Raw genomic sequence first — 56,426 nt, 5'->3', positions numbered from 1 at the left:
CGACGAGAACGACGAGAACGACCAGCACGACCAGCATGACAAGGACTGACGTCCGGCGGTGACTGTGAAAGGGCGGGACCCCGTACTGACGGGGTCCCGCCCTTTCGTATGCCGTTGTCCCGGGGCCCTCAGAGGTCCAGCGCGCGCAGTACCAGCCCCGACGCCGGTTTCGGGCCGAACGACGTGGACTTGCGGGGCATGGTGACGCCCTGGCGGGCGAGGTCGCGTACGACCTCCTCGCGGACCGGGTGCATCAGGACGGCCGTACCGCCGTCGCGTTCGGCCTTCTCGACGGTCGCGGCGGTGTCGTGGATGTAGGCGACGTGGGCCGGTGAGTCCTCGGGGATACGCCAGACGTGGTCGAGGAGGGTCGCGTGCAGGACCGTCGCGTCGAGGGTGCGCCAGGCGGCCGGGCGGTCGGCGGGGATCGTACGGGCGAGCAGGTCCGGGTCCGGGCGGTCGGCGAGGTGGAACGAGCCGTCGCCCGCGAGGAGGAAGGCGTTGCCGGCGGCGGCCGCTTCCGCCAGGGCTTCCAGTGCCTCGGGGAGCGGGGCGTCCAGTCGGCGTACGCGGAACCGGCCGTCCAGGGCGGCGAGCGCGTCGGAGAGCGGGAGCCGGTGCAGGAGGCGGTGGATCGCGCGGACGCGGAGCGGGTAGCGGGCGGTGTCCACGAGGAGGACCAGGCCGTAGTCCCAGGGGCTGGGGGACGGGTGCTCCGCGCGGAGCCGCAGGTAGGTCGCCCAGCGGTGGTGGCCGTCGGCTATCAGGGCCTGATGGTGGGCGAGGTCCGACTGGATCTCCGCGAGGTCGGCGGGGTCGGTGACCGCCCACAGACGGTGGCTGAAGCCGTCCTCCGTGGTCGTGGCGAGGAGCGGGGCCCGTTCCGCCGTCCGCTCGACCACGGCCGTCGCCCCGCCCGCGGCACCGTCGCCCCGGTAGGTGAGCAGCAGGGGCTCCATGTTGGTGGAGGTGGCGCGCATCAGGGCCGCGCGGTCCGCGATCACGTGGGGGATGACGTCCTCGTGCGGGAGGACCACTCCGGCGTCCGCCTCCGACAGGCGCAGGGCGCCTATGAGGCCGCGCTGGAGGATGCTGCCGTCCGCCTGCTCGTAGACATAGAGGCCGGGCTCGCTGTCGGGGGCGAGGACGCCGTCGGCGAGCCAGCGGCGCAGGGTGTCCGCCGCCTGTTCGTCGCGGGCGGCGGGTGTTCTGGCCTGGGGGAGTATCAGGCGGACGATGTTGTACGGATCGGCGGATTCGAGATGGAGCAGACCGTCCGGCCGTACGACGACGTCGTACGGCGGTGATGTCACGGCGGCCAGGCTGCCGACCCGGTCGGGGTCGTAGCGAAGCCCCCGGAACGGGGTCAGTTCGAGGCCGCTGCGCGCCGGGGTCTCCTCCGCGGGACCTGCGTAGTTCATTGATGCATCGTATGGGTGTCGGTGCGGTGAGGGATGATCGGGGAAAGTGACCTGACCGAATTGTTGACCCACCGGGGGATCGCCCGGGCAGCACCGGGAGATTCCCGGGAGGCCGCGGGACGATCGGCCCGCCACCCACGGGTGACCGGCCGGCCGGTGGACCGAGCGAGGAGCGGAGTGCGATGAGCCGGACAGTCAGGACGCGGCCCGACGGCAGTGGGCGGGCCCTGAGCGAGGCGTACGACACGGCGCTGCTCGATCTCGACGGGGTGGTGTACGCGGGCGGCAGTGCGATCGCGTACGCCGTGGAGTCCCTGGGGACGGCGCGCGCGGGCGGGATGCATCTGGCGTACGTCACCAACAACGCGCTGCGGACGCCCGACACCGTGGCCGCGCACCTCACCGCGCTCGGCATACCGACCGTGGCGGGTGATGTCATCACCTCGGCGCAGGCGGTCGCCCGGCTGATCAGCGAGCAGCTGCCCGCGGGTGCGCGGGTGCTGGTCATCGGCGGCGAGGGGCTGAGGGTGGCCCTGCGTGAGCGAGGTCTGGAGCCGGTCGAGTCGGCGGACGACGATCCGGCGGCCGTGGTACAGGGGTTCGGCGGGCCCGATCTGCCCTGGGGGCGGTTCGCGGAGGCCAGCTACGCCATCGCGCGCGGGGTGCCGTGGTTCGCGTCCAACACCGATCTGACGATCCCGAGTGCGCGGGGCATCGCGCCGGGCAACGGGGCGGCCGTGCAGGTCGTGCGGATCGCGACCGGGGCCGAGCCGCAGGTGGCGGGCAAGCCGTTGCCCCCGATGCACCGGGAGACGATCCTGCGGACCGGTGCGGAGCGGCCGTTGGTGGTCGGGGACCGGCTGGACACCGACATCGAGGGCGCGTTCAACGGCGAGGTCGACTCGCTTCTCGTGCTAACCGGCGTGACCGACGGCGCACAGCTGCTGGCCGCGCCCCCGCAGCACCGGCCCACCTATGTCGACGCCGATCTGCGGGGCATGCTCACCGGGCAGCCGGAGGTCGTCGAGGCGGGCGCGGGCTTCCGCTGTGGTGGGTGGACGGCGACGGCCGGTGCGGAGCGGCTGGAACTGGACGGTGAGGGCGAGGCCCTGGACGGGCTGCGAGCGCTGTGCGCGGCGGCCTGGACGGCTGCCGGAGAGGGCTCGTGCGAGCTGGACGGGGGGAAGGCGCTGGCCCGGCTGGGGCTGTGAGTGCCCGGTGCCCCGGTACTCGGCGGTCACGAGGATTCGCCCGTCTGGTGCGGGGCACCCTCCGTACGACCTGAGGGGCATCTTCCCTATGACCTGAGGGAAGCCTCCTCCGTACGACCGGAGGGGCATCCTCTGGGACGGCCCTCGCGCCCGGTCGCGTCCGCGGACGCGACCGAGGCGGAAAGGGAGGATAGGCTAACCTAACCGGGTGTTGGTCGACAGTCCTCCTGAACCGAGCGCGGAGACCGCCCCCGCGCCATCGAACCGCCGGGCGGTACGAGCCGTCGGGCTCCTCGTGTCCCTCCTGATCCTCGTCGTTGTCGCCCTGGCGAGTATCGCGATCGGTGCGAAGGAGCTGTCCTTCGGGCAGGTCTGGCACGGGTTGTTCGAGGACACGGGGACGTACGGGGACGCCGTCGTCGGGGAACGGATCTCGCGCACCCTGCTCGGACTCCTCGCGGGCGCCGCGCTGGGGCTCGCGGGGGCCGTCCTGCAGGCGCTCACCCGCAACCCGCTGGCCGACCCGGGACTGCTCGGCATCAACGCGGGCGCGTCCGCCGCTGTCGTCACCGCCATCACCTACTTCGGCGTCACGTCGCTGAGCGGGTACGTGTGGTTCGCGTTCGTCGGCGCCGCCGCCGTCGGGGCGCTGGTCTGGTTCCTCGGCGGCAGCCGCGGCGCGACACCCGTACGGCTCGCGCTCGCGGGCACGGCCGTCAGCGCCGCCCTCTACGGTTATCTGCAGGCCGTGATGATCATGGACGGTGCGGCGCTCTCCAAGATGCGGTTCTGGACGGTCGGTTCGCTCGCGTCGGCGACCGACGAGACGATCACGCAGGTGCTGCCGTTCCTGGCCGTCGGCACGGTCGTCGCCCTGCTGCTCGCCCGGCCGCTGAACGCGGTGGCCATGGGCGACGACACCGCTCGCGCGCTCGGCGCCGACCTCAACCGCACCCGGGTGCTCTCCATGGCCGCCGCCACCATGCTGTGCGGCGCCGCGACCGCCGCCTGCGGGCCGATCGTGTTCGTCGGGCTGATGGTCCCGCACGCCGTGCGCTCCTTCACCGGGCCCGACCTGCGCTGGATCCTGCCGTACGCGACCGTCCTGTCGCCCGTGCTGCTCCTCGGCGCCGATGTCGTCGGCCGCATGGTGGTACGGCCCGCGGAGCTGCAGGTCGGCATCGTCACCGCGATCCTCGGCGGGCCGGTCTTCATCTTTCTCGTACGACGGCGGAGGACGGCGCAGCTGTGAAGACGCAGACCAAGAGGAAGCCGCAGGGCACGAAGAACCCGCAGGGCGAGAGGAACACGCAGGGCGCGAGGGAGACAGGGGGCGGCAGGCCCGCCGGGCGCGACCGCGTGGTCCGCACCCCCGGTGGGCTGTCGCTCCGGCTGGACGCGCGGGCGTGCGCGGTCGTCGCGCTGCTGCTGTTGGCGGCGCTCACCGCGAGCGTCGTCCTGATCGGGACCGGAGACTTTCCCATCCCGGCCGGCGACGTCCTGAGGACGCTCCTCGGCAACGGCGACCCCGGCCAGGAGTTCATCGTCCAGGAACTGCGGCTGCCGAGGGTCCTGGTGGGGCTCCTCGTGGGGGCCTCGCTCGGGCTCGGCGGGGCGCTGTTCCAGTCCGTCTCCCGCAATCCGCTCGGCAGCCCGGACGTGCTCGGCCTCTCGCAGGGCGCCACCGCCGGCGCGCTGGTCGTCATCGTGCTGTTCTCCGGCAGCGCGAACCAGGTCGCCCTCGGCGCGCTCGCCGGCGGACTGGTCACCGGCCTCGCGATCTACGTCCTGGCGTGGAAGCGGGGCGTGCACGGCTACCGCCTCGTGCTGGTCGGCATCGGTGTCTCCGCGATCGTCACGGCGGTCAACGGCTATCTGATCACCAAGGCAGACCTCGTCGACGCGGCCCGTGCGGTCGTGTGGATGACCGGCTCCCTCAACGGCCGTGACTGGGCCCAGGTCTGGCCGCTGCTGATCATGTGCGCCCTCCTCGTGCCGCTGGTGCTCGGCAACGCGCGGGGGCTGCGGATGACGGAGATGGGCGACGACGTGTCGTACGCGCTCGGGGTGAGCGTCGAGCGCGTACGGCTGCTGCTGATGGTGTCGGCCGTGCTGCTCACCGCCGGGGCCACCGCGGCCGCCGGACCGGTGAGCTTCGTCGCCCTCACCGCGCCCCAGCTCGCCAAGCGGCTCACCCGCTCGCCCGGCCCGAACCTGGTGGCCGCGATGTGCATGGGCGCGACCCTGCTGATCGTCGCCGACCTGGCCTCGCAGCGGGCCTTCGGCGCCGACCAGCTGCCCGTCGGCGTCGTCACCGGCGTGCTCGGCGGTGTCTATCTGCTGTGGCTGCTGGTCACCGAGCGCAAGGCCGGACGCATATGAGGCCGGACGCGTATGAGGCCGGGCGCGTATGAGGCCAGACGCGTATGAGGCCGGGCGCACATGAACGCCGGGCGCACATGAACGAGAACGACCGCGCGTCGGCGCACGCGAACGACAAGAGGAGCACCGTGAACCGCCTGTCCGCCGAGAACGTCACCCTCGCCTACGACCAGCGGGTCATCGCCGAGCAGCTGTCGGTGGAGATACCCGACCACTCGTTCACCGTGATCGTCGGTCCCAACGCCTGCGGCAAGTCCACGCTGCTGCGGGCCCTGTCCCGGATGCTGAAGCCGTCCCAGGGGCGGGTGCTGCTGGACGGGCAGGTCATCCAGTCGATGCCCGCCAAGAAGGTGGCCCGGACGCTCGGCCTGCTCCCGCAGTCGTCGATCGCGCCCGACGGCATCACCGTCGGCGACCTGGTGGGCCGGGGCCGGTACCCGCACCAGGGGCTGCTGCGGCAGTGGTCCGCCGAGGACGAGCGGATCGTGCGCGAGTCGATGGAGTCGACCGGGGTCGCCGAACTGGCCGACAGGTACGTCGACGAGCTGTCCGGCGGTCAGCGCCAGCGGGTCTGGATCGCCATGGCGCTGGCCCAGCAGACCCCGCTGCTGCTGCTCGACGAACCGACGACCTTCCTGGACATCCAGCACCAGATCGACGTGCTCGACCTGTGCGCCGAACTCCACGAGGAACAGGGCCGCACCCTGGTCGCGGTGCTCCACGACCTCAACCACGCCGCCCGCTACGCCACCCACCTCATCGCCCTGCGCGACGGCTCGGTGATCGCCGAGGGCGCACCCTCCGAGATCGTCACGGCCGAGCTGGTCGAGGAGGTGTTCGGGCTGCGCTGTCAGGTCATCGACGACCCGGAGACGGGGACACCGCTGGTGGTGCCCGCGGCACGCGGGGCACGGGCCGGCGCCGGGCGGATCGTACGGGCGACCGCTACAGCAGCTTCCTGAGCTGGAGCAGGTCCCGGAAGCCCGCCTCCAGCTTCACCCGTCCCGCACCCCAGGCCTTGGCGAAGTTCAGCTCGCCGGCGACGAGGGCCACCAGGTCGTCGCCCGTCATGGCGAGCCGGATCTGGGCCTTCTCGGCCGGCGGGCCCTGAAGGGTGTCGTGCACCTCGATGCGTCCGTCACGCATCCGGCCCACGAAGGTGACGTCGAGATCCTTGACGTGGCAGCTCACCGAGCGGTCGAGGGCCGTCGCCTCGCCCACGTGTCCCTGGGCGCCTGCCATGTTGTCCGAAAGCTTTTCGAGTGCGGCGCGGCACTCCTCAATCGTTGCCATCGCGGTCGACGGTACCCCAGAGCTTCGCGGTAGCGTCTGGGCATGAGCGACTCTTTGCCCGAGGTCGAGGCCGGGTCGGAAGCAGCGGTTCCGGCGGCGGGCGAGTCCGTCCCCCAGCCGGAGCCCCGGGTCGCCGAACCCGGGGACGACCCCGCCGGCCCGGCCCCGCTGAACGTGCCCCGCACCGCCACCGGCCACCCCGAGGTCGACGCCGCCCTGGAGCGGCTGGCCGACGCCGACCACCTCGCGACCGACGGCCATGGGGAGGTGTACGAGGATGTACACCGGGGGCTGCGCGACGCGCTCACCGCGCTCGACGCCCGCCCGGGACCTCCGGTGCCCCCACGGACATACGAGAGCAGGAGCTGAACCCACCGTGGCAGGAGTCGCACGCCGCCGTCTGGACGCCGAACTGGTCCGGCGGAAGCTCGCGCGGTCGCGTGAGCACGCGAGCCAGCTGATCGCCGCCGGGCGGGTCACCGTCGGCAGGACCGTCGCGACCAAGTCCGCCACCCAGGTGGAGACCGCCGCCGCGATCGTGGTCGTGGCCGACGACGGCGACCCGGAGTACGTGTCCCGGGGCGGGCACAAGCTCGCGGGCGCCCTGGAGGTCTTCGTCCCGCAGGGGCTCGCCGTCGAGGGGCGGCGGGCGCTGGACGCCGGTGCCTCCACCGGGGGCTTCACCGACGTACTGCTGCGCGCCGGAGCCGCGCACGTCGTCGCCGTGGACGTCGGATACGGACAACTCGCCTGGACTCTGCGCAGCGATGAACGCGTCACCGTCAAGGACCGTACGAACGTACGCGAGTTGACGCTCGAAGCGATCGATGGGGAGCCTGTGGATCTAGTCGTGGGGGATCTGTCCTTCATCCCGCTCGGCCTGGTACTGCCCGCGCTGGCGCGGTGCGTGAAGCCGGACGCCGATCTGGTGATGATGGTCAAGCCGCAGTTCGAGGTGGGTAAGGAGCGGCTGGGCAGTGGGGGAGTCGTACGGAGTCCGGAGCTGCGCGCCGAGGCGGTGCGCGGAGTGGCCCGCCGGGCGGGGGAGTTGGGGCTCGGGGTGAAGGGTGTGACGGCCAGTCCGCTGCCCGGACCGTCGGGCAATGTCGAGTACTTTCTGTGGCTGCGTGCCGGGGCTCCCGCGCTGGACCCGGCCGATGTCGACCGAGCAGTGGCGGAGGGGCCGCGTTGACTCAGGACCGATCGCGAACCGTTTTCCTGCTGACCCACACCGGGCGGCCGGCGGCGATCCGCAGTGCCGAACTCGTCGTCAAGGGGCTGCTGCACCACGGCATCACGGTGCGGGTCCTGGAGCACGAGGCCGAGGACATCCCCGTGCCGGAGGAGGTGGAGCTCGTCAAGGAGGCCACCCCGCAGTGCCTCGACGGGTGCGAGCTGCTGATCGTCCTCGGCGGTGACGGCACGCTGCTGCGCGGCGCCGAGTTCGCCCGCGCGTCCGGGGTGCCGATGCTCGGGGTCAACCTCGGCAGTGTCGGCTTCCTCGCGGAGGCCGAGCGGGACGACCTGGACAAGGTCGTCGACCGGGTGGTGACCAGGGCGTACGAGGTCGAGGAGCGTATGACCGTCGATGTCGTCGTTCACCAGAACGGGGACATCGTCCACACGGACTGGGCGCTCAACGAGGCGGCCGTGCAGAAGGCCGGCGCCGAGAAGCTGCTGGAAGTCGTCCTGGAGATCGACGGCCGGCCGGTGACCGGCTTCGGGTGTGACGGGATCGTCCTGTCGACGCCGACCGGGTCCACGGCGTACGCGTTCTCGGCGGGCGGGCCCGTGGTGTGGCCCGAGGTCGAGGCGCTGCTGATGGTGCCGATCTCCGCGCACGCGCTGTTCGCCAAGCCGTTGGTGACCTCGCCGAACTCGGTGCTGGCGGTGGAGGTCCTGCCGCACATTCCGCCGGGAGTGCTGTGGTGCGACGGGCGGCGGACCGTCGAACTGCCGCCGGGGGCGCGGGTCGAGGTGCGGCGGGGGGCGGTGCCGGTGCGGCTGGCGCGGCTGCACCACGCGTCGTTCACGGACCGGTTGGTGGCCAAGTTCGCTCTGCCCGTCTCCGGGTGGCGGGGGGCTCGGCACTAGCTCGGCGGGGCCGCACATCGGCACGGCCCCGCGTCCCTGAAAGGGCGCGCTGTAGCTCTCCGGGGTGACATTGGGGACGGGGGGCGTCGCACTTCCCTCTCCGGACCTCGTATGGTCGTGTCCGTGTTGGAGGAGATGCGGATACGGTCGCTCGGAGTCATCGACGACGCTGTCGTCGAGTTGTCGCCCGGCTTCACCGCCGTGACGGGTGAGACGGGCGCGGGCAAGACCATGGTGGTCACGAGCCTCGGCCTGCTGCTCGGCGGGCGGGCGGACCCGGCGCTCGTGCGGATCGGTGCGAAGAACGCCGTCGTGGAGGGCCGGATCACCGTGCCGGAGGGCGCGGCGGCGGTCGTCCGGGCCGAGGAGGCCGGGGCCGAACTCGACGACGGGGCGCTGTTGATCAGCCGTACCGTCTCCGCCGAGGGACGGTCGCGGGCCCACCTGGGCGGGCGTTCGGTGCCGGTGGGTGTGCTCGCGGAGCTGGCCGACGAGCTGGTCGCCGTGCACGGGCAGACCGACCAGCAGGGGCTGCTGAAGCTGTCCCGGCAGCGGGCGGCGCTCGACCGGTACGCGGGGGACGCGGTGGCCGTGCCGCTGACCAAGTACGGCGAGGCGTACCGGCGGCTGCGGGCCGTGGTCGGCGAACTCGACGAGATCGTCACCCGGGCGCGCGAGCGGGCCCAGGAGGCCGACATGCTGCGGTACGGCCTCGACGAGATCGCGGGGGTCGAGCCGCGGGCCGGTGAGGACGTGGAGCTGGCCGAGGAGGCCGAGCGGCTCGGGCACGCGGAGGCACTGGCGTCCGCCGCCACGGCCGCGCACGCCGCGCTCGCGGGCAACCCCGAGGACCCGGAGGGCGTGGAGGCCGCCACGCTCGTCGCGGGCGCGCACCGGGCGCTGGAAGCCGTGCGGTCGCACGACCCGGCGCTCGCGGCGCTCGCCGAACGCATCGGGGAGATCGGGATCCTCCTGGGCGATGTGGCGGGGGAGCTGGCGGGGTACGCCGACGACCTGGACGCCGACCCGCTGCGGCTGGCGGCCGTGGAGGAGCGGCGGGCCGCGCTCACCGGGCTGACGCGGAAGTACGGGCAGGACATCACCTCCGTGCTGGCGTGGGCCGCGGAGGGCGCCCGCCGGCTCACCGAACTCGACGGCGACGACGAGCGGATCGAGGAGCTGACCGCCGAACGGGACGCGCTGCGGGCGGAACTGGGCGGACTCGCGCAGGCCCTGACCGACGCGCGGACGGAGGCCGCCGAGCGGTTCGCCGCCGCCGTGACGGCGGAGCTGGCCTCGCTCGCCATGCCGCACGCGCGCGTGTCGTTCGAGATCCGGCAGAGCGACGATCCCGAGGGAGTCGAGGTGGACGGGCGTACGGTCGCGTACGGGCCGTCCGGGGTCGACGAGGTCGAACTGCTGCTCGCCCCGCATCCGGGGGCGCCGCCCCGGCCCATCGCCAAGGGCGCGTCCGGCGGTGAGCTGTCGCGGGTGATGCTGGCCGTCGAGGTCGTCTTCGCGGGCACCGACCCCGTGCCGACGTACCTCTTCGACGAGGTCGACGCCGGTGTCGGCGGCAAGGCCGCCGTCGAGATCGGCCGGCGTCTGGCCCGGCTCGCCCGATCGGCGCAGGTCGTGGTCGTCACCCATCTGCCGCAGGTGGCCGCCTTCGCCGACCGGCAGTTGCTGGTGGAGAAGACGAACGACGGGTCCGTGACCCGGTCCGGGGTGAAGGTCCTGGAGGGCGAGGAGCGGGTGCGGGAGCTGTCGCGCATGCTCGCCGGCCTGGAGGACTCCCAGACGGCACGGGCGCACGCGGAGGAGCTGCTGGCGGCGGCCCGCGCGGACGCGTAGGGGCCGGGCAGCCGGCCGCCGCTTCGTCGGCCCTGGGCGAACAGGGCGGTGGAGACCGCGGGCAGGAGCGGTGCGGGAGTCGTGCGGAGGGGCAACCTCGTACGGGAGTTCACCCGTGTGGGTGACCCTGGGTCCGGGGTTGCCCGGCGCTCCGGCTTCCCGCTGCGTCCCGATGTGCCGGAACACCCTTGCGGCCTGGCATCCTTGGACAGGAGCGACGTAGCGGGACGTGCCGCGTGGACCGTACGGAAGGGCCTCGAACGGTTCACCCCCATCGGTGCATCCCCCCGTACGTCTCTTCGTGACCGTCCGACCCCGAGCCAGGAGCCCCGGCCACGTGAGCCACGTGAGCAGCCACTCACCGCACGGCCAGTCGCCGCTGCGAACCGTACAAGTGCTCGGCGGTGGCAGCGCGATGAGCAGTGCGCATGTGCGGTCGCTGGCCTCGGGGCTGGTCGCCCGGGGCGTGCGGGTCACCGTGTGCGCCCCCAGTGACGCCGACGGCCTGTACGACTTCACCGGCGTCGGCGCCCACCACGTCCACGTGCCCCGCAGCAGCGACCCCGCCTCGGTCGCCAGTCTGCGCAACGCCTGCGCGGACGCCGACCTGGTGCACGCGCACGGCCTGCACGCCGGTTTCCGCGCCACCCTCGCGCTCGGCCGGCGCACCACCCCGCTCGTCGTCACCTGGCACACGCGTTCGCATGCCGAGGGGGCGCGGGCGCATCTGCTGCGGCTGCTGGAGCGCCGGGTCGCCAAGGCCGCCGCCGTGGTCCTCGGGACCTCCTCCGACCTGGTCGACCGGGCCCGCAGCCGGGGCGCGCGCGACGCCCGGCTCGCCGCGGTCGCCCTGCCCGCGCCGCGCCGCGCCGGCGCCGTCGACGACCAGGACCGGCCCGCCTGCAAGGTCCGGGCCGAACTGGGTGCCACGGCACGACCGTTGCTCATCGCCGTCGGCGCGCTCGACCGCCACCGGGGATACGAGACCCTGCTCGACGCCGCCCGCGACTGGCGCGGCCTCGACCCGGCGCCGCTGCTCGTCGTCGTGGGCGAGGGGCCGCTGCGGAGCGTGCTGCAGCGCCGGATCGCGGAGGAGGAGCTGCCCGTACGGCTGGCCGGGCGGCGCGACGACGTCTCCGAGCTGATCGCGGCCGCCGACCTCGCCCTGCTGCCCGGCGGCCCCGAGGCCCGTCCCGTCCTCGCCCAGGAGGCGCTCCACGCGCGCGTGCCGCTCGTGGCGGCCGCCGGCGCAGCGGTGACCGACCTGGTCGGCGACGGCGCCGAACTCGTCCCCCACGGCGATGCCGGGGCGCTCGCCCGGGCCGTCGTACGTCTTCTCGACGACCCGGCCCGCCGTGCGCGGCTGCGGGAGCGGGGCACACGGCAGGCCGCCACCTGGCCGACCGAGGACGAGACGGTGGCCCAGGTGCTCAGCGTCTACGACGAGCTGACCCAGCCGCGGCCCCTGGGCTGACCCCCCACCCGCCCGGCACCGCCTCAGGAGACGTGTCGGCGGGCCCGCAGGGCCAGGCTCAGGGCCAGGACGGCCTGGGGGTCGTCCAGGTCGGTGCCGAGCAGTTCGCCGATGCGGGCGAGGCGGTTGTAGAGGGTCTGGCGGTTGAGGTGCAGTTCCCGGGCCGTCTCCGCCTTCCGGCCGGCGTGCGCCAGATAGGTCTCCAGGGTCGGCAGCAGCGGGGGCCTGGCACGGTCGTCGTGGTCGCGGAGGGGGCCGATCGCGCGGTCCACGAAGGAGGCCAGGTCGGGATGGTCGCGCAGCCGCCACAGCAGCAGGTCGATGTCGAGGCGCCGGGCGTCGTACCAGGGGCGGTCGGCCAGGCCCTGCGCGGCCGTCGCCGTCTCCGCCGCGTGCCGCAGCCCCGCCGAGGCGGCCGCCCAGCCGCCGGGCACGCCCACGACCACCACGGGCGGCCGCCCGCCCGGCCGCCGCATCCCGGCCCGCTCCGCCCCGGCCCGCAGCGCCGCCGCGGCCCGGTCGGCGACCGCCGGGCGCTCCGACTCCGCGCGCAGGCCCAGTAGCAGCGGGACGCGGCCCTCCACCGGGCGTACGCCGAGCAGGACGGGCGCACCCACAGAGGCCAGCTCCTCGGCCACCGCGCGGGCGAGGACGGCCCAGCCGCCCCCGTCGGGGGCCAGACCGTCGGCGAGCTTCATGACGACGGGGAGCAGCGGGCCGGCACCCGGCCGGAAGCCGAGGACGCGGGCCTGCGCGGGCGCGTCCTCGGCCCGGACGCGGCCCTCGGCGAGGTCGGTGAGGAAGTCGCCGCGTCCGCGCGCCGCCAGCTCCTCCTCCTGCCGGGCCTGCATCAGGACGACGGCGAGGACCCCGGCCGCGCGCTCGGCGGCCATCCGGTGCACGGGGGCCAGGGGGCCGACGACGGGCAGGAGGACCAGGCGGGCCCGTACCGATCCGGTGCCCGGACCGCCGCCCGGGACGTCGACGAGGGTCGTCCCGGCCGGGGGCGCGTCCTGGTGCCGGTCGCGCACCCCCTCCCACACCTGGAGCGGATCGGTGTCCGCCGGGCCCGCCCCCGCGGCGTACAGGAGCTGTCCGTCGGCGGTCTCCAGGAACACCGGATTGCCGCTGAAATCGGCCAGGATGTCGAGGACCTGGGGGATCCCGCCCCCGCCGAGCAGGGCCTCGGTGCAGCGGCGGTGCACCTCCTCGGCCTGCTGCAGGAGCGCGTAGTGGCCGTTGACGATCTCGGTGTGGATCTCCTCGGTGACCGTCACGAACGCCACCTCGCGGTGCAGCTGGACGAGGGGGAGACCGGCCGAGCGCGCCGTCTCGACGAGGGCGGCCGGGAGCCGGGCGAAGCGCGGGCCCAGTTCGACGACCAGCGCCGAGATGCCGCGCTCGGCGAGGGTCCGCACGAACGCGCGCTGGTCGGCGGGGCGGGTGCCGAGACCGTACCCGGTGGTCAGCAGCAGCTCGCCGCCCTTGAGGAGCGAGGCGATGTTCGGGACCTCGCCCGCGTGCACCCAGCGCACGGTCCGGTGCAGCCGGTCGGCGCCGGCCAGGACCTCCGGCAGCCCGCCGCGCAGGCCGGGCAGCTCCAGGGCCCGCCGTACGGTGATACCGCCCTGCGCCTCGCGGCCGTCACCTGGTGCGCGACTGTCACGGGTGTCCATGGAGCGGACGGTACCCGGTCCTCAGGCCGGCGGGATGTTGTGGTTGAAGCGGAAGACGTTGTCGGGGTCGAACCGGGCCTTCACCGCCGTCAGCCGCCGGTGGTTGTCCACGCCGACACCGGCCACCACTCGGTCGGCGCCCTCGTCGCCGACGAAGTTGAGGTAGACCGCGCCGGTGCTCCACGGCCGTACGTCGGCGCGGACGTCCCGCACCCACCGCACGCACCGCTCGTCGTCCGCCGGGTCCGCCCAGACGCCGAAGGGATGCACGACCCAGGGGGCGTTCCGGTACGGCACGGGGTACTGCGCGGGGCCGTCGGCGATCGCGCCGCCCAGCGGGAAGAGCACGTGCTGGGTGCCGGTGGGCACGGGCATCGTCCAGGCGCGGGTGGCGAAGACGTCCACCAACGGGTCCGGCAGACCGGTCAGATGCTCCGCCGACCAGTAGTTCCGCATGCCCGGCGGATCGTCGATCATGCACTGCACGTCCGCGTACGGCATCGCGCCGACGATCTCGGCCTCGTGCGCCATCGCCAGCAGCGGCTGAGCGGTCTTGCGCATGTCGTCCTCGGTGCCCGCGTACGTCAGCAGGACACCGCAGACCAGCTCGCCCACCAGGTGCCCGGGCACGAACTCCTCCGGCGGGCCGGTGAAGTACAGGACGCCGCCGCTCGCCTCCCGCGGTCCCGTCTCGATGACCTCGCGGTACATGCGGATCACCTCGGGGCCGTGTTCCGGGCGGTAGAGGAGGAGGGCAATGGCGAACGCGGGCAGTTCGTGCAGCCGGAGGGTGAGCGCGGTGGCCACACCGAAGTTCCCGCCGCCGCCGTGCAGCGCCCAGAACAGGTCCGGGTTCTCCTCGGCGCTCGCGTGGACCGCCTGACCGTCGGCGGTCACCAGGTCGACGCCGAGCAGGTTGTCGACGGCCAGCCCGAAGGTGCGGTCCAGCCAGCCACTGCCGCCGCCGAGGACGAAACCGCCGACACCCGTGGTCGACGCCCGCCCGCCCGTGGTCGCCAGGTGATGGGGCTCGGTGGCGCGGTCGAGATGGCTCATGGTGGCGCCGCCCTCGACCCGTGCGCTCATGGAGCCGGGATCGACCGTGACGGCGTGCATCCGCCGCAGGTCGATGACGAGCCCGTTGTCGTTGAGGGCCATGCCGGCCACGCTGTGACCGCCGCCGCGCACCGCGATCGGCAGGTCCAGGTCACGGGCGAAGCGCACGGAACGGATGACGTCGCTGTCGTCCGCGCACTGCGCGATCACGGCCGGACGCCGGTCGATCATGGCGTTGAAGACCGTACGGGCCTCGTCGTACCCCGGGTCCTCCGGCGCGAACACGTCGCCGGTCAGATCCTCGCGCAGCGCGGTGAGAGCCGCGCGCGCCTTCGAGAGGGGAGCCATGGCGAGCCGCCCCCTTTCGGTCGGGGGACAGGGCTCCTTCCAGGCTAGGCGGGGGCGCCGCATCGGGCCTGTTCGGGGGGACGGGCCCGAGGCGCGAGCGACCCGTACCGGCGGGCGCAAGCGGTTGCCGCACGCGCCTGCCCGCGCACGGGGCCGCCGCCACCCGCCCCGGTCCGCCGCCGTGCGCGCCGGACCGGAGGGCGCGCTCAGCCGCCGTACGCCCCCGAAGCGGTCAGCCGCAGGGCCGTGTCGATGAGGGGGACGTGGCTGAACGCCTGCGGGAAGTTGCCGACCTGGCGCTTGAGGACCGGGTCCCACTCCTCGGCGAGGAGCCCCAGGTCGTTGCGGAGGGAGAGCAGCTTCTCGAAGAGCTTGCGGGCCTCGTCCACGCGGCCGATCATCGCCAGGTCGTCGGCCATCCAGAACGAGCAGGCGAGGAACGCTCCCTCGTCGCCCGGCAGTCCGTCCACGCCCTCCTCCTCGCCGGAGGTCGGGTAGCGCAGGATGAAGCCGTCCGGGGTCGACAGCTCGCGCTGGATCGCCTCGATGGTGCCGATGACCCGCTTGTCGTCCGGCGGCAGGAACCCCATCTGCGGGATGAGGAGCAGCGAGGCGTCCAGTTCCTTGGAGCCGTAGGACTGGGTGAAGGTGTTGCGCTCCTTGTCGTACCCCTTCTCGCACACGTCCCGGTGGATGTCGTCGCGCAGCTCGCGCCACTTCTCCAGCGGGCCGTCCGCGTCACCGGACTCGATGAGCTTGATCGTGCGGTCCACGGCGACCCAGGCCATGACCTTGGAGTGCACGAAGTGGCGGCGCGGACCGCGCACCTCCCAGATGCCCTCGTCCGGCTCGTCCCAGTGGTCCTCCAGGTAGCGGATCAGCTTCAGCTGGAGGAGGGAGGCGTAGTCGTTGCGGGCCAGGCCCGTCATGTGGGCCAGGTGCAGGGCCTCGGTGACCTCGCCGTACACATCGAGCTGCAGCTGGTGCGCGGCGCCGTTGCCGACCCGGACCGGGCCCGAGTTCTCGTAGCCGGGCAGCCACTCCAGCTCGGCCTCGCCCAACTCCCGCTCACCGGCGATGCCGTACATGATCTGCAGGTTCTCCGGGTCGCCGGCGACGGCCCGCAGCAGCCACTCGCGCCAGGCGCGCGCCTCGTCGCGGTAGCCGGTGCGCAGCAGCGAGGAGAGGGTGATGGCCGCGTCCCGCAGCCAGGTGTAGCGGTAGTCCCAGTTGCGGACGCCGCCGATGTGCTCCGGGAGCGAGGTGGTCGGCGCGGCGACGATGCCGCCGGTGGGCGCGTACGTCAGGGCCTTCAGCGTGATCAGGGAGCGGACCACCGCCTCCCGGTAGGGGCCGTGGTACGTGCACTGGTCCACCCAGTCGCGCCAGAACTCCTCGGTCGCCCGCAGCGAGGGCTCGGGCTCCGGCAGGGGCGGGGGCTGCTTGTGCGAGGGCTCCCAGGAGACCGTGAAGGCGATCCGGTCGCCCGGCGTCACGGTGAAGTCGGCGTAGGTGGTCAGCGCCTTGCCGTACGTCTCGCACTCGGTGTCGAACCACACCGAGTCCGGACCGGCCACGGCCACTGTGCGCCCCTCGTGCTTGTGCACCCAGGGCACCACCCGGCCGTACGAGAAACGCATCCGCAGGGCCGAGCGCATCGGCACCCGGCCGCTTACGCCCTCCACGATCCGGATCAGCTGCGGGGCGCCGTCGCGCGGCGGCATGAAGTCCGTCACACGGACCGTGCCGCGCGGGGTGTCCCACTCGGATTCCAGGATCAGCGAGTCGCCGCGGTACCGGCGGCGGGAGGCCGTCGGCGGCTCGGCGTCCGCGGCGTGCGCGGGTCCCAGTCTCCAGAATCCGTGTTCCTCGGTGCCGAGCAGTCCCGCGAAGACGGCGTGGGAGTCGAAGCGGGGCAGGCACAGCCAGTCGACCGTGCCGTCCCGGCAGACCAGCGCCGCTGTCTGCATGTCTCCGATGAGTGCGTAGTCTTCGATGCGCCCGGCCACGTGCAACTCCAGTCGAACGGCCACGTCGTCGCCCCCCGAGGGGCGGTCGCTGTGCGGTGTGCGGTCAAGGGACCCATGGGATCGGCAAGGGAACCATGTTTCCAGAGTGATCCAAGGGACGGTGTCATGCGATGTCGCTCAACGATCCTCAACGCAAATGAGGCGGTCGTTGCTCAACGGACTGACGAGCTCTCGTGATTGCCGGAGACGGGCGGGGGTGGTGCCGTCGCGCCGGCCGCGCTCGGCAGCGAGTGTCCGAAGAGGATACGACGCAGCGGAGGGCTCCGCGTCCCGCTCCGGGCAACGCGAGTGGGCCGAACGGGTGAGCAAGGGGTGAAGGCCGTCCCGGATCCGCCGACGGCCGTACGACGAGCGTGTCGGGCCGTGCGCGGAGCGTGGCCGGAAGCGATCGTGTTCTGTCGCTGATACCCTGGTAGCCCGTGGACCGGTGGGCGCCCCACGCCGAAGATTTCGCACGAGGGACCCCCGAACCGCAGCGAAGGCACCCCCGACGGATGAGTTCGGGCGGCGGCCGACCCGCACACCGAACCGCGACCACGGGAGCCCCCTCTTGGCCATGCCGCCCGCTGCTTTTCGAAACACGACGACCAAGCACATCTTCGTCACCGGGGGTGTCGCCTCCTCGCTGGGCAAGGGTCTGACCGCCTCCAGCCTCGGCATGCTGCTCAAGGCCCGCGGTCTGCGCGTCGTCATGCAGAAGCTCGACCCCTACCTGAACGTCGACCCGGGCACGATGAACCCGTTCCAGCACGGTGAGGTGTTCGTCACCAACGACGGCGCCGAGACCGACCTGGACATCGGCCACTATGAGCGCTTCCTCGACCGCGACCTGGACGGCTCGGCCAACGTCACCACCGGCCAGGTCTACAACACGGTCATCGCCAAGGAGCGGCGCGGCGAGTACCTCGGCGACACCGTCCAGGTCATCCCGCACATCACCAACGAGATCAAGCACCGCATCCGGCGCATGGCCTCCGACGAGGTCGACGTCGTCATCACCGAGGTCGGCGGCACGGTCGGCGACATCGAGTCGCTGCCGTTCCTGGAGACCGTCCGGCAGGTCCGGCACGAGGTCGGCCGGGACAACGTCTTCGTCGTCCACATCTCGCTCCTGCCGTACATCGGGCCGTCGGGAGAGCTGAAGACGAAGCCGACCCAGCACTCGGTTGCGGCGTTGCGCAACATCGGTATCCAGCCGGACGCGATCGTGCTGCGCTGCGACCGTGAGGTGCCCGCCGCGATCAAGCGCAAGATCTCCCTGATGTGCGACGTCGACGAGGACGCCGTGGTCGCATGCCCCGACGCCCGCTCGATCTACGACATCCCGAAGACCGTGCACCGCGAGGGCCTGGACGCCTACGTCGTCCGCAAGCTGGACCTGCCGTTCCGTGACGTGGACTGGACGACCTGGGACGACCTGCTCGACCGCGTCCACAACCCGCTCCACGAGATCAACCTGGCGCTGGTCGGGAAGTACATCGACCTGCCCGACGCCTACCTCTCGGTCACCGAGGCCCTGCGGGCGGGCGGCTTCGCCAACAAGGCCCGTGTGAAGATCAAGTGGGTCACCTCGGACGACTGCCGGACCCCGGCCGGGGCCGCGGCCCAGCTCGCCGACGTCGACGCCATCTGCATTCCCGGCGGCTTCGGCGACCGGGGCGTGTCCGGCAAGGTCGGTGCCATCCGGTACGCCCGCGAGAACAGGATCCCGCTGCTCGGGCTCTGCCTCGGCCTGCAGTGCATCGTGATCGAGGCCGCGCGCAACCTGGCCGACATCCCGGACGCCAACTCCACCGAGTTCGACTCCGCGACCGCCCACCCGGTCATCTCCACCATGGCCGAGCAGCTCGACATCGTCGCCGGTGAGGGCGACATGGGCGGCACCATGCGGCTCGGCATGTACCCGGCCAAGCTCGCCGAGGGCTCGATCGTGCGCGAGGTGTACGACGGCAAGGAGTACGTCGAGGAGCGCCACCGCCACCGCTACGAGGTGAACAACGCCTACCGCGGGGAACTGGAGAAGAAGGCCGGTCTGCAGTTCACCGGAACCTCGCCCGACGGCAAGCTCGTCGAGTACGTCGAGTACCCGCGCGAGGTCCACCCGTACCTGGTCGCGACCCAGGCGCACCCCGAGCTGCGCTCCCGCCCCACCCGCCCGCACCCGCTGTTCGCGGGGCTGGTGAAGGCGGCCGTGGAGCGCAAGACCGCCAAGTAGAAAGCCGAGTGGCGCCTGAGCTGTACGGTGACCGGGGTGCGCGTCTTTCGGGACGTGTGCCCCGGTTTCTTTTTGCACGTGTGGGAGGACGACGCGACATGACGATCAAGGACACCGCCGAGCAGTGGGAGGTCCGGGCGAGCCAGACGCCGTTCGTCGGCAAGAAGACCTCCGTCCGCACCGACGACGTGGTCATGCCGGACGGATCGGTCGTGCGCCGCGACTACCAGGTGCACCCCGGATCCGTGGCGGTCCTCGCCGTCGACGACCAGGACCGGGTGCTGGTCATCCGCCAGTACCGCCACCCCGTCCGCGAGAAGCTGTGGGAGATCCCGGCGGGGCTGCTCGACGTGCCGGGGGAGAACCCGCTGCACGCCGCCCAGCGCGAGCTGTACGAGGAGGCGCACGTCAAGGCGGAGGAGTGGCGGGTGCTCACCGACGTCTACACCACGCCCGGCGGCTGCGACGAGGCCGTGCGGATCTTCCTGGCCCGGGACCTCTCCGAGGCCGAGGGCCGGAAGTTCGAGGTGGAGGACGAGGAGGCCGACATGGAGCTGGCCCGGGTGCCGCTGGACGAGCTGGTGCGGGGGGTGCTCGCGGGGGAGTTGCACAACAACTGCCTGGTGGTGGGCGTGCTTTCGCTGGTGGCGGCGCGGAGCGGGGGCGGGATGGAGTCGCTGCGTGCGGCTGAGGCGCCGTGGCCTGCGCGGCCGTTCGAGATCTAGTGTCCTTGGGGGCGGTCCGCATCGTCGTGAGCCGCCGGCCCGTGCGTGGCTGGTCGCGTGGTTCCCCGCGCCCCTGAAGGGCCGCTGATGCTCAGCTCACTTTGCCAGTCCTACGATCGTTTGATCCGATCGAGCGACCTCACCGCCCGGCTCCGCCCGGATCGTCGCAGAGCGTGAACTAGGCTCGGGAATCGCCCGCACCGGAGTCCCGGCGGGCTTGCTCGTGCGGTGGGACGGGAGAGTGGCCCGTGGCGGATCAGGCGGTGGACCTCGGGGGTGCCCGGGTGTCCGGAACAGGGCGGCCCCCGGCTGTCGAGGCCGCCCCCACGGACAGTCAGTTCCTCGGCAGGACACGCGAGTTGAAGGAACTGCGGGCCGACATCGGCCGGGCGGGGCTCAACACCCTCGCGGGCCGCAAGGCACCCCACGCGCGTGTGCTGCTCATCGCCGGCCGGCCCGGCTTCGGCCGCACCGCGCTCGCCGAGGAACTCGTCCGGCAGGTTACCGATGGTTACCCCGACGGGGTGCTGCGGACCCGGCTCACCGAGCCCGACGGCACCCGGGTGCCCGTCGAACGCGCGGCGCGGGAACTGCTCGGGGAACTGGGGCTGCCGGCGCCGGCCGGTGCCGACGAGGACGACCTCAGCGAGGCCCTGCGGGTGGCGCTGACCGACCGCCGGGTGGTGCTGCTGCTGGACGACGCGGCGGACGCCGAGCAGGTCGACGCGCTGCTGCCGGACACCCCCGACTCCCTGGTCGTGGCGGTCTCCGGGGGCCCGCTGACGGGCATCTCCGACGTCCGCCCGTGCACCCTGGGCGGACTGGACACCAAGTCCGCCGTGGAGCTGCTGGAACGCTTCAGCGGCTCCGTGCGCATCACCGTGGACCCGCGCTCGGCCGAGGGGCTCGCCGAGGTGTGCGGGGCCCAGCCCGCCGCGCTGCGGCTCGCCGGCGGCTGGCTGGCCGCCCGGCCCACCGTGGCCGTCGCCGACCTGGCCAAACAGCTGCGCGCCGAGGAGGACGACAGCCCGCCCCTCGCCAGGATGCTCAGGCTGGCGTACGCCTCGCTGCCGACCGCCGCCGCCCGGATACTGCGCCTGCTCGCCCTTGCCCCGGCGGGCCTGGTCGACCCGCACATCGCCTCCGGGCTCGCCGGCTGCTCGGTCGGCGCGGCCCGCACCACGCTGGACGACTTCGTCGCCCTCGGCTTCCTGCACCAGGCCGACGCGGCGCTCCCGCAGTACGAGGTCCCCGGCTGCCTCCAGCCGCTGCTGTGGTCCCTCGCCGAGAGCCAGGAGCGGCCCGGTGAGCTGCGGCTCGCCCGCGCGCGGATGCTGGAGCGGACGGTACGGCTGCTGCAGTCCTGCCGGGCGGTCACCGAGACCGACAGCCCTCAGGCCCGCGAGAGGCTCCTCGCCATGCCCAAGGCGCTGCGGTTCCCCACCCCCCGGGCCGCCGAGGAGTGGCTGCGCGCCCGCAGGCCCGCGCTGCTGGCCGCGGCCCGGCTCGCGGTCGCCGACGGGGAGCTGGACACCCTCGCCCGGCGGCTGATGTCCCAGCTGGTGCGGGCCATGGTCGCGCACTTCGGCACCCAGGCCGCGGCCCCCGACCTGTACGGCGTCCACGGGCTCGTCCTCGATGTCGCCGAGCGCCGCGACCTGCCCCGCGAGCAGGCGGCGGCCCTGCTGAACCTCGGTGACCTGGACGCCCGCACCGGTCGTACGAAGGCGGCGCTGGCCCGCTACCGGGCCGCGCTCGACGCCGGACGGCGGGCGAACGACCCGTACGCGACCGGCCGCGCGATGGAATCCGTAGGCGGCGCGCACCAGGAGCTGGAGGACTACGACCGGGCCGCCGACTGGTACGGCCGCGCGCTCGCCCAGCGGCTCGCCCGGGACGAGCGCGAGGACGCCGCCCGGCTGTACGGCCGGATCGCCACCGCGCACACCTACGCGGGCCGCTACGGCGAGGCGCTGCGCAACTGGAGCTCGGCTCTCACCGGCCACCGCAGGCTCGGCGATGTGGGCGGCCAGGCACGGGCGTTGAGCGAGATGGCGCGCGTCCAGGAGTACGCGGGGCGGCCCGAGGAGGCGCTGCGCACCTGCGAGGAGGCGGCTCAGTGGGCGCGGCGCGCCGACGACACCCGGCTGCAGGCCGCGATCCAGCTGCGGACCGCGGACACCCTGGAGCGGCTCGGCGACCCGGCGGCGGCCCGGCTCCACCGGGCGGCCGCCGAGCGGCTCCTCGACGAGGGGGCCCAGGAGCCCGAAACCCAGGAGACCGAGCCGGAACAGGACGCTAACACCTGCGAAATCCGTAGTGCATCCGCGAAAGATTGATGCATTGAAAGGCTAGACAGCGGGGAAGCCTTCATTAGACTGGCTGTGCCGCCGGTTCTCCTGCGGTGTCTCCCGGTGCGCTCCGATGCGTACGGGTATGTCCTGCACTGCGTGGGCATGTGCCGCTGTAAGGGCGAGCCCCCACACCCCTCCGAGCCAAGGACCGTGATCGACGTGAAGGTCGGCATCCCCCGCGAGGTCAAGAACAACGAGTTCCGGGTGGCCATCACCCCCGCCGGTGTGCACGAGCTGGTGCGCCACGGACATCAGGTCGTCGTCGAGCAGGGCGCCGGAGTCGGCTCGTCGATCCCGGACGCCGAGTACGTCGCCGCGGGCGCCGAGATCCTGGCCACGGCCGACGAGGTGTGGGCCACCGCCGACCTGCTGCTCAAGGTCAAGGAGCCCATCGCCGAGGAGTACCACCGCCTCCGCAAGGACCAGACGCTCTTCACCTACCTGCACCTGGCGGCCTCCAAGGAGTGCACCGACGCCCTCGTCGAGTCGGGCACGACCGCGATCGCGTACGAGACCGTCGAGCTGCCGAGCCGCGCGCTGCCGCTGCTCGCGCCCATGTCCGAGGTCGCGGGCCGGCTCGCCCCTCAGGTCGGCGCCTACCACCTGATGCGCGCCAACGGCGGCCGCGGTGTGCTGCCCGGGGGCGTGCCGGGAGTGCTGGCCGGCCGGGCCGTCGTCATCGGCGGCGGCGTGTCCGGCTGGAACGCCGCGCAGATCGCCATCGGCATGGGCTTCCACGTGACCCTGCTCGACAAGGACATCAACAAGCTCAAGGAAGCCGACAAGATCTTCGGCACCAGGATCCAGACGGTCGTCTCCAACGCCTTCGAGCTGGAGAAGGCGTGCCTGGAGGCCGACCTCGTCATCGGCGCCGTCCTCATCCCGGGCGCCAAGGCCCCGAAGCTGGTCACCAACGAGCTGGTCTCGCGGATGAAGCCCGGAAGTGTCCTTGTCGACATCGCGATCGACCAGGGCGGCTGCTTCGAGGACTCCCGGCCCACCACCCACGCCGAACCGACCTTCCCCGTCCACGGATCGGTCTTCTACTGCGTCGCCAACATGCCCGGCGCGGTGCCCAACACCTCCACCTACGCGCTGACCAACGCCACGCTGCCCTACATCGTGGAGCTCGCCGACCACGGCTGGGCCGAGGCGGCGCGCCGCGACCCCGCCCTGGCCAGGGGCCTCAACACCCATGACGGCAGGGTCGTCTACCGCGAGGTCGCCGAGGCGCACGGCCTGGAGCACGTCGAGCTGGCGTCGCTGCTCGTCTGACCCCTCCGGCCCGTCCGGCCCGCGAAGCCGTCGCGGCGGCCTCCCCGCGGAGGCGCCGGACGGCCTGGCGGCGGGCCGTCGACCGGCTGCTTCAAGTCACCTTTCGGTAAAAGGCGATACGTCAACACAGGTCGTCAACAGCGCTTTACCGGCCGGATCTTGCCCGACAAGGTCCGGCCGGATGTGTGTATGGTCACTTTGCGACACTCGCGCAACTCGCCTCGAACGTAACCGTTCGTATGTTTCGTGCACCGGTGAAACCTGCCGTGCGACGGCCCTACGCCCTTGACAGCCGCATGTTTCATTGCCGACACATCGGGCCGGGTCCGGCGGATTGTGTTGCTGCGGACCGCCGACACGCCATAGAGTCGCCAGCTGTCGGCATGGTGCCACGCTGACCTATCTAGAAGTTTCCTGGTCACCAAGGAGGTAAGACGACTTGTGAATGAGTCGACATTTACTCCCGGGGGTGGTCAACCAGGAATGCCTGCGCCGGTCTCGGGTCCCACGGGGTTCGCGGCTGTCGGCTCGGTCGCTGTCCGCACCTTCGCGGCCCACCAGAGTCCGCAGGCAACTCCGACAGCACTCCAGAGCATGGATGGCCAACACGTGAACGCCATGGCCGGCGACGGAAGTGGCGGGGTCCACAACCACTTCGCCGACTACGACGAGCTGCCCGACGGGCACTTCTACGACCCCGACGCCGAGTACGAGCCCGATCCGGAGTACGCGGCCACGCTCGCGCCCGACGCGGCCCGTCAGCGCCGCGAGCGCATCGGCCCGACCGGGCGCCCGCTGCCGTACTTCCCGATCCCGGGCCCGCTGACCGACCACGGTCCCGCGAAGATCATCGCGATGTGCAACCAGAAGGGCGGCGTCGGCAAGACGACGTCGACCATCAATCTGGGGGCCGCGCTCGCGGAGTACGGGCGCCGGGTCCTTCTCGTCGACTTCGACCCGCAGGGCGCCCTCTCGGTCGGCCTCGGCGTGAACCCGATGGAGCTCGACCTCACGGTCTACAACCTGCTCATGGAGCGGGGCATGTCGGCCGACGAGGTCCTGCTGAAGACCGCGGTCCCCAACATGGACCTGCTGCCGAGCAACATCGACCTGTCGGCCGCCGAGGTCCAGCTGGTCTCCGAGGTCGCGCGCGAGTCCACGCTGCAGCGTGCGCTCAAGCCGCTGCTGGCCGACTACGACTACATCGTGATCGACTGTCAGCCCTCGCTCGGCCTGCTCACGGTGAACGCCCTGACGGCCGCCCACAAGGTGATAGTGCCCCTGGAGTGCGAGTTCTTCGCACTGCGCGGTGTGGCGCTGCTGACGGAGACCATCGAGAAGGTCCAGGAGCGGCTCAACCCCGACCTGGAGCTCGACGGCATCCTCGCCACCATGTACGACTCGCGCACCGTGCACAGCCGTGAGGTTCTCGCGCGTGTCGTCGAGGCGTTCGACGAGCACGTCTACCACACGGTCATCGGGCGCACGGTCCGCTTCCCGGAGACCACGGTCGCCGGTGAACCGATCACCACGTACGCCTCCAACTCCGTCGGCGCCGCCGCCTACCGTCAGCTCGCCAGGGAGGTGCTCGCCCGGTGTCACGCCGAGTGAGTCTGCCGGGGGCCGACGAACTCTTCCGTACGACAGGGGGAATGGCGCTGCAGCCGTCCACTCCCCGGCGGGGGGCCAACGGGGAAGTCCGTGTGCCCGCTCCCGCCGGGGACAGCGACGGGGCCGCCGGCGCGGAGGACGCGCCGCCGTCGGTGCCCGTGCGCGGCGGCGACGGCGAGGGGTCCGAGCATGTGGCCGCGGACGCCGAGTCCGACGGTGAACAGCCGCGCAGTCGTTCCGCCGCCGTCGGGGCCGAGCGGGCCGGGGCCGCCGGGCGTCTGCCGAAGCCGCAGGAAGGTTCTGCCGCCGCCGCGCCCCGTAAGAAGGGGCGGGCCTCCGGGCGCCGGCCCAGTGGGCGGGAGCGGCACGACGAGAAGATCACGGTGTACGTCTCCGCCGAGGAGCTGATGGATCTCGAGCACGCGCGGCTGGTGCTGCGCGGGGAGCACGGGCTGGCCGTGGACCGCGGGCGGATCGTGCGGGAGGCCGTCGCCGTGGTGCTGGCGGACCTGGAGTCCCGTGGGGACGCGAGCATCCTCGTCCGACGACTGCGCGGGCGGTAGGGGTAGCCTGCGGGGGCTATGACCTCGTTCGACTCCTCTGGCCCGGCTTCCGGTGGTTCTGCCGGCCGTCGGCGTGCGCTGGGGAAGGGGCCTGGAGCCGCGCCCCCGGCCGCGCCGGCCGCGCCGGCCGAACCGGCGGAACCGGCCGACAGCGACGAGGCGCCGCCCGCCACCGCTACCGTCCCCGCCGAAGCCGAAGCCGAAGCCGAAGCCGAAGCCGAAGCCGAAGCCGAAGCCGAAGCCGAAGCCGAAGCCGAAGCCGAAGCCGAAGCCGAAGCCGAAGCCGGCAGCGGTGCCGTGCCCGATGCGGCCGAGCGGACGGCCGGTGACCCCGACGGCTCCGAAGACCCCGACGGCTCCCAAGACTCCGACGACGGTGTCTTCACGGTGCGGCTCGCCAACTTCGAGGGCCCCTTCGATCTCCTCCTCCAGCTGATCTCCAAGCACAAGCTGGACGTCACCGAGGTCGCGCTCTCCAAGGTCACCGACGAGTTCATGACGCACCTCAGGGCGATGGGACCGGACTGGGACCTCGACGAGACGACCGAGTTCCTGGTGGTCGCGGCCACCCTGCTGGATCTGAAGGCGGCCAGGCTGCTGCCCGCCGCCGAGGTGGAGGACGAGGCCGACCTCGCACTCCTCGAAGCCCGGGACCTGCTGTTCGCCCGACTGCTGCAGTACCGGGCGTACAAGCAGATCGCGGAGATCTTCAACCGCCGGCTGGACGAGGAGGCGCGGCGGTATCCGCGGACCGTCGGGCTGGAGCCGCAGCACGCGGAGCTGTTGCCCGAGGTGGTCATCAGCATCGGGGCGGAAGGATTCGCCAGGCTGGCCGTGAAGGCGATGCAGCCCAGGCCCAAGCCGCAGGTGTACGTCGACCACATCCACGCGCCGCTGGTGAGCGTGCAGGAGCAGGCCGGCATCGTCGTCGCGCGGCTGCGGGTGCTCGGGGAGGCGTCGTTCCGGGTGCTCGTCGAGGACACCGACGACACCCTCACCGTCGTCGCCCGCTTCCTCGCGCTGCTGGAGCTCTACCGGGAGAAGGCCGTGGCCCTCGACCAGGAGACCGCGCTCGGGGATCTGATCGTGCGGTGGACCGGCGGGGACGGGGACGCGGAGCCCGTGGTCACGGACGAGTTCGACCGGCCGCCCGAGCCGCCCGAATCGCCCCGGCCGGACCGGCCGGTCAAGGAGGAGAAGGCATGAGCGAGGAGAGAACCGTGGGGCCCGAGGGCGCGCGTAGCGTCGCCGGCCTCGACCTCAAGCCCGCTCTGGAGGCCGTCCTCATGGTCGTGGACGAGCCCGCGACGGAGGAGCATCTGGCGAAGATCCTGGAGCGGCCCAAGCGGCAGATCGCCAAGGCGCTCAGGGAACTGGCCGACGACTACGCGGTACAGGGGCGCGGTTTCGAGCTGCGGCTGATCGCCGGGGGCTGGCGGTACTACACCCGGCCCGAGTACGCCGCCGCCGTCGAACGCTTCGTGCTCGACGGCCAGCAGGCCCGGCTGACCCAGGCCGCGCTGGAGACGCTGGCGGTGGTCGCGTACCGGCAGCCGGTGAGCCGGAGCAGGGTCTCCGCCGTGCGGGGAGTCAACTGCGACGGGGTCATGCGCACCCTCCTCCAGCGGGGTCTGGTCGAGGAGGCGGGCGCGGAACCCGAAACAGGTGCGATCCTGTACAGGACGACGAACTACTTCCTGGAGCGGATGGGCCTGCGCGGCCTGGACGAGCTCCCGGAGCTCGCGCCCTTCCTCCCGGAGGCTGAGGCGATCGAGGCCGAGACCCAGGAAGCCGTACCGTCGTTCGATCCGGACGCTCCGGATTCCGAGGACGCAGACGACAAGACGGAACTTTGATGCGAAGCAGCAGCGGCAGGAACAGCAGCGGAAACAACGGCGGGAGCCGTGGTGGCAACAGCGGCGGCCGCGGCGGGAGCAGCGGTGGCCGCGGTAACTACCGCGGCGCGGGGAACGACCGCGACGACAGGCAGGGCGGCCGGCCGAAGAACCCCCGCCCCGAGGAGCGCCGCTACGACGTGGGCCCCGGCGCCTCGCCGGACGGACCGAAGTCGGGGCGCGGCGCCTCCGCGCGCGGAGGCGCGAAGGGCGGCCCCAGGCAGTCCCCGAGCGGCGGGCGCGGCCGGTCGGCCCCGGCGACCTCCCGCGAGTACGACGCGCGGGCGGAGGAGCGCAACCGGGAGCGGTACGCGGGCAAGAAGGACGTCAAGCTGCCCAAGACCTTCCCGGGCGCCGAGCAGGAGGGCGAGCGGCTGCAGAAGATCCTCGCGCGCGCGGGCTACGGCTCCCGGCGTGCCTGCGAGGAGCTGATCGAGCAGGCGCGCGTCGAGGTCAACGGCGAGATCGTGCTGGAGCAGGGCAAGCGGGTCGACCCGGAGAAGGACGAGGTCAAGGTCGACGGGCTGACCGTCGCGACCCAGTCGTACCAGTTCTTCTCGCTGAACAAGCCGGCCGGTGTCGTCTCCACGATGGAGGACAACGAGGGCCGTCAGTGCCTCGGTGACTACGTCACCAACCGCGAGACCCGGCTCTTCCACGTGGGGCGGCTCGACACCGAGACCGAGGGTGTCATCCTGCTCACCAACCACGGTGAGCTGGCGCACCGGCTGACCCACCCCAAGTACGGCGTGAAGAAGGTCTACCTCGCGCACATCGTGGGCCCGATCCCGCGTGACCTGGGCAAGCAGCTCAAGGACGGCATCCAGCTGGAGGACGGGTACGCGCGCGCGGACCACTTCCGGGTCGTGCAGCAGACCGGCAAGAACTACCTCGTCGAGGTCACCCTGCACGAGGGGCGCAAGCACATCGTGCGCCGGATGCTGGCGGAGGCCGGGTTCCCGGTCGACAAGCTGGTGCGCGTGGCCTTCGGGCCGATCACCCTCGGCGACCAGAAGTCGGGCTGGCTGCGCCGGCTGTCCAACACCGAGGTCGGGATGCTGATGCAGGAGGTCGACCTCTAGGGTCGCCCGTCACGTACGAGCAGGTGCCGGTCCCGGGTTTTCCTTCGGGGCCGGCCCTTTGCCGTTCCCGGTGCCGGTCTTGGCGTTCCCTTCCCCGTAAAAGGGTTGTGCAGACCCGCCCCGCCCTTTTATAGTCGTTATGACTATTAGTCATGGTGACCATAAATGAGGGTGGTGGAGATGAGCTCACCGGCGGGCTACGACAAGTACGCCTACGAACCCTTCGCCGTCACCGTCGACCTGGCCGTCTTCACCGTCCGCGCCGGGACCCTCCAGGTGCTGCTCGTCGAACGCGGGCAGGAACCGTACGCGGGCCGCTGGGCCCTGCCCGGCGGGTTCGTGCTGCCGGGCGAGTCCGCGGAGGAGGCCGCCTGGCGCGAACTCGCGGAGGAGACCGGGGTCTCGGAGGTCCCGGGCCTCCACCTGGAGCAGTTGCGGACCTACAGCGAGCCGGGGAGGGACCCGCGGATGCGGGTCGTCACCGTCGCGTTCGCCGCGCTCTTCCCCGACCTGCCCGCCCCGCACGGCGGCGGCGACGCGGCCCAGGCCCAGTGGCTGCGGTTCAACGCCATCGGCCCGCTCGCCTTCGACCACGACCGCATCCTCGCCGACGCCCACGAACGCGTCGGCGCCAAGCTGGAGTACACCTGTCTCGCCACCTCCTTCTGTCCGCCCGAGTTCACCCTCGGCGAGCTGCAGCAGGTCTACGAGACGGTGTGGGGCACTCCGATCGACCGGCCCAACTTCCGGCGCAAGGTGCTGGCCACGCCCGGCTTCGTCGAACAGGTGCCCGGTGCCGCCCGCCTGACCGGCGGTCGCGGCAAGCCCGCCGCGCTGTACCGGGCGGGAGGGGCCACCGCCCTGCACCCGCCCCTGCTGCGACCCACCACGGAAGGACGGCCCTGATGACCACGACGCTGCGTACGAAGCGCTCGGCCACCGGATCCCTGCTCGGCCTCGCCCTCGGAGACGCCCTCGGCCACCCGACGGAGTTCAACGACGTCCCGTCGATCCTCGCCACATGCGGACCCTGGCGGAAGATGGCGCTGCCGAAGCCCGCGATCGTCACGGACGACACCCAGATGACCCTGGCGCTGGCCCACGGGCTGCGGGCGGCCATGGACCGCGGATCACTCGGCGCCGAGGCGCTGGAGCGGGCCGTCCGCAAGGAGTTCGTGGAGTGGTCCCGCTCCCCGGAGAACAACCGCGCCCCCGGCCACACCTGCCTGGTCGCCTGCGACCTCCTCGCGGTCGAGCGCCACCCCTGGCAGTTCGCCAGCCAGATCCACTCCAAGGGCTGCGGCGCCAACATGCGCGTCGCCCCGCTCGGTCTGATCGGCCCGCTCAGCGACGAACAGCGCGCGGGCGCCGCCCAGCTGCAGGCCGCGCTCACCCACGGCCACCCCACCGCCCTCGCCGCGTCCGACCTCACCGCCCACGCCGTCAGGCTGCTCGCCCAGGGCGCCGAACCGATGGGCCTGGTCGGCCGGCTGCGGTCGTACGCCTACGAGAACCGCGCCCACTACCACGCGCGCTGGCTCGGCGACCTGTGGACCTACAGCCAGGACCCCTCGCCCGAGCACTACATCTCCCGGGGCTGGGACGAGTGCCTTCAAGCCCTGGACAACGTCCAGCGGGCGCTGCGGCTCCCGTCGCCCGAGACCGACCCCTGCACGGCCACGGGGGAGGGCTGGATCGCCGAGGAGGCCCTCGCCACCGGGCTGCTGTGCTTCCTGCTCTTCGTCGACGAGCCCGTCACCGCGCTGCGCCGCGCCGCCTGCACCTCGGGCGACTCCGACTCCATCGCCTGCCTCACCGGTGCCTTCGCGGGCGCCTACCACGGGCCGGACGCCTGGCCCGCCGAGTGGGCCGACCGGATCGAGTACCAGGGCGACCTCGTCTCGCTGGGAGCCCTCTGGGACGCTTGAGGGATGACCGACGCCCTCGACATCGACCTGGCCCCCGTGGTGGCCGAACAGCCCGACCCGCTGCTGTTCGCCACCGTCTCCGGAGCCCACCTGTACGGCTTCCCCTCGCGCGACTCGGACGTCGACCTGCGCGGTGTGCATCTGCTGCCCGCAGGCGAACTGGTCGGGCTGCGCGAGCCGGAGGAGACCCGGTCGAGGATGTGGGACCGGGACGGCGTCGAGATGGACCTCGTCACGCACGACCTGCGCAAGTTCGCCCGGCTCATGCTGCGCCGCAACGGCTACGTGCTGGAGCAGCTGCTCTCCCCGCTCGTCGTGCACACCGGCGAGACGCACCGCGAGCTGGTCGCGCTCGCCCCCGGCGTCCTCACCCGTCACCACGCCCATCACTACCGGGGGTTCGCCACCACCCAGTGGCGGCTCTTCGAGAAGACCGGCGAACTCAAGCCGCTGCTCTACACGTTCCGGGTGCTGCTCACCGGCATCCACCTCATGCGCAGCGGCGAGGTGCAGGCCCATCTGCCCACCTTGGTGCCGCAGACCGAGGAGGCCCCCGCCTATCTGCCGGACCTCGTCGCGGCGAAGGCGGCCGAGGAGCACGGCAAGGCGGACGTCGACCAGGAGCGCGTGGCGGCGGACGTGGAGCGGCTGCACCGTGTGCTGGACGAGGAGCAGGCCCTGTCGGCGCTGCCCGAGAACCCCGCCGCGTACGACGCCCTGCACGACTTCGTCGTCCGCGTCCGGCTGGAGGGTCTGAAGGACTGAGGGGCTCAGGCGCTGAAGGGCTGGGGTGCCGGGACGCCGGGGTGATTCGCGGGCGGGGCCGGGCCGGGGCGGGCTCGCGGGTGCGGGGCGGTGTGCGGCTCAGTCCCGTGCGGCCCGGAGGGCCGACGCGCGTCGGGTCCGTACGACGAAGTCCTCGACCCTGGCCACGTCCGGTTCCGGCGGCAGGGGGCTGCGGTCCGCCGCCTCGGCGGCCTCCGAGGCCAGCCGCGCCATCCAGTTCTCGACCCGGGCCCACGGCACCTCGCCGCGTTTCACCTCCAGCAGGGGCTCGCGCTGCTCGCCCACGTCGACGGTCAGCTCGCCCGTGCGCAGCAGGTCCCGGCAGCTCATCAGCAGGCGGAGCAGATGCATCGCGTGCTTCCAGCGGGGGATGCCGTGCGTACGGACGTCCGCGTCGAGCTTCTTGCGCTGGCCGAGGGCGTAGCGGGCGAACGTCTCATGGGCCCGGAGGGACAGGAACGCCCCACGCAGGGCGAGCAGTTCACGGCCCGTGTCGTCGACGTGCTCCACCAGGGGGGAGTGCAGGCACTCCAGGATGTTGGGGTTGGCGCGCAGGGCCAGATTGCAGAAGCGCTCCAGCTCCCAGCCGAACTGCTCCTGCGCCGGGCCCTCCACGTGCGTCGGCGGCTTCTCGAAGCGCCAGAACAGCTCGGTGGGGGCCAGGAAGACTCCCCGCCGGTCCGTGTCGCTGCCGTCCGTCGCGAGACCGAAGGCCCGCGACCCCATCACACAGGCGTAGACGGTGTGGTCGCGGACCAGGTCGTGCGGATGCGGGGGCTGCATATGCCGGAGCGTACGGGGTGGATCAGGGCCGCAGAATCGAATTTCCGGCGACCGTGATCTTCTCGGCGGGCAGCGGCCGGGTGGCCGGTCCCCGGGCGACCGCCCCGTCCGTGATGCTGAACCTGCTGCCGTGGCAGGCGCAGTTGATCGTCTCGTCCGAGACGCTGCTGACGACGCAGCCCAGGTGGGTGCAGATCGCCGAGAAGGCCTTGAAGTCGCCCTCCGCGGGCTGGGTCACGACGATCTTCTGATCGTCGAAGATCTTTCCCCCGCCCACCGGGATGTCGGCCGTCGTCGCCAGCTCCTCGCCGCCGTCCGCGCCGGTCCCCGCGGGCGAGGACTTCTCCGCGGTGTCCCCGCCGCCGTCGCCGCCCTGCTCACCGCACCCCACCAGCAGCGCCGCCGTGCCCGCCGCGCCGGTGGCCAGCATCGTGCGCCGCGTGGAACCCATCGTCATGTCGTCACTCCGTACGTGCGGAAGAACCAGAGGGCGGAGATCGGCCGGGCGACCGTGAGCGCGGTGAACACGAGACCGCCGACGGTCGTCAGGAGCCGGCCGGGGAGCGCTCCGAGCGGAGCAGCAGCATCTTCGCACCGAAAACACCGAAGAAGAAGCAACTCGGGAGAGAGTGCCACAAAACGTGTGTTTCGCGTACGGGGGTGTTTCGCGCTGAACGGGAGGACTGCGATGTTCGCGTGACCTTGTCGGGATCCGTGGCGGTGATCCGTCCCCCGTGGACGTCTTTCGGCCAGGCGTTTCGGCAGGCGGGCGCCGCGCGGTGGCCCGGGGCGGGTGACTAGGCTGTTCGTACAACCAGCCGGGATGTCCAGCAGTGAGGAGCACAGCCGTGGCGGTACGAGCGGTCCGGGGCGCCGTCCAACTCGAACGGGACGAGGCGGGGCACATGGACGAGCAGGTGGGCGAGCTGCTCACCGCGGTCCTGGAGCGCAACGAACTCACCCCGGACGACCTGATCAGCATCTGGTTCACGGCCACCCCCGACCTGCACAGCGACTTCCCGGCCGCCGCCGCCCGCAAGCTCGGCATCGTCGACGTACCGCTGATCTGCGCGCAGGAGCTGGACATCGAGGGCGCCCTGCCCCGGGTGGTGCGGATCCTCGCGCACATAGAGTCCGACCGGCCGCGCTCGGAGATCGCGCACGTGTACCTGGGGGCCGCGGCCACGCTCCGCAAGGACATCGCCCAGTGAGAACGGCACTCGTCATCGGCACCGGGCTGATCGGCACCTCCGCCGCCCTCGCCCTGGCCCAGCGCGGTGTCACCGTCCACCTCGTCGACCACAACCCCGAGCAGGCCCGTACGGCGGCCGCGCTCGGCGCCGGCACCGACGAGGCGCCCGAGGGCCCGGTGGACCTCGCGATCGTCGCCGCCCCGCCCGCGCACGTGGCCGCGACCCTCGCCGACGCCATGCGCCGGGGTCTCGCCCGCGGCTACCTCGACGTGGCCTCCGTGAAGGGCGGACCCCGCCGCGAGCTGGAGGAGCTGGGCCTCGACCTCTCCTGCTACATCGGCTCGCACCCCATGTCGGGCCGGGAGAAGTCCGGCCCGCTGGCCGCCACGGCCGAGCTCTTCGAGGGCCGCCCCTGGGTGCTCACCCCGACCCGGGACACCGACACCGAAGTCCTGAACCTCGCCCTGGAGCTGGTCTCGCACTGCCGGGCCGTCCCGGTGGTCATGGACGCGGACACCCACGACCGCGCCGTGGCCCTGGTCTCCCACATGCCGCATCTGGTGTCCAGCCTGGTCGCCGCGCGGCTGGAGCACGCCGAGGAGTCGGCCGTGCGGCTGTGCGGGCAGGGCATCAGGGACGTGACCCGGATCGCGGCCTCCGACCCGCGCATGTGGATGGACATCCTCTCCGCCAACCCCGGCCCGGTCGCCGATCTCCTCACCGACGTCTCCGCCGACCTCGACGAGACCGTCCAGGCCCTGCGCGCCCTCCAGGCCGGCGACGAGGCCAAGCGCCGCGAGGGCATGACCGGCATCGAGGACGTCCTGCGCCGCGGCAACGCCGGCCAGGTCCGCGTCCCCGGCAAACACGGGTCCGCACCACGGGTCTACGAAGTGGTGGCGGTACTGATCGACGACCAGCCCGGCCAGCTGGCCCGCATCTTCGCCGACGCGGGCACCGCCGGCATCAACATCGAGGACGTCCGCATCGAGCACGCCACCGGGCAGCAGGCCGGTCTGGTGCAGTTGATGGTGGAGCCGAAGGCGGCGGTGGTGCTGACGGGGGCGTTGCGGGAGCGGGGCTGGGCGATCCGGCAGTAGGGGTGGGTGCCGGGGGCGGTGGGCAGGGCCGGACGGGTCACGCGCAACCAGTACCCTTGTCCGGGGCCGCTTTCCGTCCCGCCCCACCACCTCGGACCAGGAAAGGTGCTCCCCAGTGGAACGCGCCACAGTGATCGTTGCCATCGACGGCCCCTCCGGCACGGGCAAGTCGAGCACCTCGAAGGCCGTGGCCGCGCAGCTCGGGCTGAGCTACCTGGACACGGGAGCCCAGTACCGGGCGATCACCTGGTGGATGGTCAACAACGGCATCGACATAGACGACCCCTCGGCGGTCGCGGCCGTGGCCGGCAAGCCGGAGATCGTGTCGGGCACGGACCCGTCCGGGCCGACCATCACCGTCGACGGCACGGACGTCGCCGGACCGATCCGCACCCAGGAGGTCACCTCCAAGGTCAGCGCGGTCAGCGCCGTACCGGAGGTGCGGACGCGGATCACCGAGCTGCAGCGGTCCATCGCGGCGGACGCCGCGCACGGCATCGTCGTCGAGGGCCGCGACATCGGCACGACCGTGCTGCCGGACGCCGACCTGAAGATCTTCCTCACCGCCTCGCCCGAGGCCCGCGCCGCCCGCCGCAGCGGCGAGCTGAAGGGCGCCGATGTCCAGGCCACCCGCGAGGCCCTGCTCAAGCGGGACGCGGCCGACTCCAGCCGTACGACCTCGCCGCTCGCCAAGGCGGACGACGCGGTCGAGGTGGACACCTCGGACCTCACGCTCCAGCAGGTCATCGAGTGCGTGGTCACCCTCGTCGAGGAGAAGCGGGCGGGCAAGTGAGCCAGGCCGCCACGGACCGGGCCGCCTCGCCCGCGGCCCCTACGCCGCTCGGTGCCGAGGTGGGCCGGCGTATCGGCGTCGGCCTGATGTACGGGCTGTGGAAGCCGCGCGTGCTGGGCGCCTGGCGGGTCCCCACGACCGGCCCGGTGATCCTCGCCCCCAACCACTCCCACATCGTCGACGGCCCCATGGTCATCGGCGTGGCGCCCCGGCCCTCGCACTTCCTGGTCAAGAAGGAGGCGTTCGTCGGGCCGCTCGGCCCGTTCATGCGCGCCGTCGGCCAGGTGGAGGTCGACCGCTCGACCGCCGACCGCACCGCCATCACCCGCGCCCTGGCCGTCCTGGAGGGCGGCGGTGTGCTGGGCATCTTCCCGGAGGGCACCCGGGGCGAGGGCGACTTCGCCTCGCTGCGCGCCGGGCTCTCCTACTTCGCCGTGCGCAGCGGAGCGCCGATCGTGCCGGTGGCCGTCCTGGGGAGCACGGAGCGGCGCGGACGGCTGATCAAGGGGCTGCCCCCGCTGCGTTCCCGCGTCGACGTGGTCTTCGGCGACCCGTTCGAGGCGGGCGACGGCAGCGGACGGCGTACACGCAAGGCGCTCGACGAGGCGACCGTACGCATCCAGCAGCAGCTGGGCGCGCACCTGGAGCATGCCCGGCGGCTCACCGGCCGTCGGTAAAACGCCGGGCGTCCGGTCGGGCGCTGGGCGACACTGAGTAGTGGACCATCCGGCGGACGAGCCGGGTGCTCCACCGATCACCACGATGAACTACGAGGTACGGACTTCATGAACGACCAGTTTCCCTCCGAGCACGAGCACGGAGAGCTTGGCGACGCCGAGTACGCGCAGTTCATGGAGCTCGCCGCGGAAGAGGGCTTCGACGTCGAGGACGTCGAGGGCGCCATCGAGGAGGCGGGGCACGGTCCCCTGCCCGTCCTCGCCGTCGTCGGCCGTCCGAACGTCGGCAAGTCGACGCTCGTGAACCGCATCATCGGCCGCCGCGAGGCGGTCGTCGAGGACAAGCCCGGCGTCACCCGTGACCGCGTCACCTACGAGGCCGAGTGGGCGGGCCGCCGCTTCAAGGTCGTCGACACCGGCGGCTGGGAGCAGGACGTCCTCGGCATCGACGCCTCCGTCGCCGCGCAGGCCGAGTACGCCATCGAGGCCGCCGACGCCGTCGTCTTCGTCGTGGACGCCAAGGTCGGCGTCACCGACACCGACGAGGCCGTCGTCCGGCTGCTGCGCAAGGCCAACAAGCCCGTGGTGCTGTGCGCCAACAAGGTCGACGGCCCGAGCGGCGAGGCCGATGCGACCGCCCTGTGGTCCCTCGGCATCGGCGAGCCGCACCCGGTCTCCTCGCTGCACGGCCGCGGCACCGGCGACATGCTGGACGCCGTCCTGGAGGCCCTGCCGGAGGCACCCGAGCAGAGCTTCGGCACCGCGGTCGGCGGCCCGCGCCGCATCGCGCTGATCGGCCGCCCGAACGTCGGCAAGTCCTCGCTCCTGAACAAGGTGGCGAACGAGGAGCGCGTCGTCGTCAACGAGATCGCGGGCACGACCCGTGACCCGGTCGACGAGCTGATCGAACTCGGCGGTGTCACCTGGAAGTTCGTCGACACGGCGGGCATCCGCAAGCGGGTCCACCTCCAGCAGGGCGCCGACTACTACGCCTCGCTGCGCACCGCGGCGGCCGTCGAGAAGGCGGAGGTGGCGGTCATCCTCATCGACGCCTCCGAGTCCATCTCGGTCCAGGACCAGCGCATCGTGACGATGGCGGTCGAGGCCGGCCGCGCGCTGGTCGTCGCGTACAACAAGTGGGACACCCTCGACGAGGAGCGCCGCTACTACCTGGAGCGGGAGATCGAGACCGAGTTCGGCCAGATCGCCTGGGCGCCCCGGGTCAATGTCTCGGCGCGCACCGGCCGGCACATGGAGAAGCTGGTCCCCGCGATCGAGACGGCGCTCGCCGGCTGGGAGACCCGGGTCCCGACGGGCCGCCTGAACGCCTTCCTCGGCGAGCTGGTCGCCGCCCACCCGCACCCGATCCGCGGCGGCAAGCAGCCCCGCATCCTGTTCGGCACCCAGGCCGGCACCAAGCCCCCGCGTTTCGTCCTCTTCGCCTCCGGCTTCATCGAGGCGGGCTACCGGCGCTTCATCGAGCGCCGCCTGCGTGAGGAGTTCGGCTTCGAGGGCACACCGATCCACATCTCGGTCCGGGTGCGCGAGAAGCGCGGCAAGAAGAAGTAGCCCCACCGGCGTCCACGGCACGCGCGTGAGGAGGGCGGCTGCCCGAGGTCATCCGACCTTCGGGCGGCCGCCCTCCTCATGTGTCCCTGCGCGCCGCTTCGCGTCTCCGCGTGGTCACAGACCCCGGCGCGGGTTCGGGGGCAGGGGCGACGGGATGTGGTGCATCCCCGTGTGCCCGGTGGGGATGCGCCCGACCGGCTGCCACACGGCCGCCGTTCCGGAGGTGTGACCGGGCTGCGTCTCGCGCTGGGTGGCGAGATGCCCCGCCGCGTGCCGGGCGCCGTACGAACCGGAGGTGTACGACCCGGTGACGCGTGATCCGCCGGAGCCGTGCGACGGGGTGCCGAAGCCCGTGAACCCCAGATCCTCCTCCCCGTGCCGGTCGCCCGGCAGGGTCCGATAGCTCCTGACCCACTCCGCGTAGAGCGTGTCGTAGATGGGCGTGGCCGAAGGATCCTGGGTCGGCCGCATGGACGGGATCGACGGGTAGGACTGGCGGCGGGGAACGTCGTATGCGTGCACGCCTGTGCCAACGACCCCGCCCCGGAAGGGATGCGCTACCTCAACCATTCAGCCTCCGGGAAGTCGGGCTACGGGAAGGGATCGCGCCCCGAGGGGCGGGTCGTGACGGCTCCGGCGGGCGGTGCGCTCAGGTGCCGGCCAGCGGCAGGGTCGCCGCCACCAGCTTCCCGTTCGCCGCGGCCTTGTCGAGCGCGTCCCGCAGCAGGTCCTCCCGCGGCTGCCGCCCGATCGACCCCACCGGCGCCGCGAACATCAGGACCTGCTGGTGCTTGTTGGCGGCGGCCCGCCACGCGTCGGCGACCTGCAGTGCCTGGTGGGCCTGCCACCACGCGACCGGTGAACCACCGGTGGTGCCGGGCTGCAGGATGGCGTGCAGCTGTCCCATGGCGAGCAGGACCGACCAGCCGTGCAGCACGGGCGGTACGGAGTCGATCTGGGGGAGCGGCATGAAGCCCTGCTCGATGAGCAGCGGCAGGAAGTCGTCGCCGACGCCGGTGGTGCCGGGGCGAGCGATGGGGGCGGTCGGTTCGACGACCAGCGCCGGGTGCAGCTCGCCGCTGAGCAGGATCAGTCCGCTGGTGACCCCGAGCACGGCCTGCTCGGGCGCGGCCGGGGCCGGGCTGTCCCCGGCGATGGAACGGGCGGCGCCCTGCAACTGCTCCTCGGTGACCTGGACGACCTGGGAGGGCAGACAGGTGGAGTGGGCGAAGGCGAGCACGGCTGTCTCGTCGCCCACGAAGAGGACGGTGCTGGTGCGCTCCTGTTCGGAGTCGCCGGGGGTGCGGCACGACGTGCAGTCGTAGCCGCCGGGGGCGTTCTCTCCGGCGAGCAGCCGGTCGGCTTCTTCGTCGCCGATCTCGGCGCGTACCTCGTCGCTGACCTCGAGCATGCGCGGCACGGGTGGCTCCTCGGGATGCGGTGCGTGTCGGTGCCGGGTGGCGCCCGGCCCATGAGCACGGAGGTTCCGGCTCATGCAGAAGACAACGGGCGATCTGTGGCCGGAGTCACGCCCGACGACGAACGGAATCGAACCAACCGCAGCGCAGCGTGAAACCTTGGGCGGAATCGGTTACTCCGCGCCAACTTCCCCGAGGTCCGAGGAAGTTGATCCGGTGAAGTGAGTCACAGGCCATCGGGTCACTTGGTCGACATATCCGGAAATCAGGGAATGAAATGGGTGGCCTGATTTGACCGCTACTCGCGGTAACCGCGAACTGGCCTCCCAGGACGGGCGATTGCTTGCTGACAGCTCGTCAACCTCTTTACATTCCCGGCCGTGTGCAACGAGCACCGCTCGGGTACGTCCGCCGGCCGCGCAGAGCCAGACAGCGCGCAGCACCATCTCCGGCGGACGGGGCGGAGCGCGACACCCGCGTCCATGCGCGGGAAGCGCCCCGCTCCGGGGGACCCCGGGTCCGTGGAGAGGGATCTTCATGTCCGAATGTGCCGATACCACGCGCCGCAGCTCCCGCAGGACGCGTACGACTGCGGTCCTCGCCGGGGCGGCGCTGCTCGCCCCGCTGGGACTCCTGGCCCTGACCGGCACCGCCTCGGCGGCCGACAGCGGGGTGTGGGACCGCATCGCCAAGTGCGAGAGCGGCGGCGACTGGCACATCAACACCGGCAACGGCTACTACGGCGGCCTGCAGTTCGCCGCCTCCACCTGGCGCGCCTACGGTGGCACCGCCTACGCGGCGACCGCCGACCGGGCCTCCCGGTCCCAGCAGATCGCGGTCGCCACCAAGGTCCAGCGGGCCCAGGGCTGGGGAGCGTGGCCCACCTGCTCCCGCCGTGCCGGGGCGACCGGCAGCGCGCCCGGCGCGCCCTCCGCCGGCGCGGCCACGACCGGATCGAACCGGGCCACCCCCGCGAGGCCCGAGACGTCCGCCGGAAAGACCCCGTCGCGGCCCGTCGGCCACGCGGACCGGGGCTCGTCCCGCGGCGACTACACCGTCCGGCAGGGCGACACGCTGAACGGTATCGCCGCCCGGCACGGGACCACCTGGCGGCAGGTCTACGCCGCCAACAGGGCCGTCATCGGGGGCGACCCCGACCTGATCGTGCCGGGCCAGCGGCTCGACCTCTGACCCGTCCGCCGGGCCCGTCACGCGAGTTCGGCCGCCTCGCCGCCGAAGACCACCGTCCCGCGCCGCAGTTCGTGCACGAGGACACCCGGTACGTCCCGCAGCTCCGGCGGCAGGCGCTGTTCGGCGACGACCACACAGGCGTCGAGGCGGCTCAGCAGTCCGTACGTGCGGGCCGCGACCGCCGGTGACATGCCCTGGGCGGGTTCGTCGACGAGCACGACCCGCCGCGTGGGCACCGACAGGGCACGGGCGAGGGCGAGCATGCGCTGCTCGCCCCCGGAGAGGGTGCCGGCGCGGCGCGGGAGCAGGGCACCGAGCCGCGGATAGGCGGCCAGGGCGTACGAGAGGTCCGGCGTGGCCAGTTCGAGGTTCTCGCGCACGGTGAGCGAACCGAAGACCGCCCGCCGCTCGGGGACGAGGACGAGACCCCGCCGGGCCCGCTCGTACGCCGGTGTCCGGGTCACGTCGACCCCGTCCCACACCACGGCGCCGCCGGAGAGCGGGACCGTGCCGGCGAGGGCCCGCAGTGCCGTCGTCCGGCCGGAGCCGTTGCGGCCCAGCAGGACGGTGAGACCGGGGCCCGGGGCGGCGAGGGTGATGCCGTGCAGGGCCTCCAGGGGGCCGTAGCGGACGCGGACGCGGCGCAGGGAGAGGAGGGTCATCGATCCACCGCCGGGTCGAGGGGGCCGAGCGGGCCCGGTGCGCGCAGGACGTGGCCGGCGGGACCGGAGGTGACGATCCGGCCCGTCGCCATGACGTGCACGACGTCCGCGAGGTCCGCGACGAGGTCCAGGTCGTGCTCGACGACCAGCAGGGCCATGCCGTCGTCGGCGAGGGCGCGCAGGACGCGGGCCAGGGCGGCCACTTCGGCCGTGTCGAGTCCGGCGGCGGGCTCGTCGAGCAGCAGCACCCGCGGGCTTCCGGCGAGCGCCCGCGCCAGCTCGACCCGCCGCAGCGTCCCCGTCGGCAGCCCGGCCGCCGGTGCCGTCCGTACCGCCCCGTCCAGCCCGAACAGCCGCAACGCCCGCTCCACGGCCGCGGGATCGGCGACGCGCCCCTGCTCGGCCCCCACCCGTACGTTCTCCGCCACGGTCAAGGACGGGAAGACCGCCAGCTGTTGGAACGTCCGGGCGATGCCGAGCCGCGTGCGCGCGTGCGCCGGAAGCCTCGTGATGTCCCGTCCGCCGAGCCGCACGCGGCCCTGCCCCGGCCGCGACGTCCCGGCGAGACAGTGGAAGAGGGTGCTCTTCCCGGCCCCGTTGGGGCCCACCACCGCGCCGACCCGCCCCGGAAGCACGTCGAGGTCGACACCGTCGAGCGCGATGAAGCCGCCGTAATCGACGCGGAGGTGGCGGGCCCGGAGGGGGAGTGCCGAGGGCGGGGCACCCGTGCGGGCCCGGCGCTGCACGGGGCCGGTGCCGGTGCCCGTCCCGGGCCGGGGCGGCAGGGACGGTTCGCCGGGTGCGGTCTCGGCCGGGCTGGCGGTGCGGGCCGCGTGGGGTGTGGGCCCGGCCCGTGGCGGTTGTGGGGCGTGGGATCCGCCTCGGTCCGTCTCCGGCGCGTCCGGTGTGCCCGGGTCCGTTTCTGTCGGGCCGGGTGCGGTCTCCGCCGGTCTCGCCGTGCGGGCCGGCCCGATCCCGGCCCGCGGCGGCAGTGGAGCCTCGGAGACGCCTCGGTCCGCCTCCGGGGTGCTCGCCGCGCTTCGGTTCGTCTCTGCCCCGTACGGCCCGCCCCGGCCCGCTCCCGTCGCGCCCCGCCCGGTCCTCGCCGCACTCCCGCCGCTCGACGACCTGCCCGCCCGTAGCCGCTCCCGGGCCCGCACCCCCGTCGGCGTCAGTGCGCGTCGGCCGCCCGACCCGGGACGCAGTCGGGCGACTCCCGCCCGCAGCGCCTCGTGGGCACCGCCCGGGAAGCGGCCCACCAGAGCCGCCAGGAGGCCGATCAGCGCCGCCGCCACGCCGCCCTTCGTACCGGCGTCCAGGCCCACCAGGAGGGCCGCCGCCGCGAGGGCGCCGAGTGTGCTGTCGGCCCCCAGGACGACGATCGCTGCGAACCAGAGGAGGCCGCGGACGGGGTCGTAGGCGGCGGGGTCGAAGGCCCGGACGCCCATGGCGAGCATGCCGCCGCCGAGGGCGGCCAGGGCGGCGCCCGCCACGAACGCGGCCAGCTTCAGCGACGGCACCCGAACGCCCGCCGCCGACGCGCCGGACTCGTGGTCCCGCAGAGCGGCGAGGGCCCGGCCGGTGCGGCCACGGCGCAGGGCGCGGGTGGCCAGCAGGGCGAGGAGCAGCAGGCCCAGCTCCAGGACGTAGTAGGCGCGGTCCCCCTCGAAGCCCGTGGGGCGTGTCGGGGTCAGGCCCGAGGTCGCGTAGGGCTGGGCGAGGACGAAGCGGCTGACGCCGACGCCCACGGCGAACGTGGCGAGGGCCAGCGCCAGACCGTGGCGGCGGATGGCCGGCCCGCCGGTCAGCAGGCCGAGCGGGGCCACGAGGAGGACGGCGACGAGGAGGGCGGTCAGCTCGGGCAGGGCCGGGAGGAACGGGAGGCGGCCGGCCGACAGCAGGGCCGTGAAGAGCGCGCCCAGACCCGCGTACGCGGCCTGGCCCAGGGAGATCTGGCCGCCCCGGCCCGTCACCACCACCAGGGAGAGCAGGACCACGCCCAGCGCCGGGACCTGGACGGCGGTGTGCAGGTCCTCGCCCGCGAAGCCCAGCGGGATCAGGAACAGCGCGAGCGCCACGATCCAGGCGCCGGCGGGGGCGCTGCCCCGCACGGTCGCCGTGCGGGGCAGCGCGTCGCGGGTCCCCACGCCGGGCAGGACGAGCGCCGCGACCAGCAGGGCGACCACGAAGAGGTTGGCGCCCACCGCCTGGAGCAGCGGCTCCGCCCGGCCCGACGGGTGGAACCGGGTCAGCTGGCTCTGCGCGACCCCGATGGCCAGTGCGACCAGCACGGCCACCGGGAGGCTGCGCATCCGGGCGGCGACCGCCACGGCGACCACCTCCATCACCAGCAGCGGCATGCCGTACGGGTCGAGGCGTACGTAGGGCGCCAGGAGCACCCCCGTCAGGCCCGCGGTGAAGGAGCCGAACGCCCAGCCCGCGGCGGCGACCCGGTCCGCGTCGACACCACCGAGGACGGCGAGGGAACGGTCGTCCATGACGGCCCGGAGTTCGCGGCCGAAGCGCGTCCGGCCGGTGACCACGCCCACGGCCGCCGCGACCGCCACGACCACCGCCAACTGGCCCCACGGGTCGCCCGGCACCAGCGTCGGTGCGTCGTCCCGCGCCCCCTGCCCCCACACCAGCACGGCCCCGCCGACGAGGAGGACGAAGACGCCGATGGAGGCGACGAGGGTCTGCGCGGGGTCGCCGCCGAGCACGGCGAGCGGGCGGAAGACGAGGCGCTCCAGGGCCAGGCCGAGGGCGGGGGCGGCCAGCAGCAGGGTCACGAGGGTGCCGAGCCAGAGCGGCCACCCCCACTCCACGGTGCACTGCCGCAGCAGATACGCGCACACCATCGCGATCGCCCCGTGCGCGAAGTTGAGCACGCCCGTCGCCCGGTACGTGACGATCAGGCCGATCCCGGTGAGGGCGGCCGCGCTGCCGACCGACAGCCCGGCCAGCGTCAGGTCGTACGTCAGCGAGGCCAGCGTGAGGTCGTACGTCAGCGGGGCCATCAGCCCTCCGCGGGCTCGGCGGGGTCGCTTCCGTCGGGCGCTTCGCAGATCGGGCAGGGGCGCAGTTCACCGCTCGCCAGGACCCGTGAGTCCACCGGCACCGCCTCCGCCTTCCCCGCCACCAGCGGGCAGTCCGCGCGGTGCCAGAGGGTGCCGCCGGGGACCATCAGCAGTCTGCCGCTGGTGGCGAGCGGCACAGCGGCCGCCTGCCCGGCCGCCTCGGCCTCGGCGCCGGACGGGTCGGCGGCGACCAGGAGGCCGTACAGCTCCTCGACGCGCGAGGCGGCCAGGGCGTCCCGGCCGCGGGCGAGGAGGACCGCGCCCGCGACGATCAGCGCGGCGCCGGGCACCGTGCAGGAGGCCAGGTAGGGGAGCTGGCGTTCGGCGAAGCGCTCGCCGGAGACGCCGTACCAGCCGACGACGCACAGCACCGCTCCGGCGGCGAGCGCGGCCCAGCCGGCCCAGGCGGGCCCGGGAACGGGGTGCGCGTCGCGCGGTCGGGCTGTCCGCATCAGGGCCTCCACACGTCGTGTGTCTGTCCATCTCAGCCGATGGCTTGCACTATGCCCCCTGCAACCTGACCCTGAAAGCACCGGGCGCGCACCGCCCGGACCGACACCCGGTGGTGAGCCAGATGGTTCTCGGGAGCGACCTCAGGCGGGCGAACGGACGGCGGGCCCGCGGCCCACGCGCGGCGGGACGGGGTACGGCCCTGGCGGCCGCCCTGGTACTCCTCCTCGCCCCGGCCCTCGCGGCGTGCAGCGACGACAGCGGGGGCGGCGGCGACACGGCGCCGCCCACGCCGACCGTGGAACGGACGACCGCCGAGCCCGGCGAGACAACCGTGTCCGCGAGCGCGCCCGCGGACACGGCGGCCGCCGAGAAACAGATCAAGAAGAACTGGAAGACGTTCTTCGACCCGGCCACCTCCACCAAGGAGAAGCAGGCCGTGCTGGAGAACGGCGACGAGATGGGCCCGGTCCTCGCCGCGTTCAGCGGCGACAAGCGCGGCGGGCAGGTGGAGGCCGAGGTCAAGAAGGTGACGTTCACCTCGGCGACCGGCGCCGACGTGACGTACACCCTGCTGCTGGAGGGTGCCACGGCACTGCCGGACGCGGCGGGCACGGCCGTGGAACAGGACGGCACCTGGAAGCTGTCCGTCAAGACGCTGTGCGGACTGGTCGCGCTGAGCGGCAATGCGACACCGGGTCCGGGCTGCTGAGACGGCCGCCGCGGGTCTGCTGCTCCTGCTGGTGACGGCCTGCGGCAGCCGGCTCCCGGAGAGCGACTTCGAGCACCGGGAGCGCACCACGGCGCCCGCGAGCGCCGAGCCGCTGCGCGTCGGGATCATCACCAGTGTCACCAGCCCGGTCGGCGGCACCGCGTTCACCGGGCCGCGCGACGGGGCGAGGGCCTACTTCGCCGCGCTCGACGCGCGCGGCGGCATCGCCGGCCGCCGCGTCGAGGTGCGCGAGTGCGACGACGGGGGCAGCGGCGTCGGCAACAACGAGTGCGTGCACCGGCTCGTGGAGGAGGACGGCGTGGTCGCGCTGGTCGCCACCACCGCCCTCGACTACGCGGGCGCCTCCCGTGTCGCCCGCGCGCGCGTGCCCGACATCGGCGGCCAGCCCGTCGGCCCGGCCTACGACACCTATCCGTACCTCTACAGCCTCTACGGCAGCCTCGCGCCCCGGAACGGCACGACGGGCTGGGACGGGAAGCAGTACGGCGGCACCGAGGTCTACCGCTACTTCCGGCGCGAGCACGGCGCCCGTACCGCGGCCGTCGTCTCGTACAACCAGCCCGCGTCGGCCGCGTACGCGCGCCTGGTCGTGCGGGGGCTCAAGGCGGAGGGGTACGAAGTCGTCACGGAGCAGGTGGACTTCGCGCTGCCCAACTTCCGCGCGGTCGCCGCCGACATCGAGGAGCGGGGCGTGGACCTGGTCTTCGACGCCATCGACGGCCACGGCAACGCCCGGCTGTGCGCGGCGCTGGACGCGGCGGGCGTCGACCTCACCGCCAAGGTCACCAACGTGCAGAACTGGACCTCCACGATCGCCGAGGACTACGCGGACGCCCCGCGCTGCCGCAACGCCCTGTGGGCCACCGGCTCCAGCCGCAACCATGCGGACCTCCGGGACGGAGCCGTACGGGAGTTCCGGGAGGCGACGAAGACGCTGAAGACGCACTCCCAGTGGCAGCTGGAGGGCTGGGCGGCCGCGATGTGGTTCACGGACGCGGCGCGCTCGTGCGCCGGAAGCCGGGAAGGCGTCACGCGCGCGTGTGTCGACCGGTTCATGAACCGCGACGAGCCCTACAGCGCCGACGGCCTTCTCGTGCCCGTCCGCTTCGAGCGGCTCACCGAGCCCCCGAGCACCCGTCGGAGCTGCGTGTCCGTGGCCCGCTGGCAGGACGGGAAGGGCTGGCTGACCCAAGGGGACATGAACGAGAACTGCTTCGACGTTCCGCAACTCCCCTACAGCCCCTGATGCGTTGAGCGGCGAACAGGTTCCCTCGTCCGGCTATCGATCGGGCAACCGTTCCGGCACAAATTGATGATGCCTTCCAACCATCCCCGGGGACACCGGGTCTAACCGGATGGTGGTGGACCAGCACCGCCATGGACGGATGACCGGGGAAATCAACGGATGACCAGGGAAATCAGGGGATTCGGGGGACGCATGCACATTTCATTCCTCATACACAACGCGTACGGCATCGGGGGAACGATCCGCACCACGTACAACCTCGCGAACACCCTGGCCGAACAGCACGACGTGGAGATCGTCTCCGTCTTCCGCCATCGTGACGGGCCGGTCTTCGACGCCGACCCGAGGGTCCGGCTGCGCGGCCTCGTCGACATCCGGAAGGGCGGCGCGGACCAGGGGCACGCCGACCTGGAGCGCCCCGCCAAGGTCTTCCCGCGCGCCGAGGGGCGTTACGGCCAGTACAGCGCCCTGACCGACCGCCGCATCGCCGAGTACCTCTCCTCGGTCGACGCCGACGTCCTGGTCGGCACCCGCCCCGGGCTGAACGTGCACATGGCCCGGCAGACCCGCCGCGGCCCGGTCCGCGTCGGCCAGGAGCACCTCACGCTCGACAGCCACTCCCCGGCCCTGCGCGCCACCCTGCGCGGTGTCTACCCGCGGCTCGACGCGCTCACCACGACCACCGAGGCCGATGCGCGCGCCTACGGGAAGATGCGCCTGCCCGGCGTGCGCGTGCGGGCCGTGCCCAACCCGGTGCCCGCGCCGGGCATCGACCCTGCCGACGGCTCCGGCAAGTGGGTCGTCGCTGCCGGGCGGCTCGCGCCCGTGAAACGCTACGACCTGCTCGTGCGGGCCTTCGACAAGGTCCGCCGGGAGCGGCCCGACTGGCGCCTGCGGATCTACGGCAGCGGCAAGCAGAAGGACCAGCTCCGTTCCCTCGTCGACACGATGGGCCTCTACAACCACGTGTACCTGATGGGCCCCGCCACCCCCATCGAGCCCGAGTGGGCCAAGGGCTCCATCGCGGCCGTCACCTCCAGCCTGGAGTCCTTCGGCATGACGATCGTGGAGGCCATGCGCTGCGGGCTGCCGGTGGTCTCCACCGACTGTCCGCACGGCCCCGGCGAGATCATCGAGGACGGCGTCGACGGCCGTCTGGTCGAGGTCGGCAGCGTCGAGGCCATCGCCGACGGTCTGCTGGAACTCATCAACGACGACGACAAACGGCGGCGGATGGCGCACGCCGCGCTCCAGGACTCCGAGCGCTTCGACCCGGCCCGTATCGCCGAGCGGTACGAGACGCTCTTCGGCGACCTTCTCGTCCGGGGCGGCGCCTCGCCGGTGGGCCGGGTCCGCGGATCACTGCACCGTACCCGTGGCGCTCTGCTCGGCAGTGCGTACGCCGTTCGGGATGCCGGACGTTCCGCGCGTTCCGCGATCAGGAAGGGCCGCACGGCATGATGACGTCGGCTCCGCGGCAGCCCACGCGCCGCGACGACCCGGGGGACAGGGGCACACCGCCGCGCGCCGACTGTGTCGCCGACTTCGCCGGCGGCCTGACCTTCGACATCGCCGACCCGGGGGTGACCGACGCCGCCCACCTCGTCCTCCACCTGCGCGGCGGCGACCGCAGGACGCGCCTGCCGCTGACCCCGGCCGGCAACGGCCGGCTGCGGGCCGCGCTGCCCACCGGCACGGACCTTTCCGAGGGCCGCTGGGACGTCTACCTCCAGGTCGCCGACGACGAGCCGCACCGGCTCGCCCCCGGCCTCAACGACCTGCGCTCCCTCGTCGACCGCGCCCCGGCCCCCGCCGCGGGCCGGGTCGCCGTCCGCATCCCGTACGGCACCAAGCACGGCAACCTCAGCATCCGCAGCTGGGAGCGCTCCCCGCACGCCGAGGCGGGTGCGCTCCACATCGGCGACGCCGGACTGGAGGTCACCGTCCGCGCGTACGGCGCCGATCCCACGCCCGAGGCGTACGCCGAGTTCACCGACCGGACGGGGGCCGTGCCCGCCCTCCGGGCCGGCCTCACCCCGGACGACCGGGGCGGCCTCCGCTTCACGGTGCCCTACGGCGAGCTGCGGGCCGGCACCTGGGACCTGTGGCTGCGTCCGCGGGGGGAGTCCGGCCCACGGGCGCGCGTCGCGCGGCTGCTCGACGACATCGTCGAGAAGACTCCCGTCCTCGTCTATCCCGGGAAGCGGGTCGAGACCGGGCACGGTCCGGTGACGGCAGCGCCGTTCTACACGGCGGACAACGACCTGTCCGTCACGGTCGTCGCCGCGAGCTGAGCGGGGCCGAGGCGTCCCCCGGCGGGCCGGCCCGGGGACGGGGCCGCATGTTCCGCGGTGGTCGCATGTTCCGCGGTGGTCGAGGACACCACCTGTCCTCGACCACTGCCAGACTCCTCCCATGTTGGAGACATCGGCACGGCTGCTCCGCCTGCTCTCGCTGCTGCAGGCCCACCGCGAATGGTCCGGCTCGGAACTGGCCGGCCGCCTCGGGGTCACCGCGCGCACGGTCCGCCGCGACGTGGACCGGCTGCGCGAGCTGGGCTACCCCGTCAACGCCAGTCCCGGCACGGGCGGCGGCTACCAGCTCGGCGCCGGGGCCGAACTCCCGCCGCTGCTCCTCGACGACGAGGAGGCCGTCGCGGTGGCCGTCGGGCTGCGCTCGGCCGCCGGCCAGGGCATCGACGGCATCGGCGAGTCCTCCGTCCGCGCCCTCGCCAAACTCGAACAGGTGCTGCCGCACCGGCTGCGCCGCCGGGTGGGCGCCCTGAACGCCTTCACCGTGCCGCTGCTGCGCGGCCCGCAGCTCTCCGCGGTCGACCCCGGGGTGCTCACCGAACTCGCCAACGCCTGCCGGGACGCCGAGCGGCTGCGCTTCGAGTACCGCGACCACGGCGGCACCTCGACCCGCCGTACCGTCGAGCCGCACCGCCTGGTGTGCACCGAGCGCCGCTGGTACCTGGTCGCCTGGGACGTCGACCGCGCGGGCTGGCGCACCTTCCGCGTCGACCGGGTCACGACCACACCGCCGCACGGCCCGCGCTTCACCCCGCGCGAGCCGCCCGCCGAGGACCTCGCCGCGTACGTCTCACGCGGGGTCTCCACGACCGTGTACGCCGCGCACGCCGTCGTACGGCTGCTGGTGCCCCTGCACGAGGCCGTCGAACTGATCTCGCCCTCGGCGGGCACCCTGGAGGAGTACGACGAGCACAGCTGTCTGTTGCGTACCGGGGCGCCGAGCCTGGACGTGATGGCCATTCACGTGATGATGACCGGCGTCGACTTCGAGGTCGTCGAACCGGCGGAGCTGACCGGAACCATCAGGACTCTCCGGGACCGTCTGTCGGCCGTTCTTGACCGAACCGGGGATGCGGCGTCCGCTCCTGGCCCTTCCGCGTCTGGGGCGGCGTGATCGCCGCGAACCTGGGGTGGTGCAGGTCGAACGCCGGCGCCTCGGAGCGGACCCGGGGCAGGGTCACGAAGTTGTGGCGCGGCGGCGGACACGAGGTCGCCCACTCCAGCGACCGGCCGTAGCCCCAGGGGTCGTCGACGTCGACCCGCACCCCGTACCGGGACGTCCGCCAGACGTTGTACAGGAACGGCAGGGTGGACAGGCCCAGCAGGAACGCGCCGATCGACGAGACCGTGTTCAGGGCCGTGAAGCCGTCGGCGGCCAGGTAGTCGGCGTACCGCCGGGGCATGCCCTCGGCGCCCAGCCAGTGCTGCACCAGGAACGTGGTGTGGAAGCCGACGAACAGCGTCCAGAACTGGATCTTGCCGAGCCGTTCGTCGAGCATCTTCCCGGTGAACTTGGGCCACCAGAAGTAGAACCCGGCGAAGGTGGCAAAGACGACCGTGCCGAAGACCACGTAGTGGAAGTGCGCGACCACGAAGTACGAGTCCGTGACATGGAAGTCCATCGGCGGCGACGCCAGGATCACCCCCGTCAGACCGCCGAACAGGAACGACACCAGGAAGCCGGTCGCCCACAGCATCGGTGTCTCGAAGGACAGCGAGCCCTTCAGCATCGTCCCCGTCCAGTTGAAGAACTTCACCCCCGTCGGCACGGCGATCAGGAAGCTCATGAACGAGAAGAACGGCAGCAGCACCGCGCCCGTGGCGAACATGTGGTGCGCCCACACCACGATCGACAGCCCGGTGATCGCCATCGTGGCCCCGACCAGCGTCAGATAGCCGAAGATCGGCTTGCGGCTGAAGACCGGGATGATCTCCGTGATGATCCCGAAGAAGGGGAGGGCGATGATGTAGACCTCGGGGTGCCCGAAGAACCAGAACAGGTGCTGCCACAGCAACGCGCCGCCGTTGGCCGCGTCGAAGACCTGCGAGCCGAACCGCCGGTCCGCCTCCAGCACCAGGAGCGCGGCGGCGAGCACCGGGAACGCCATCAGGATCAGGATCGACGTGAACAGCGTGTTCCAGGTGAAGATCGGCATCCGGAACATCGTCATGCCGGGCGCGCGCATCCCGATGATCGTGGTCAGGAAGTTCACCGCGCCGAGGATCGTGCCGAAGCCGGACAGTGCCAGCCCCATGATCCACATGTCGGCCCCGATCCCCGGTGACCGTTCCAGGCCGTTCAGCGGCGCGTAGGCGAACCAGCCGAAGGCGGCGGGCCCCGACGGCACCAGCAGCGAGCCGAGCACGATCAGCCCGCCGAACAGGAACAGCCAGTACGACAGCATGTTCAGCCGGGGGAAGGCGACGTCGGGCGCGCCGATCTGCAAGGGCATGATCTCGTTGGCGAACCCGGCGAAGGTCGGGGTCGCGAAGAGCAGCAGCATGATCGTGCCGTGCAGCGTGAACAGCTGGTTGAACTGTTCGTTGTCCACGATCTGTGTGCCCGGCCGGGCCAGTTCGGCACGCATGACCAGCGCCATCACACCGGCCGCCAGGAAGAACAGGAACGACGTGACCAGGTAGAGGTGGCCGATCTTCTTGTGGTCCGTCGTGGTCAGCCAGTCGGCCGCCAGCCGTCCCGGCGCCTTCGCCCGGACGGGTCGTGCCACCGCCTGTGCGGTCTCGGTCCCCATCGCTCGCCCCTTCGCCGCCGCGTCCTGGGCCCGTGCCGCACGCCATGATGCTCGCGCCCCCGTGGCTCCGACAGGGGGCGTACGGGGGAAGTGTGCGGGAACCGTGTATTTCCCATGAGGTGGGGGCTTCCGGCAGCCGTCCGGGAATCAGTGGGAAAAGGCTGGACATGCACCGGACATACACGGCCCGGCCTGCTTTCCGACGGGCTATTCGCGATGGTGTCGAAGCGGCCGGGAATTCCGTCCGGCAGCGCGGGCGACGCGTAAGGAACCGCTCGAACGTGTGACTGCGTTGGGCCGAAACGGGTGTCGTGGTTCTGTGACAGAAGCGTGACTGCGGGAGGACAGGGAAGCTCCGGCCGCCTACCGTGGCGGCCATGGCACCGATTCCCAACCCCTCCGAAGAGCCCCGGGACGACCCTGACGCGTACGTCGGACTTCAGGCGCCCGACGCCGAGCGCCGAGCCGTGGAACGCGGCTGGTCCACTGTCAGAAAGCTGCCGCCGGGCGCGATCGTCACGATGGAGTACCGCTTCGGGCGGCTGAACCTGGAGGTCGAGGACGGCCGGGTGAAGCGCGCCTGGAAGGGGTGAGGGACGGCCCCGGCAGGCGCGCCTGGAAAGGCTGAGGGACGGCCCCGGCAGGCGCCTGGAAGGGCTGACGGACGGCCGGGAGACGCGACCGGAAGGGCTGAGGGACGGCATCCGGACGCGGGACGGACGAAGGCCCGGCTCATGGGGAGCCGGGCCTTCGTCCGTGCGGGGCATGGGCTGTGCGTACCGGCCCCGCTGTCTCGTGTCAGCCGCCCGCGACCGGCCGGGCCGGGGCGGCGTTGTGCGCGACCCGGTCGGCGTGGGGCGGCCTGCGGGAGCCGTTCGGGGTGACCGGAGCCCTCTCCGACCTGGTCAGATGCGGTCCGGTGGACAGATGCAGCGGCACGATCGGCGGGTGTGCGGCGCGGGCCGCGACTCCGGTGTCCCGCAGTCCCGCGGGCTCCTCGACGGGTCCGCGCGCCACGGCCGTTCCGGCGGGTGTGGCGGCGGGTGCGGGTGCGGGCGCCGGCACCGGTGCCGTACGGCGGTCGCGCCAGGTGTCGCGCAGCGAGAGGATCCGGGCCTCGGCGCGGGCGATCAGCGGCTCGAACCAGGGCAGCGCCAGCATGATCAGCAGACCGGCGGCCCAGCCCAGCAGGACGTCGCTCAGCCAGTGCGTCCCGAGGTAGACCGTGGTGAGGCCGACCCCGAGCGAGATCACGGCGGACAGCGCGGAGAGCCAGCGCCGGGCCCTCGGCGTCGACGCCAGATAGGCCAGGATCCCCCAGGTCACCACGGCGTTGGCGGTGTGTCCCGAAGGAAATATGTCGCCGCCGAGCCACATCTCGTTGGAACCGATCTCGGTGGCGTAGTGCGGGCCGAGCCGGCCCATGCCGATCTTGGCGGCGCCGACCGTGATGTTCAGCAGCAGCAGCGAGACACCGAGCGCCAGCATCGGGCGCAGGGTGTGCTGTCTCCAGGAGCGCCAGCCCAGCCAGGCGGCGACCATCACGGCGGTGGGGCCGCGCTGGCCCAGGACGACGTAGTAGTCCAGGAAGGCGTGGATCTGCTGCCACTGCTGGTACGGCCGGAAGAACATGATCTGCCAGTCGAGGCGGACCAGCCACGAGGTGATCACGACGGCCCACACGATGGCCACGTAGAAGGCCAGGGTGGAGGCGAAGAGGACCACCCGGTGGCGGGTCATCACCGGCACATCGATGTGAGCCGGTCGTTCCGGCTCACGGTCCAGCCTGGAGAAGACCCGGTCCAGACGGGTCGGCTTTGGTTCGGTACGCACTCAATCGACGTTACAGCGAGTGAGCTCCGGCGCGACGTGAATCACCGGGTTTGTGATGACGCCGTGATGTGGGATTCCTCTCATAATGATGTTTATTTCTACTGATTGGCGAATCGTTGCGCCACTTGGCCTTCAATTCCATGGCCTCTTGCCGGGCGGCCGTTTTACGCCCCTTTTGAATTCGTTAACCGAATGCTTGCGTGGAATTACCCGTTCGCTCGCGGTCCGTCGCCGGCCGGTCAGGGCGGACCCGAGCCGTTCAGCCAGAACGCCCCGTAGAGCGCCGACGCCACCCCGGCGGCCCCGAGGATCGCCGCTGACCTGGGCACACGGGTCCGGGCGAGGACCCGGGCGAGCGGCAGCAGCAGGGGGAAGGCCGGGAGCAGCAGCCGGGGCTTGGAGCCGAAGTAGCTCGACGCGCACAGCGCCAGCGCGGTGACGACCCCCGCGTAGACCAGCAACGGCAGCGGCTGCCCCTGCCGTACGCACACGACGTACAGCCAGACGATCAACGCCACTCCGATGATCAGCCCGACTCCCGCCAGGGCCGACGGGAACGACGTGAACTTGTCGGCGACGAAACGCGCGAAGGCGTACCCGCCGTCGAAGCCGTTGCGCCAGCCGGCCTGGACGTCGAGATAGCCGAGCGGGCCCCTGCCCGTGTGCCGGCCGACCCACAGGACGTAGCCGAGGGCCCCCAGAGGTGCGAGGAGCATGCCGAGGGCGCGTGGTGCAAGGCGTGCGCTGCTCGATGCCTCCGCACTCCGGTTCCGTACGGACGGGGGAGCGGATGCGGGCCGCCGGTCCCGTAGGTACGACACGATCGCGGCCGCCCAGAGCGCCGCGACCACCGAGACCCCCACCGGCCGGGTGAGCCCGGCCAGGGCCGCCAGCGCGCCCGCCGCCACCCAGCGGCCGGTCAGGACGGCGTACAGCGACCAGGCGGCCAGCGCGGTGAACAGCGACTCCGTGTACGCCATCGACTGGACGATGCCCACCGGCAGCACGGCCCACAGCAGCACGGTGCAGACACCGGCCCGCCTGCCGTACACATGGTCGGCGACCGCGAAGATCCCCCAGGCCGCGGCGAGCGAGGCGAGTGTGGCGACGGCGAGGCCGGCATGGGCGTACGACAGCGGGGTCACCGCCGACACCCCCCGCTCCAGCCACGGGAGCAGGGGGAAGAACGCCAGGTTCGAGTGGACGTCGCCGTTCGGCAGCCGCACCTCGTAGCCGTAACCGAGTTCGGCGACGCGGGTGTACCAGAGCGAGTCCCAGCGGGCCGACAGCAAGGTCAGGGCGCTCTTGTCGCGTGCCGCGCTCCACCCGGCGAGGGCGAGGAGGCCCAGGGCGCGCACGGCGGCGTACCCGAGGAGCGCGGGGGCGGCCCGCCGCACGGAAGGCGGCGCCGGGCGCGTGGCAAGATCGGTCACGCGCTCGATTATCGGCGGAGTCGGGAACCGGCCGGGCCGGGGCCGTGTGGTGGGTCCCTGACGGACGGTGGCGGACGAGCCACGCACGACCCACGGACGAGTGATGAGGGAGTCATGGAGGACCGGTGGACGGGCCCGGGGCGTGGCGTACGCCACACCGCGCACGAGGCTTCCATGAGACACCCGCCACGCTGCACCCGCCGCGACTCGCGTACGCTGACGGCTCGCTCGCCTTTCGTTGCGCGGGTCCGGGACGCCGCTCCTCCCGGGCCGTGGCCGCAGGGGAGTCCCCGCCCCGTGGTTCCGCCGAACGCGAGAGCATTCTGGGAGGTACGTACATGTCCGGGACGCCCACGGCCGCCGCACGACGCCGTCCGGGCACCGGGGCCGGTGCCAACCGCTGGGTCGTCCTCGTCGTCCTCTGCGTCAGCCTGCTGCTCGTCGCCGTCGACGCCACCGTGCTGCACGTGGCGGTCCCCGCCGTCACCGAGGACATCAGGCCGAGCGGCATGGAGCTGCTCTGGATCGTCGACGTCTACCCCCTGGTCTGTGCCTCGCTGCTGATCCTCTTCGGCACCCTCGGCGACCGGGTCGGCCGCAGACGGATCCTCCTGCTCGGATACGCCCTCTTCGGCGTCGCCTCCGGGCTCGCCGCCCTCGCCGACAACCCCCAGGTCCTGATCGCGGCCCGCGCCCTGCTCGGTGTCGGCGGCGCGATGATCATGCCCGCCACGCTGTCGATCCTGCGCCAGGTCTTCCCCGACCGGCGCGAACGGGCGCTCGCCATCGGCGTCTGGAGCGCGGTCGCCGCCGTGGGCGCGGCCGTGGGACCGCTGCTCGGCGGGTTCCTGCTGGAGCACTTCTGGTGGGGCTCGGTCTTCCTGGTCAACATTCCGCTGATGCTGGTGAGTCTGCCGATCGGACGGCTGCTGCTGCCCGAGTCGACGGGCGACCACGACGGCCCCTGGGACGTGGTCGGCGCCCTGATGGCGGCCGCCGGTCTCTTCGGCGTCGTCCTCGCGGTGAAGCGGCTCGGCGGCGGGCACCCTCCGTTCGACCCGGGTACCGCGCTCGCCCTCCTCGGCGGCGGCGGGCTGCTGGCCGCGTTCGTACGACGGCAGCGGCGCCGGACGCATCCACTGGTCGACCTGCGGATGTTCGCCCGGCCCGCGTTCAGCACCTCGGTCGGCTGCATCGTCCTCGCGATGCTCGCCCTGGTGGGCCTCGAACTGATCGCCGCCCAGTATCTGCAACTCGTCCTCGGGCTGTCCCCGCTGGAGACCGGGCTGCGCCTGCTGCCGCTGACCGTCGCCGCGATGGCCGCGGGACTCGTCGGCTCCCATCTGCTGCACCGCTTCGGGCCGCGCCGCATGGTCTGTCTCGGCTTCTGCCTCACCGCCTTCGCCGTCGTCCTGCTGACGGCCATGGGACGGCACGACAACGCGGGGCTGCTGCTCGCCGGGTTCGTGCTGCTGGGCTTCGGCCTGGAGACGACCCTCTTCGGCGCGTACGAGTCGATGCTGAGCGAGGCCCCGGCGTCGTCGGCGGGCGGGGCGGCGGCGATCGGCGAGACGTCGTACCAACTGGGCGCCGGGATCGGGATCGCGCTCCTCGGGAGCGTGATGAACGCGGCGTACGCGCCGGGGCTGGCGTCCGTCCCGGGGGTGCCCTCGTCGGCCTCCGCCGCCGCCGGGCACTCGCTCGGTGAGGCGTACGAGGTCGCGGACCGGCTGGGCGGCCCCTCGGGAGAGGCGCTGCGGCACGCCGCCCGGGACTCCTTCGTCCACGGTCTGCACATGACGCTGCTGGTGAGCGCGGCACTGCTGGTGCTCGGCGCGGTGATGGCGCTGAGGCTGCCCCGGGGGATGGAGTGCGGGGCCGCCGCGGAACTGCCGGGGCCGCGGGAGGCCGAGGCGGCGCCGTCCGTGCG

At 72.6% G+C, this 56,426-nt stretch carries 50 protein-coding genes and 1 pseudogene (2 of these 51 running past the window's edge); 35 read left to right on the top strand and 16 right to left on the bottom strand.

The window, feature by feature from the left end; translation table 11 throughout:
• Positions 1-49 carry the 3' end of a tetratricopeptide repeat protein gene (locus tag ACZ6BB_RS15720; RefSeq protein ID WP_471615749.1) on the top strand. Its footprint begins 866 nt before the window's first position, so only the last 49 of its 915 coding nucleotides appear in the window; its start codon lies off the left edge, out of view; it ends in the stop codon at positions 47-49.
• A gap of 79 nt (positions 50-128) precedes the next feature.
• Here the strand turns inward: ACZ6BB_RS15720 and ACZ6BB_RS15715 are convergent, their stop codons facing one another.
• Positions 129-1,421 carry a DUF1015 family protein gene (locus ACZ6BB_RS15715; protein ID WP_471615726.1) on the bottom strand — a complete coding sequence of 431 codons (1,293 nt, stop codon included), beginning with the start codon at positions 1,419-1,421 and terminating at the stop codon, positions 129-131.
• A 182-nt stretch (positions 1,422-1,603) separates the two neighbouring features.
• On the opposite strand from ACZ6BB_RS15715, the gene ACZ6BB_RS15710 reads away from it, so the two are divergent.
• From ACZ6BB_RS15710 to ACZ6BB_RS15695, 4 genes are all read left to right on the top strand, one after another.
• On the top strand, positions 1,604-2,632 hold the full coding sequence (locus tag ACZ6BB_RS15710; RefSeq protein WP_471615725.1) for an HAD hydrolase-like protein: 1,029 nt from the start codon (positions 1,604-1,606) through the stop codon (positions 2,630-2,632).
• A 208-nt stretch (positions 2,633-2,840) separates the two neighbouring features.
• Complete coding sequence (locus ACZ6BB_RS15705; RefSeq protein ID WP_471615724.1) at positions 2,841-3,884, top strand: FecCD family ABC transporter permease; 1,044 nt, start codon at positions 2,841-2,843, stop codon at positions 3,882-3,884.
• Positions 3,885-3,991: 107 nt separating this feature from the next.
• Complete coding sequence (locus ACZ6BB_RS15700) at positions 3,992-5,014, top strand: FecCD family ABC transporter permease (RefSeq protein WP_471615748.1); 1,023 nt, start codon at positions 3,992-3,994, stop codon at positions 5,012-5,014.
• Positions 5,015-5,091: 77 nt separating this feature from the next.
• Positions 5,092-5,976 carry an ABC transporter ATP-binding protein gene (locus ACZ6BB_RS15695; protein ID WP_471615723.1) on the top strand — a complete coding sequence of 295 codons (885 nt, stop codon included), beginning with the start codon at positions 5,092-5,094 and terminating at the stop codon, positions 5,974-5,976.
• On the opposite strand, the gene ACZ6BB_RS15690 is transcribed toward ACZ6BB_RS15695, so the two are convergent.
• Positions 5,960-6,307 (bottom strand): SCP2 sterol-binding domain-containing protein, encoded by a 348-nt coding sequence (locus tag ACZ6BB_RS15690; protein ID WP_471615722.1) that lies wholly within the window; start codon positions 6,305-6,307, stop codon positions 5,960-5,962. The two genes, ACZ6BB_RS15695 and ACZ6BB_RS15690, sit on opposite strands and share 17 nt — an antisense overlap.
• Before the next feature lie 42 nt (positions 6,308-6,349).
• On the opposite strand from ACZ6BB_RS15690, the gene ACZ6BB_RS15685 reads away from it, so the two are divergent.
• The 5 genes from ACZ6BB_RS15685 (at position 6,350) to ACZ6BB_RS15665 (ending at position 11,729) form a co-directional block, all read left to right on the top strand.
• Complete coding sequence (locus tag ACZ6BB_RS15685) at positions 6,350-6,676, top strand: hypothetical protein (RefSeq protein ID WP_471615721.1); 327 nt, start codon at positions 6,350-6,352, stop codon at positions 6,674-6,676.
• Between the two features lie 7 nt (positions 6,677-6,683).
• Positions 6,684-7,499 carry a TlyA family RNA methyltransferase gene (locus ACZ6BB_RS15680; protein WP_471615720.1) on the top strand — a complete coding sequence of 272 codons (816 nt, stop codon included), beginning with the start codon at positions 6,684-6,686 and terminating at the stop codon, positions 7,497-7,499.
• Entirely contained in the window at positions 7,496-8,401 is a 906-nt protein-coding gene (locus tag ACZ6BB_RS15675) for an NAD kinase (protein WP_319369527.1), read from the top strand. The genes ACZ6BB_RS15680 and ACZ6BB_RS15675 overlap by 4 nt, the downstream gene beginning before the upstream one ends.
• Positions 8,402-8,512: 111 nt before the next feature.
• Positions 8,513-10,255, top strand: coding sequence for a DNA repair protein RecN (recN, locus tag ACZ6BB_RS15670; RefSeq protein ID WP_471615719.1), 1,743 nt, complete (start codon positions 8,513-8,515; stop codon positions 10,253-10,255).
• A gap of 337 nt (positions 10,256-10,592) precedes the next feature.
• Positions 10,593-11,729 (top strand): glycosyltransferase family 4 protein, encoded by a 1,137-nt coding sequence (locus tag ACZ6BB_RS15665; RefSeq protein ID WP_471615718.1) that lies wholly within the window; start codon positions 10,593-10,595, stop codon positions 11,727-11,729.
• A gap of 23 nt (positions 11,730-11,752) precedes the next feature.
• Here ACZ6BB_RS15665 and ACZ6BB_RS15660 read toward each other — a convergent pair whose 3' ends face one another.
• From ACZ6BB_RS15660 to ACZ6BB_RS15650, 3 genes are all read right to left on the bottom strand, one after another.
• Positions 11,753-13,405: a PucR family transcriptional regulator gene (locus tag ACZ6BB_RS15660; protein ID WP_471615717.1), complete on the bottom strand. Its 1,653-nt coding sequence runs from the start codon at positions 13,403-13,405 to the stop codon at positions 11,753-11,755.
• 21 nt (positions 13,406-13,426) lie between these two features.
• Positions 13,427-14,809 (bottom strand): FAD-binding oxidoreductase, encoded by a 1,383-nt coding sequence (locus ACZ6BB_RS15655; protein WP_471615716.1) that lies wholly within the window; start codon positions 14,807-14,809, stop codon positions 13,427-13,429.
• A gap of 206 nt (positions 14,810-15,015) precedes the next feature.
• Complete coding sequence (locus ACZ6BB_RS15650) at positions 15,016-16,818, bottom strand: glycoside hydrolase family 15 protein (RefSeq protein WP_471615747.1); 1,803 nt, start codon at positions 16,816-16,818, stop codon at positions 15,016-15,018.
• Between the two features lie 577 nt (positions 16,819-17,395).
• On the opposite strand from ACZ6BB_RS15650, the gene ACZ6BB_RS15645 reads away from it, so the two are divergent.
• The 12 genes from ACZ6BB_RS15645 (at position 17,396) to ACZ6BB_RS15590 (ending at position 31,252) form a co-directional block, all read left to right on the top strand.
• Positions 17,396-19,054 carry a CTP synthase gene (locus ACZ6BB_RS15645; protein ID WP_319368677.1) on the top strand — a complete coding sequence of 553 codons (1,659 nt, stop codon included), beginning with the start codon at positions 17,396-17,398 and terminating at the stop codon, positions 19,052-19,054.
• Between the two features lie 98 nt (positions 19,055-19,152).
• Positions 19,153-19,779, top strand: coding sequence for an NUDIX domain-containing protein (locus ACZ6BB_RS15640; RefSeq protein WP_471615715.1), 627 nt, complete (start codon positions 19,153-19,155; stop codon positions 19,777-19,779).
• Positions 19,780-20,027: 248 nt separating this feature from the next.
• Positions 20,028-22,118, top strand: coding sequence for a tetratricopeptide repeat protein (locus tag ACZ6BB_RS15635; protein WP_471615714.1), 2,091 nt, complete (start codon positions 20,028-20,030; stop codon positions 22,116-22,118).
• A 165-nt stretch (positions 22,119-22,283) separates the two neighbouring features.
• Complete coding sequence (gene ald, locus ACZ6BB_RS15630) at positions 22,284-23,408, top strand: alanine dehydrogenase (protein ID WP_471615713.1); 1,125 nt, start codon at positions 22,284-22,286, stop codon at positions 23,406-23,408.
• A 483-nt stretch (positions 23,409-23,891) separates the two neighbouring features.
• On the top strand, positions 23,892-25,019 hold the full coding sequence (locus tag ACZ6BB_RS15625; protein ID WP_078907264.1) for a ParA family protein: 1,128 nt from the start codon (positions 23,892-23,894) through the stop codon (positions 25,017-25,019).
• On the top strand, positions 25,004-25,582 hold the full coding sequence (locus ACZ6BB_RS15620) for a hypothetical protein (protein WP_390809037.1): 579 nt from the start codon (positions 25,004-25,006) through the stop codon (positions 25,580-25,582). The genes ACZ6BB_RS15625 and ACZ6BB_RS15620 overlap by 16 nt, the downstream gene beginning before the upstream one ends.
• A gap of 18 nt (positions 25,583-25,600) precedes the next feature.
• Positions 25,601-26,788: a segregation and condensation protein A gene (locus ACZ6BB_RS15615; RefSeq protein ID WP_471615712.1), complete on the top strand. Its 1,188-nt coding sequence runs from the start codon at positions 25,601-25,603 to the stop codon at positions 26,786-26,788.
• On the top strand, positions 26,785-27,438 hold the full coding sequence (gene scpB, locus ACZ6BB_RS15610; protein WP_471615711.1) for an SMC-Scp complex subunit ScpB: 654 nt from the start codon (positions 26,785-26,787) through the stop codon (positions 27,436-27,438). The genes ACZ6BB_RS15615 and scpB overlap by 4 nt, the downstream gene beginning before the upstream one ends.
• Entirely contained in the window at positions 27,438-28,559 is a 1,122-nt protein-coding gene (locus ACZ6BB_RS15605) for a pseudouridine synthase (RefSeq protein ID WP_471615710.1), read from the top strand. Before scpB ends, ACZ6BB_RS15605 begins: the two co-directional genes overlap by 1 nt.
• A 180-nt stretch (positions 28,560-28,739) precedes the next feature.
• Positions 28,740-29,465 (top strand): NUDIX hydrolase, encoded by a 726-nt coding sequence (locus ACZ6BB_RS15600; RefSeq protein WP_471615709.1) that lies wholly within the window; start codon positions 28,740-28,742, stop codon positions 29,463-29,465.
• Positions 29,465-30,487 carry an ADP-ribosylglycohydrolase family protein gene (locus tag ACZ6BB_RS15595; protein WP_471615708.1) on the top strand — a complete coding sequence of 341 codons (1,023 nt, stop codon included), beginning with the start codon at positions 29,465-29,467 and terminating at the stop codon, positions 30,485-30,487. Before ACZ6BB_RS15600 ends, ACZ6BB_RS15595 begins: the two co-directional genes overlap by 1 nt.
• 3 nt (positions 30,488-30,490) lie before the next feature.
• Positions 30,491-31,252, top strand: a complete 762-nt coding sequence (locus ACZ6BB_RS15590) for a nucleotidyltransferase domain-containing protein (RefSeq protein WP_471615707.1) — start codon at positions 30,491-30,493, stop codon at positions 31,250-31,252.
• Positions 31,253-31,351: 99 nt separating this feature from the next.
• Here ACZ6BB_RS15590 and ACZ6BB_RS15585 read toward each other — a convergent pair whose 3' ends face one another.
• From ACZ6BB_RS15585 to ACZ6BB_RS15575, 3 genes and pseudogenes are all read right to left on the bottom strand, one after another.
• Positions 31,352-32,056, bottom strand: a complete 705-nt coding sequence (locus tag ACZ6BB_RS15585; protein WP_471615706.1) for a nucleotidyltransferase domain-containing protein — start codon at positions 32,054-32,056, stop codon at positions 31,352-31,354.
• A 22-nt stretch (positions 32,057-32,078) separates the two neighbouring features.
• Positions 32,079-32,513, bottom strand: a complete 435-nt coding sequence (locus ACZ6BB_RS15580; RefSeq protein ID WP_471615705.1) for a Rieske (2Fe-2S) protein — start codon at positions 32,511-32,513, stop codon at positions 32,079-32,081.
• Positions 32,510-32,706: pseudogene (locus ACZ6BB_RS15575) on the bottom strand (DUF6529 family protein); the annotation flags it as partial. The gene ACZ6BB_RS15580 and the pseudogene ACZ6BB_RS15575, both read right to left, overlap by 4 nt.
• Positions 32,707-32,904: 198 nt before the next feature.
• On the opposite strand from ACZ6BB_RS15575, the gene aroH reads away from it, so the two are divergent.
• From aroH to der, 5 genes are all read left to right on the top strand, one after another.
• Positions 32,905-33,267, top strand: a complete 363-nt coding sequence (gene aroH / locus ACZ6BB_RS15570) for a chorismate mutase (RefSeq protein ID WP_471615704.1) — start codon at positions 32,905-32,907, stop codon at positions 33,265-33,267.
• Positions 33,264-34,349 carry a prephenate dehydrogenase gene (locus ACZ6BB_RS15565; RefSeq protein ID WP_471615703.1) on the top strand — a complete coding sequence of 362 codons (1,086 nt, stop codon included), beginning with the start codon at positions 33,264-33,266 and terminating at the stop codon, positions 34,347-34,349. Before aroH ends, ACZ6BB_RS15565 begins: the two co-directional genes overlap by 4 nt.
• Positions 34,350-34,464: 115 nt before the next feature.
• A complete protein-coding gene (gene cmk, locus ACZ6BB_RS15560; protein ID WP_471615702.1) occupies positions 34,465-35,142 on the top strand; it encodes a (d)CMP kinase in 678 nt (225 codons plus the stop codon).
• Positions 35,139-35,819, top strand: a complete 681-nt coding sequence (locus ACZ6BB_RS15555; RefSeq protein ID WP_471615701.1) for a lysophospholipid acyltransferase family protein — start codon at positions 35,139-35,141, stop codon at positions 35,817-35,819. Before cmk ends, ACZ6BB_RS15555 begins: the two co-directional genes overlap by 4 nt.
• 108 nt (positions 35,820-35,927) lie before the next feature.
• Complete coding sequence (gene der, locus ACZ6BB_RS15550; RefSeq protein WP_383896146.1) at positions 35,928-37,388, top strand: ribosome biogenesis GTPase Der; 1,461 nt, start codon at positions 35,928-35,930, stop codon at positions 37,386-37,388.
• Between the two features lie 114 nt (positions 37,389-37,502).
• Here der and ACZ6BB_RS15545 read toward each other — a convergent pair whose 3' ends face one another.
• Together ACZ6BB_RS15545 and ACZ6BB_RS15540 are read right to left on the bottom strand one after the other, a co-directional pair.
• Positions 37,503-37,859 carry a hypothetical protein gene (locus tag ACZ6BB_RS15545; protein WP_471615700.1) on the bottom strand — a complete coding sequence of 119 codons (357 nt, stop codon included), beginning with the start codon at positions 37,857-37,859 and terminating at the stop codon, positions 37,503-37,505.
• Positions 37,860-38,037: 178 nt separating this feature from the next.
• Positions 38,038-38,808 (bottom strand): hypothetical protein, encoded by a 771-nt coding sequence (locus tag ACZ6BB_RS15540; RefSeq protein ID WP_471615699.1) that lies wholly within the window; start codon positions 38,806-38,808, stop codon positions 38,038-38,040.
• A gap of 535 nt (positions 38,809-39,343) precedes the next feature.
• On the opposite strand from ACZ6BB_RS15540, the gene ACZ6BB_RS15535 reads away from it, so the two are divergent.
• Positions 39,344-39,997 carry a LysM peptidoglycan-binding domain-containing protein gene (locus ACZ6BB_RS15535; protein WP_471615698.1) on the top strand — a complete coding sequence of 218 codons (654 nt, stop codon included), beginning with the start codon at positions 39,344-39,346 and terminating at the stop codon, positions 39,995-39,997.
• A 17-nt stretch (positions 39,998-40,014) separates the two neighbouring features.
• On the opposite strand, the gene ACZ6BB_RS15530 is transcribed toward ACZ6BB_RS15535, so the two are convergent.
• From ACZ6BB_RS15530 to ACZ6BB_RS15520, 3 genes are read right to left on the bottom strand one after another with little or no spacing between them, the layout of a single operon-like run.
• Positions 40,015-40,659 (bottom strand): ATP-binding cassette domain-containing protein, encoded by a 645-nt coding sequence (locus tag ACZ6BB_RS15530; RefSeq protein WP_471615697.1) that lies wholly within the window; start codon positions 40,657-40,659, stop codon positions 40,015-40,017.
• Complete coding sequence (locus tag ACZ6BB_RS15525; protein WP_471615746.1) at positions 40,656-43,649, bottom strand: ABC transporter permease subunit; 2,994 nt, start codon at positions 43,647-43,649, stop codon at positions 40,656-40,658. Before ACZ6BB_RS15525 ends, ACZ6BB_RS15530 begins: the two co-directional genes overlap by 4 nt.
• Positions 43,650-43,675: 26 nt before the next feature.
• Positions 43,676-44,188: a hypothetical protein gene (locus ACZ6BB_RS15520; protein WP_471615696.1), complete on the bottom strand. Its 513-nt coding sequence runs from the start codon at positions 44,186-44,188 to the stop codon at positions 43,676-43,678.
• 122 nt (positions 44,189-44,310) lie between these two features.
• Here ACZ6BB_RS15520 and ACZ6BB_RS15515 point away from each other — a divergent pair, with 122 nt between their 5' ends.
• The 5 genes from ACZ6BB_RS15515 to ACZ6BB_RS15495 all read left to right on the top strand — a co-directional run bounded on the left by ACZ6BB_RS15515 (position 44,311) and on the right by ACZ6BB_RS15495 (position 49,591).
• Complete coding sequence (locus ACZ6BB_RS15515) at positions 44,311-44,898, top strand: MTB12 C-terminal domain-containing protein (protein WP_471615695.1); 588 nt, start codon at positions 44,311-44,313, stop codon at positions 44,896-44,898.
• Positions 44,873-46,165, top strand: coding sequence for an ABC transporter substrate-binding protein (locus ACZ6BB_RS15510; protein WP_471615694.1), 1,293 nt, complete (start codon positions 44,873-44,875; stop codon positions 46,163-46,165). Before ACZ6BB_RS15515 ends, ACZ6BB_RS15510 begins: the two co-directional genes overlap by 26 nt.
• A gap of 192 nt (positions 46,166-46,357) precedes the next feature.
• Entirely contained in the window at positions 46,358-47,626 is a 1,269-nt protein-coding gene (locus ACZ6BB_RS15505; RefSeq protein WP_471615693.1) for a glycosyltransferase family 4 protein, read from the top strand.
• On the top strand, positions 47,626-48,459 hold the full coding sequence (locus tag ACZ6BB_RS15500; protein ID WP_471615745.1) for a hypothetical protein: 834 nt from the start codon (positions 47,626-47,628) through the stop codon (positions 48,457-48,459). Before ACZ6BB_RS15505 ends, ACZ6BB_RS15500 begins: the two co-directional genes overlap by 1 nt.
• Positions 48,460-48,580: 121 nt before the next feature.
• Positions 48,581-49,591: a helix-turn-helix transcriptional regulator gene (locus ACZ6BB_RS15495; protein ID WP_471615692.1), complete on the top strand. Its 1,011-nt coding sequence runs from the start codon at positions 48,581-48,583 to the stop codon at positions 49,589-49,591.
• Here ACZ6BB_RS15495 and ctaD read toward each other — a convergent pair.
• Positions 49,500-51,230 (bottom strand): aa3-type cytochrome oxidase subunit I, encoded by a 1,731-nt coding sequence (ctaD, locus tag ACZ6BB_RS15490; RefSeq protein WP_471615691.1) that lies wholly within the window; start codon positions 51,228-51,230, stop codon positions 49,500-49,502. The two genes, ACZ6BB_RS15495 and ctaD, sit on opposite strands and share 92 nt — an antisense overlap.
• Positions 51,231-51,607: 377 nt before the next feature.
• On the opposite strand from ctaD, the gene ACZ6BB_RS15485 reads away from it, so the two are divergent.
• Positions 51,608-51,823 carry an I78 family peptidase inhibitor gene (locus tag ACZ6BB_RS15485; protein ID WP_471615690.1) on the top strand — a complete coding sequence of 72 codons (216 nt, stop codon included), beginning with the start codon at positions 51,608-51,610 and terminating at the stop codon, positions 51,821-51,823.
• 205 nt (positions 51,824-52,028) lie between these two features.
• Here ACZ6BB_RS15485 and ACZ6BB_RS15480 read toward each other — a convergent pair whose 3' ends face one another.
• Both ACZ6BB_RS15480 and ACZ6BB_RS15475 read right to left on the bottom strand, forming a co-directional pair.
• On the bottom strand, positions 52,029-53,063 hold the full coding sequence (locus ACZ6BB_RS15480) for a phosphatase PAP2 family protein (RefSeq protein WP_471615689.1): 1,035 nt from the start codon (positions 53,061-53,063) through the stop codon (positions 52,029-52,031).
• Between the two features lie 239 nt (positions 53,064-53,302).
• Positions 53,303-54,496 (bottom strand): glycosyltransferase family 39 protein, encoded by a 1,194-nt coding sequence (locus ACZ6BB_RS15475; RefSeq protein ID WP_471615688.1) that lies wholly within the window; start codon positions 54,494-54,496, stop codon positions 53,303-53,305.
• 338 nt (positions 54,497-54,834) lie between these two features.
• Between ACZ6BB_RS15475 and ACZ6BB_RS15470 the strand changes: the two genes are divergently transcribed.
• Positions 54,835-56,426, top strand: partial view of an MFS transporter gene (locus ACZ6BB_RS15470; RefSeq protein WP_471615687.1) — the 5' portion only. The gene runs 19 nt beyond the window's last position; 1,592 of the gene's 1,611 nt are visible here — the first part of the coding sequence; the start codon lies at positions 54,835-54,837; its stop codon lies beyond the right edge, outside the window.

It is taken from the genome of Streptomyces sp. NPDC041108, assembly GCF_055592645.1.
This window is presented reverse-complemented; position numbering and strand designations above follow the sequence as displayed.

What these genes read in the sequence shown, in the direction of transcription:
- ACZ6BB_RS15715 (WP_471615726.1), bottom strand. Translation starts at nt 1,421, where the DNA reads ATGAACTACGCAGGTCCCGCGGAGGAGACCCCGGCGCGCAGCGGCCTC.
- ACZ6BB_RS15710 (WP_471615725.1), top strand. Translation starts at nt 1,604, where the DNA reads ATGAGCCGGACAGTCAGGACGCGGCCCGACGGCAGTGGGCGGGCCCTG.
- ACZ6BB_RS15695 (WP_471615723.1), top strand. Translation starts at nt 5,092, where the DNA reads ATGAACGAGAACGACCGCGCGTCGGCGCACGCGAACGACAAGAGGAGC.
- ACZ6BB_RS15690 (WP_471615722.1), bottom strand. Translation starts at nt 6,307, where the DNA reads ATGGCAACGATTGAGGAGTGCCGCGCCGCACTCGAAAAGCTTTCGGAC.
- ACZ6BB_RS15685 (WP_471615721.1), top strand. Translation starts at nt 6,350, where the DNA reads ATGAGCGACTCTTTGCCCGAGGTCGAGGCCGGGTCGGAAGCAGCGGTT.
- recN (WP_471615719.1), top strand. Translation starts at nt 8,513, where the DNA reads ATGGTCGTGTCCGTGTTGGAGGAGATGCGGATACGGTCGCTCGGAGTC.
- ACZ6BB_RS15660 (WP_471615717.1), bottom strand. Translation starts at nt 13,405, where the DNA reads ATGGACACCCGTGACAGTCGCGCACCAGGTGACGGCCGCGAGGCGCAG.
- ACZ6BB_RS15655 (WP_471615716.1), bottom strand. Translation starts at nt 14,809, where the DNA reads ATGGCTCCCCTCTCGAAGGCGCGCGCGGCTCTCACCGCGCTGCGCGAG.
- ACZ6BB_RS15645 (WP_319368677.1), top strand. Translation starts at nt 17,396, where the DNA reads ATGCCGCCCGCTGCTTTTCGAAACACGACGACCAAGCACATCTTCGTC.
- ACZ6BB_RS15640 (WP_471615715.1), top strand. Translation starts at nt 19,153, where the DNA reads ATGACGATCAAGGACACCGCCGAGCAGTGGGAGGTCCGGGCGAGCCAG.
- ACZ6BB_RS15625 (WP_078907264.1), top strand. Translation starts at nt 23,892, where the DNA reads ATGCCTGCGCCGGTCTCGGGTCCCACGGGGTTCGCGGCTGTCGGCTCG.
- ACZ6BB_RS15615 (WP_471615712.1), top strand. Translation starts at nt 25,601, where the DNA reads ATGACCTCGTTCGACTCCTCTGGCCCGGCTTCCGGTGGTTCTGCCGGC.
- scpB (WP_471615711.1), top strand. Translation starts at nt 26,785, where the DNA reads ATGAGCGAGGAGAGAACCGTGGGGCCCGAGGGCGCGCGTAGCGTCGCC.
- ACZ6BB_RS15605 (WP_471615710.1), top strand. Translation starts at nt 27,438, where the DNA reads ATGCGAAGCAGCAGCGGCAGGAACAGCAGCGGAAACAACGGCGGGAGC.
- ACZ6BB_RS15600 (WP_471615709.1), top strand. Translation starts at nt 28,740, where the DNA reads ATGAGCTCACCGGCGGGCTACGACAAGTACGCCTACGAACCCTTCGCC.
- ACZ6BB_RS15595 (WP_471615708.1), top strand. Translation starts at nt 29,465, where the DNA reads ATGACCACGACGCTGCGTACGAAGCGCTCGGCCACCGGATCCCTGCTC.
- ACZ6BB_RS15590 (WP_471615707.1), top strand. Translation starts at nt 30,491, where the DNA reads ATGACCGACGCCCTCGACATCGACCTGGCCCCCGTGGTGGCCGAACAG.
- ACZ6BB_RS15585 (WP_471615706.1), bottom strand. Translation starts at nt 32,056, where the DNA reads ATGCAGCCCCCGCATCCGCACGACCTGGTCCGCGACCACACCGTCTAC.
- ACZ6BB_RS15580 (WP_471615705.1), bottom strand. Translation starts at nt 32,513, where the DNA reads ATGACGATGGGTTCCACGCGGCGCACGATGCTGGCCACCGGCGCGGCG.
- der (WP_383896146.1), top strand. Translation starts at nt 35,928, where the DNA reads ATGAACGACCAGTTTCCCTCCGAGCACGAGCACGGAGAGCTTGGCGAC.
- ACZ6BB_RS15545 (WP_471615700.1), bottom strand. Translation starts at nt 37,859, where the DNA reads ATGCGGCCGACCCAGGATCCTTCGGCCACGCCCATCTACGACACGCTC.
- ACZ6BB_RS15535 (WP_471615698.1), top strand. Translation starts at nt 39,344, where the DNA reads ATGTCCGAATGTGCCGATACCACGCGCCGCAGCTCCCGCAGGACGCGT.
- ACZ6BB_RS15530 (WP_471615697.1), bottom strand. Translation starts at nt 40,659, where the DNA reads ATGACCCTCCTCTCCCTGCGCCGCGTCCGCGTCCGCTACGGCCCCCTG.
- ACZ6BB_RS15520 (WP_471615696.1), bottom strand. Translation starts at nt 44,188, where the DNA reads ATGCGGACAGCCCGACCGCGCGACGCGCACCCCGTTCCCGGGCCCGCC.
- ACZ6BB_RS15515 (WP_471615695.1), top strand. Translation starts at nt 44,311, where the DNA reads ATGGTTCTCGGGAGCGACCTCAGGCGGGCGAACGGACGGCGGGCCCGC.
- ACZ6BB_RS15510 (WP_471615694.1), top strand. Translation starts at nt 44,873, where the DNA reads ATGCGACACCGGGTCCGGGCTGCTGAGACGGCCGCCGCGGGTCTGCTG.
- ACZ6BB_RS15505 (WP_471615693.1), top strand. Translation starts at nt 46,358, where the DNA reads ATGCACATTTCATTCCTCATACACAACGCGTACGGCATCGGGGGAACG.
- ACZ6BB_RS15500 (WP_471615745.1), top strand. Translation starts at nt 47,626, where the DNA reads ATGACGTCGGCTCCGCGGCAGCCCACGCGCCGCGACGACCCGGGGGAC.
- ACZ6BB_RS15495 (WP_471615692.1), top strand. Translation starts at nt 48,581, where the DNA reads ATGTTGGAGACATCGGCACGGCTGCTCCGCCTGCTCTCGCTGCTGCAG.
- ctaD (WP_471615691.1), bottom strand. Translation starts at nt 51,230, where the DNA reads ATGGGGACCGAGACCGCACAGGCGGTGGCACGACCCGTCCGGGCGAAG.
- ACZ6BB_RS15485 (WP_471615690.1), top strand. Translation starts at nt 51,608, where the DNA reads ATGGCACCGATTCCCAACCCCTCCGAAGAGCCCCGGGACGACCCTGAC.